Origin of the sequence: Maricaulis maris MCS10 (genome assembly GCF_000014745.1) — a bacterium.
Lineage (GTDB): Bacteria > Pseudomonadota > Alphaproteobacteria > Caulobacterales > Maricaulaceae > Maricaulis > Maricaulis maris_A.
This window is the reverse complement of sequence record NC_008347.1, coordinates 2,786,280-2,842,505: the sequence shown is the minus strand read 5'-3', so window position 1 is coordinate 2,842,505 and position 56,226 is coordinate 2,786,280. Positions and strand designations below refer to the sequence as shown.

The 56,226-nt window shown below is 63.6% G+C and carries 52 protein-coding genes (2 of these 52 running past the window's edge); 28 read left to right on the top strand and 24 right to left on the bottom strand.

Annotated features, from left to right (window positions below; translation table 11 throughout):
- Positions 1-145, bottom strand: partial view of an alpha/beta fold hydrolase gene (locus MMAR10_RS13535; RefSeq protein WP_011644552.1) — the 5' portion only. It extends 794 nt beyond the left edge of the window; the window shows 145 of its 939 coding nt (coding positions 1-145); its start codon is at positions 143-145; its stop codon lies beyond the left edge, outside the window.
- Between the two features lie 105 nt (positions 146-250).
- Between MMAR10_RS13535 and glpK the strand changes: the two genes are divergently transcribed.
- Positions 251-1,747, top strand: a complete 1,497-nt coding sequence (gene glpK, locus MMAR10_RS13530; RefSeq protein ID WP_190273930.1) for a glycerol kinase GlpK — start codon at positions 251-253, stop codon at positions 1,745-1,747.
- Positions 1,748-1,751: 4 nt separating this feature from the next.
- On the opposite strand, the gene MMAR10_RS13525 is transcribed toward glpK, so the two are convergent.
- Genes MMAR10_RS13525 through MMAR10_RS13515 form a run of 3 tightly spaced genes read right to left on the bottom strand, consistent with a single transcriptional unit; the run spans position 1,752 to position 4,832 of the window.
- Complete coding sequence (locus tag MMAR10_RS13525; RefSeq protein WP_011644550.1) at positions 1,752-2,900, bottom strand: trans-sulfuration enzyme family protein; 1,149 nt, start codon at positions 2,898-2,900, stop codon at positions 1,752-1,754.
- Between the two features lies 1 nt (position 2,901).
- Positions 2,902-3,840 carry a homoserine O-succinyltransferase MetX gene (gene metX / locus MMAR10_RS13520; RefSeq protein WP_011644549.1) on the bottom strand — a complete coding sequence of 313 codons (939 nt, stop codon included), beginning with the start codon at positions 3,838-3,840 and terminating at the stop codon, positions 2,902-2,904.
- Complete coding sequence (locus MMAR10_RS13515) at positions 3,837-4,832, bottom strand: homoserine dehydrogenase (RefSeq protein ID WP_011644548.1); 996 nt, start codon at positions 4,830-4,832, stop codon at positions 3,837-3,839. Before MMAR10_RS13515 ends, metX begins: the two co-directional genes overlap by 4 nt.
- A 420-nt stretch (positions 4,833-5,252) precedes the next feature.
- Between MMAR10_RS13515 and MMAR10_RS13510 the strand changes: the two genes are divergently transcribed.
- Complete coding sequence (locus tag MMAR10_RS13510) at positions 5,253-6,968, top strand: ATP-binding protein (protein WP_049755754.1); 1,716 nt, start codon at positions 5,253-5,255, stop codon at positions 6,966-6,968.
- A gap of 104 nt (positions 6,969-7,072) precedes the next feature.
- Complete coding sequence (locus MMAR10_RS13505) at positions 7,073-7,852, top strand: SDR family oxidoreductase (protein ID WP_011644546.1); 780 nt, start codon at positions 7,073-7,075, stop codon at positions 7,850-7,852.
- 183 nt (positions 7,853-8,035) lie between these two features.
- Here the strand turns inward: MMAR10_RS13505 and MMAR10_RS13500 are convergent, their stop codons facing one another.
- The 5 genes from MMAR10_RS13500 to MMAR10_RS13480 form a co-directional block, all read right to left on the bottom strand.
- The gene (locus tag MMAR10_RS13500) at positions 8,036-10,768 is read right to left on the bottom strand and encodes a M16 family metallopeptidase (protein ID WP_011644545.1); all 2,733 of its coding nucleotides are present in this window, start codon (positions 10,766-10,768) and stop codon (positions 8,036-8,038) included.
- Positions 10,769-10,879: 111 nt separating this feature from the next.
- Positions 10,880-11,242 (bottom strand): zinc ribbon domain-containing protein YjdM, encoded by a 363-nt coding sequence (locus MMAR10_RS13495; RefSeq protein WP_041637827.1) that lies wholly within the window; start codon positions 11,240-11,242, stop codon positions 10,880-10,882.
- Between the two features lie 84 nt (positions 11,243-11,326).
- Positions 11,327-11,866, bottom strand: a complete 540-nt coding sequence (locus tag MMAR10_RS16475; protein ID WP_011644543.1) for a hypothetical protein — start codon at positions 11,864-11,866, stop codon at positions 11,327-11,329.
- A 107-nt stretch (positions 11,867-11,973) separates the two neighbouring features.
- On the bottom strand, positions 11,974-13,023 hold the full coding sequence (locus tag MMAR10_RS13485) for a helix-turn-helix transcriptional regulator (protein ID WP_011644542.1): 1,050 nt from the start codon (positions 13,021-13,023) through the stop codon (positions 11,974-11,976).
- A gap of 2 nt (positions 13,024-13,025) precedes the next feature.
- On the bottom strand, positions 13,026-13,343 hold the full coding sequence (locus MMAR10_RS13480) for a hypothetical protein (RefSeq protein ID WP_041637019.1): 318 nt from the start codon (positions 13,341-13,343) through the stop codon (positions 13,026-13,028).
- Positions 13,344-13,544: 201 nt separating this feature from the next.
- On the opposite strand from MMAR10_RS13480, the gene MMAR10_RS13475 reads away from it, so the two are divergent.
- From MMAR10_RS13475 to MMAR10_RS13465, 3 genes are read left to right on the top strand one after another with little or no spacing between them, the layout of a single operon-like run.
- Complete coding sequence (locus MMAR10_RS13475; RefSeq protein ID WP_011644540.1) at positions 13,545-15,026, top strand: efflux RND transporter periplasmic adaptor subunit; 1,482 nt, start codon at positions 13,545-13,547, stop codon at positions 15,024-15,026.
- On the top strand, positions 15,026-15,706 hold the full coding sequence (locus tag MMAR10_RS13470; RefSeq protein WP_011644539.1) for an ABC transporter ATP-binding protein: 681 nt from the start codon (positions 15,026-15,028) through the stop codon (positions 15,704-15,706). Before MMAR10_RS13475 ends, MMAR10_RS13470 begins: the two co-directional genes overlap by 1 nt.
- Positions 15,703-16,938 carry an ABC transporter permease gene (locus MMAR10_RS13465; RefSeq protein WP_011644538.1) on the top strand — a complete coding sequence of 412 codons (1,236 nt, stop codon included), beginning with the start codon at positions 15,703-15,705 and terminating at the stop codon, positions 16,936-16,938. The genes MMAR10_RS13470 and MMAR10_RS13465 overlap by 4 nt, the downstream gene beginning before the upstream one ends.
- 23 nt (positions 16,939-16,961) lie before the next feature.
- Here the strand turns inward: MMAR10_RS13465 and MMAR10_RS13460 are convergent, their stop codons facing one another.
- Positions 16,962-20,396 (bottom strand): PAS domain-containing protein, encoded by a 3,435-nt coding sequence (locus MMAR10_RS13460; RefSeq protein WP_011644537.1) that lies wholly within the window; start codon positions 20,394-20,396, stop codon positions 16,962-16,964.
- 240 nt (positions 20,397-20,636) lie between these two features.
- Between MMAR10_RS13460 and MMAR10_RS13455 the strand changes: the two genes are divergently transcribed.
- The 3 genes from MMAR10_RS13455 (at position 20,637) to MMAR10_RS17175 (ending at position 26,154) form a co-directional block, all read left to right on the top strand.
- Positions 20,637-22,496: a dipeptide ABC transporter ATP-binding protein gene (locus tag MMAR10_RS13455; protein WP_011644536.1), complete on the top strand. Its 1,860-nt coding sequence runs from the start codon at positions 20,637-20,639 to the stop codon at positions 22,494-22,496.
- 83 nt (positions 22,497-22,579) lie between these two features.
- A complete protein-coding gene (locus MMAR10_RS13450) occupies positions 22,580-25,426 on the top strand; it encodes a M16 family metallopeptidase (protein ID WP_011644535.1) in 2,847 nt (948 codons plus the stop codon).
- A gap of 23 nt (positions 25,427-25,449) precedes the next feature.
- Positions 25,450-26,154, top strand: a complete 705-nt coding sequence (locus tag MMAR10_RS17175) for an FKBP-type peptidyl-prolyl cis-trans isomerase (RefSeq protein WP_011644534.1) — start codon at positions 25,450-25,452, stop codon at positions 26,152-26,154.
- A gap of 42 nt (positions 26,155-26,196) precedes the next feature.
- Here MMAR10_RS17175 and MMAR10_RS13440 read toward each other — a convergent pair whose 3' ends face one another.
- Both MMAR10_RS13440 and MMAR10_RS13435 read right to left on the bottom strand, forming a co-directional pair.
- Complete coding sequence (locus MMAR10_RS13440; RefSeq protein WP_011644533.1) at positions 26,197-27,759, bottom strand: pilus assembly protein TadG-related protein; 1,563 nt, start codon at positions 27,757-27,759, stop codon at positions 26,197-26,199.
- 90 nt (positions 27,760-27,849) lie between these two features.
- Positions 27,850-29,352, bottom strand: coding sequence for a pilus assembly protein TadG-related protein (locus tag MMAR10_RS13435; protein ID WP_011644532.1), 1,503 nt, complete (start codon positions 29,350-29,352; stop codon positions 27,850-27,852).
- Between the two features lie 127 nt (positions 29,353-29,479).
- On the opposite strand from MMAR10_RS13435, the gene argE reads away from it, so the two are divergent.
- The 3 genes from argE to MMAR10_RS13420 all read left to right on the top strand — a co-directional run bounded on the left by argE (position 29,480) and on the right by MMAR10_RS13420 (position 32,468).
- Complete coding sequence (gene argE, locus MMAR10_RS13430; RefSeq protein WP_011644531.1) at positions 29,480-30,649, top strand: acetylornithine deacetylase; 1,170 nt, start codon at positions 29,480-29,482, stop codon at positions 30,647-30,649.
- 155 nt (positions 30,650-30,804) lie between these two features.
- Positions 30,805-31,137 carry a helix-turn-helix domain-containing protein gene (locus MMAR10_RS16465; protein ID WP_083759587.1) on the top strand — a complete coding sequence of 111 codons (333 nt, stop codon included), beginning with the start codon at positions 30,805-30,807 and terminating at the stop codon, positions 31,135-31,137.
- Positions 31,134-32,468, top strand: coding sequence for a type II toxin-antitoxin system HipA family toxin (locus MMAR10_RS13420; RefSeq protein WP_011644529.1), 1,335 nt, complete (start codon positions 31,134-31,136; stop codon positions 32,466-32,468). Before MMAR10_RS16465 ends, MMAR10_RS13420 begins: the two co-directional genes overlap by 4 nt.
- A gap of 114 nt (positions 32,469-32,582) precedes the next feature.
- Here the strand turns inward: MMAR10_RS13420 and MMAR10_RS13415 are convergent, their stop codons facing one another.
- The gene (locus tag MMAR10_RS13415; RefSeq protein WP_011644528.1) at positions 32,583-33,788 is read right to left on the bottom strand and encodes an NAD-dependent epimerase/dehydratase family protein; all 1,206 of its coding nucleotides are present in this window, start codon (positions 33,786-33,788) and stop codon (positions 32,583-32,585) included.
- Positions 33,789-34,173: 385 nt separating this feature from the next.
- On the opposite strand from MMAR10_RS13415, the gene gap reads away from it, so the two are divergent.
- From gap to MMAR10_RS13400, 3 genes are all read left to right on the top strand, one after another.
- Positions 34,174-35,184: a type I glyceraldehyde-3-phosphate dehydrogenase gene (gene gap / locus MMAR10_RS13410; RefSeq protein ID WP_011644527.1), complete on the top strand. Its 1,011-nt coding sequence runs from the start codon at positions 34,174-34,176 to the stop codon at positions 35,182-35,184.
- Positions 35,185-35,207: 23 nt separating this feature from the next.
- Positions 35,208-36,419: a phosphoglycerate kinase gene (locus MMAR10_RS13405; protein ID WP_011644526.1), complete on the top strand. Its 1,212-nt coding sequence runs from the start codon at positions 35,208-35,210 to the stop codon at positions 36,417-36,419.
- A gap of 177 nt (positions 36,420-36,596) precedes the next feature.
- The gene (locus tag MMAR10_RS13400; protein ID WP_011644525.1) at positions 36,597-37,634 is read left to right on the top strand and encodes a class I fructose-bisphosphate aldolase; all 1,038 of its coding nucleotides are present in this window, start codon (positions 36,597-36,599) and stop codon (positions 37,632-37,634) included.
- A gap of 116 nt (positions 37,635-37,750) precedes the next feature.
- Here MMAR10_RS13400 and MMAR10_RS16460 read toward each other — a convergent pair whose 3' ends face one another.
- From MMAR10_RS16460 to MMAR10_RS13385, 3 genes are all read right to left on the bottom strand, one after another.
- Positions 37,751-38,635, bottom strand: a complete 885-nt coding sequence (locus MMAR10_RS16460; RefSeq protein ID WP_011644524.1) for a hypothetical protein — start codon at positions 38,633-38,635, stop codon at positions 37,751-37,753.
- 159 nt (positions 38,636-38,794) lie between these two features.
- Complete coding sequence (locus MMAR10_RS13390) at positions 38,795-39,229, bottom strand: hypothetical protein (protein WP_011644523.1); 435 nt, start codon at positions 39,227-39,229, stop codon at positions 38,795-38,797.
- A 156-nt stretch (positions 39,230-39,385) separates the two neighbouring features.
- A complete protein-coding gene (locus MMAR10_RS13385; RefSeq protein WP_011644522.1) occupies positions 39,386-39,850 on the bottom strand; it encodes a hypothetical protein in 465 nt (154 codons plus the stop codon).
- Between the two features lie 167 nt (positions 39,851-40,017).
- Between MMAR10_RS13385 and thiE the strand changes: the two genes are divergently transcribed.
- The 5 genes from thiE to mddA all read left to right on the top strand — a co-directional run bounded on the left by thiE (position 40,018) and on the right by mddA (position 44,406).
- Positions 40,018-40,635: a thiamine phosphate synthase gene (thiE, locus tag MMAR10_RS13380; protein ID WP_150099786.1), complete on the top strand. Its 618-nt coding sequence runs from the start codon at positions 40,018-40,020 to the stop codon at positions 40,633-40,635.
- A gap of 125 nt (positions 40,636-40,760) precedes the next feature.
- Entirely contained in the window at positions 40,761-41,966 is a 1,206-nt protein-coding gene (locus MMAR10_RS13375) for a tetratricopeptide repeat protein (RefSeq protein ID WP_011644520.1), read from the top strand.
- A 117-nt stretch (positions 41,967-42,083) separates the two neighbouring features.
- Positions 42,084-42,650 (top strand): elongation factor P, encoded by a 567-nt coding sequence (efp, locus tag MMAR10_RS13370; protein ID WP_011644519.1) that lies wholly within the window; start codon positions 42,084-42,086, stop codon positions 42,648-42,650.
- 4 nt (positions 42,651-42,654) lie between these two features.
- Positions 42,655-43,452, top strand: a complete 798-nt coding sequence (locus MMAR10_RS13365) for an inositol monophosphatase family protein (RefSeq protein WP_011644518.1) — start codon at positions 42,655-42,657, stop codon at positions 43,450-43,452.
- A gap of 195 nt (positions 43,453-43,647) precedes the next feature.
- Complete coding sequence (gene mddA, locus MMAR10_RS13360; protein ID WP_011644517.1) at positions 43,648-44,406, top strand: methanethiol S-methyltransferase; 759 nt, start codon at positions 43,648-43,650, stop codon at positions 44,404-44,406.
- A 14-nt stretch (positions 44,407-44,420) separates the two neighbouring features.
- Here the strand turns inward: mddA and MMAR10_RS13355 are convergent, their stop codons facing one another.
- The gene (locus MMAR10_RS13355; RefSeq protein ID WP_011644516.1) at positions 44,421-45,029 is read right to left on the bottom strand and encodes an FMN-dependent NADH-azoreductase; all 609 of its coding nucleotides are present in this window, start codon (positions 45,027-45,029) and stop codon (positions 44,421-44,423) included.
- 250 nt (positions 45,030-45,279) lie between these two features.
- On the opposite strand from MMAR10_RS13355, the gene MMAR10_RS13350 reads away from it, so the two are divergent.
- Both MMAR10_RS13350 and MMAR10_RS13345 read left to right on the top strand, forming a co-directional pair.
- Complete coding sequence (locus MMAR10_RS13350; protein WP_011644515.1) at positions 45,280-46,272, top strand: hypothetical protein; 993 nt, start codon at positions 45,280-45,282, stop codon at positions 46,270-46,272.
- Positions 46,273-46,275: 3 nt separating this feature from the next.
- The gene (locus tag MMAR10_RS13345; protein ID WP_011644514.1) at positions 46,276-47,265 is read left to right on the top strand and encodes a peptidoglycan -binding protein; all 990 of its coding nucleotides are present in this window, start codon (positions 46,276-46,278) and stop codon (positions 47,263-47,265) included.
- Between the two features lie 513 nt (positions 47,266-47,778).
- Here MMAR10_RS13345 and MMAR10_RS13340 read toward each other — a convergent pair.
- Positions 47,779-48,087 carry a CcdB family protein gene (locus MMAR10_RS13340; protein ID WP_011644513.1) on the bottom strand — a complete coding sequence of 103 codons (309 nt, stop codon included), beginning with the start codon at positions 48,085-48,087 and terminating at the stop codon, positions 47,779-47,781.
- On the bottom strand, positions 48,088-48,351 hold the full coding sequence (locus tag MMAR10_RS13335; protein WP_011644512.1) for a type II toxin-antitoxin system CcdA family antitoxin: 264 nt from the start codon (positions 48,349-48,351) through the stop codon (positions 48,088-48,090).
- 196 nt (positions 48,352-48,547) lie between these two features.
- Here MMAR10_RS13335 and rpmE point away from each other — a divergent pair, with 196 nt between their 5' ends.
- The 4 genes from rpmE to MMAR10_RS16455 all read left to right on the top strand — a co-directional run bounded on the left by rpmE (position 48,548) and on the right by MMAR10_RS16455 (position 51,487).
- Positions 48,548-48,766, top strand: coding sequence for a 50S ribosomal protein L31 (rpmE, locus tag MMAR10_RS13330; protein WP_011644511.1), 219 nt, complete (start codon positions 48,548-48,550; stop codon positions 48,764-48,766).
- Positions 48,767-48,993: 227 nt separating this feature from the next.
- Positions 48,994-50,352, top strand: a complete 1,359-nt coding sequence (locus tag MMAR10_RS13325) for a globin-coupled sensor protein (RefSeq protein WP_150099785.1) — start codon at positions 48,994-48,996, stop codon at positions 50,350-50,352.
- A complete protein-coding gene (locus MMAR10_RS13320) occupies positions 50,352-50,777 on the top strand; it encodes a BLUF domain-containing protein (protein WP_011644509.1) in 426 nt (141 codons plus the stop codon). The genes MMAR10_RS13325 and MMAR10_RS13320 overlap by 1 nt, the downstream gene beginning before the upstream one ends.
- A gap of 89 nt (positions 50,778-50,866) precedes the next feature.
- Positions 50,867-51,487 (top strand): helix-turn-helix domain-containing protein, encoded by a 621-nt coding sequence (locus MMAR10_RS16455; protein WP_011644508.1) that lies wholly within the window; start codon positions 50,867-50,869, stop codon positions 51,485-51,487.
- Here MMAR10_RS16455 and MMAR10_RS13310 read toward each other — a convergent pair.
- Together MMAR10_RS13310 and MMAR10_RS16960 are read right to left on the bottom strand one after the other, a co-directional pair.
- Positions 51,484-52,011 (bottom strand): DUF1465 family protein, encoded by a 528-nt coding sequence (locus MMAR10_RS13310; protein ID WP_011644507.1) that lies wholly within the window; start codon positions 52,009-52,011, stop codon positions 51,484-51,486. The two genes, MMAR10_RS16455 and MMAR10_RS13310, sit on opposite strands and share 4 nt — an antisense overlap.
- Positions 52,012-52,092: 81 nt before the next feature.
- A complete protein-coding gene (locus MMAR10_RS16960) occupies positions 52,093-52,290 on the bottom strand; it encodes a DUF1192 domain-containing protein (protein ID WP_011644506.1) in 198 nt (65 codons plus the stop codon).
- Positions 52,291-52,351: 61 nt separating this feature from the next.
- On the opposite strand from MMAR10_RS16960, the gene MMAR10_RS13300 reads away from it, so the two are divergent.
- Both MMAR10_RS13300 and MMAR10_RS13295 read left to right on the top strand, forming a co-directional pair.
- Positions 52,352-53,350, top strand: coding sequence for an NAD(P)H-quinone oxidoreductase (locus tag MMAR10_RS13300; protein WP_011644505.1), 999 nt, complete (start codon positions 52,352-52,354; stop codon positions 53,348-53,350).
- Between the two features lie 167 nt (positions 53,351-53,517).
- Positions 53,518-54,186 (top strand): DUF1013 domain-containing protein, encoded by a 669-nt coding sequence (locus MMAR10_RS13295; RefSeq protein WP_011644504.1) that lies wholly within the window; start codon positions 53,518-53,520, stop codon positions 54,184-54,186.
- 87 nt (positions 54,187-54,273) lie between these two features.
- Here MMAR10_RS13295 and MMAR10_RS13290 read toward each other — a convergent pair whose 3' ends face one another.
- The 3 genes from MMAR10_RS13290 to MMAR10_RS13280 all read right to left on the bottom strand — a co-directional run.
- The gene (locus MMAR10_RS13290; protein ID WP_011644503.1) at positions 54,274-55,077 is read right to left on the bottom strand and encodes an SDR family NAD(P)-dependent oxidoreductase; all 804 of its coding nucleotides are present in this window, start codon (positions 55,075-55,077) and stop codon (positions 54,274-54,276) included.
- 108 nt (positions 55,078-55,185) lie between these two features.
- Complete coding sequence (locus tag MMAR10_RS13285) at positions 55,186-56,052, bottom strand: tetratricopeptide repeat protein (RefSeq protein ID WP_011644502.1); 867 nt, start codon at positions 56,050-56,052, stop codon at positions 55,186-55,188.
- Between the two features lie 118 nt (positions 56,053-56,170).
- On the bottom strand, positions 56,171-56,226 hold the 3' portion of the coding sequence (locus MMAR10_RS13280; protein ID WP_011644501.1) for a YdcH family protein. It continues 133 nt past the right edge of the window; only the last 56 of its 189 coding nucleotides appear in the window; its start codon lies beyond the right edge, outside the window; it ends in the stop codon at positions 56,171-56,173.

The window sequence follows — 56,226 nt, the reverse complement described above, 5'->3', positions numbered from 1 at the left end:
GGGCATAGCGTCCGGCACGTTCGGCCAGGCCATGATTGATGTGGACGATGCCGCGCGGCGTGCCTTCGGCCTCATGCGTATGGATTGCGAGATCGGCGCCGCTGGGGCTGGCCAGCCGTTCGAGCCTGAAGTCTGAATCGCTCATGCGTCCTCCCGTTTGCCGGTGAGCCTAACGTGTTTTCTCCGGCGCCGTCAGGGCTATAGTCACACGCTCGCTCCGGCAGAGGGCGAGATGTGGGGAGGGATGGTGATGTTTTCCAAACGCAAGGCGCTGTTGGCGATCGACCAGGGCACGACAAGTTCGCGCGCTGTTGTCTTCACACCGGACTACAAGGTCGTGGCCACCGCGCAGCGCGAATTCCAGCAAATCTATCCCAGGCCGGGTTGGGTCGAGCATGACCCGGACGTCATCTGGGCGACCGTCCGCGCCACCGCCCGTGAAGCGCTCGCCGCTGCGGAGAAGGCCGGGTATCGGGCCGAGGCAATCGGCATCACCAATCAGCGCGAGACGACGCTGGTCTGGGATCGCGCGACGGGTGATGCGATCCACAACGCCATCGTCTGGCAGGACCGGCGCACGGCGGACATCTGTGCCGGATTGCGCGATGCCGGACATGCCGGGCTTGTGTCCGACCGCACCGGACTTGTGCTGGACCCCTATTTCTCGGCCACCAAGATCGCCTGGGTCCTCGACCATGTGGACGGCGCGAGAGCCCGGGCCGAGGCCGGGGAGCTGGCCTTCGGCACTGTCGACAGCTGGTTGATCTGGAAGCTGACCGGCGGGGCGCTGCATGTCACCGATGCGACCAATGCCAGCCGGACCGCGCTCTATGACATTGCCGCCAACCGCTGGGATGACGAGCTGCTCGGCCTGTTTGGCGTGCCGGCAGCCGTTCTGCCCGACGTGCGGGACAGTGCCGGGGACTTCGGTCGGGCGGACGCGGCGATACTGGGCCGCGAACTGCCGATCACCGGGGTCGCTGGCGACCAGCAATCGGCTGCCATTGGCCAGGTCTGTTTCAATCCGGGCGAGATGAAGTCGACCTATGGCACCGGCGCCTTTTTGCTGATCAATACCGGCGATACTCCCGTGCGGTCGAAGAACAAGCTCCTGGCCACGATTGCCTATCGTATCGATGGCGAAACGACCTATGCGCTGGAGGGCTCGGTGCTGTCAGCCGGTGCGACCGTGCAATGGCTGCGTGACGGGTTGGGCCTGATCGCCAAGGCGTCCGAGATCGAGGCCCTGGCCCAGAGCGCCGACCCCGACAGCGGCGTCTATCTGGTCCCGGCCTTCACCGGTCTTGGCGCACCCTATTGGGACGCCGAGGCACGGGGCGCATTGACCGGCCTCACCCGCGGTTCCGGTCGCGCCGAGATTGCCCGGGCAGCGCTGGACAGTTCGGTGCACCAGACCTGCGACCTGCTCGAAGCCATGGCCGCCGACGGCGTCGAGGCGCGCAGTCTTCGGGTGGATGGCGGCATGGCCCGCAATGACACCTTCCTGCAACGCCTGGCCGACCTGACCGGGATCGAGACCGTCCGACCGGCCAGCGTCGAGGCGACGGCCTGGGGCGCGGCCTTTCTGGCCGGTCTGGGTTGCGGCCTGTTTGCCTCGCTGGAGGATGGCCGCAAGCTGTGGGCGGCGGACCAGAGCTTCACACCGGCCGGCGATCCGGAGCGGCGCGCGGCTGACCGCAAGGGCTGGCACGACGCCGTGGCGCGGGTGCGGTCAGACGCCGTGTAACAGGTCAGGCTACTGACAGCGCCCGGTCGAGATCGGCGATCTGGTCGGCGGCGCTTTCCAGACCGATTGACAGGCGGATCAGGCTGTCGGCGACACCGGCTTCTGCGCGGGCTTCGGGGGACATGGAGGCATGGGTCATCAGCGCCGGGATGCAGCACAGGCTTTCGACCCCGCCCAGAGATTGCGCCAGGGTGAAGATTTCCAGCGCCGACACGACGGCGCGCGGGTCGGGGGCGTCCTTGGCGAGTTCCAGGCTGATCAGCTGGCCGAACCCGTCCTGCTGACGTGCCGCCAGGGCATGGCCGGGATGGCTTGTCAGACCGGGATAGTCAACGCGGGCGACCCGCGGATCGGCGTCCAGCCATCGGGCCACTTCCTGCGCGCTTTCGCATTGCGCCCTGGCCCGCAAGGGCAGGGTGCGCAGGCCGCGCAAGGCGAGATAGCTGTCGAAGGCGGCGGCGCCGACACCGACGCAATTGGCCCACCAGCCCAGCTCTGCCACCCGTTCGGGATCGGCGCAGCAGACCACGCCGCCGACCATGTCGGAATGCCCGTTGAGCAGCTTGGTGACGGACTGCACCGAATAGTCAGCCCCCCAATCCAGTGGCCGCTGCAGGACCGGTGACATCACCGTATTGTCGACAGCCAGCTCTGTCCCGGCATTCCGGGCCAGACGGGCCAGCCCCTTGATATCGGAGATGCGCAGGCGCGGATTGGAGGGCGTCTCTGCGATGATCAGGGCGGCGTCTTCATTGAGCGCGTCGGCGACCTTCTCGAGGTCAGTGGTGTCGACATAGACCGGGATCAGCCGGCCGCCACGACCGCGGGCGTCGAGGAGGCGCCGGGTGCCGCCATAGGCATCGTGGGAACAGATCACCCGGGCGCCGTGCGGTATGTCGTGCAGCAAGAGATCGATCGCCGACATGCCGGATCCGGTGACGATGGCCCCGGCGGCGTTTTCCAGCTCGGCGATGGCATCGGCCAGCAGGGAGCGGCCCGGATTGCCAGTGCGGGCATAGTCGAAGGCCGGCTGGATGGCCGGGTCCTCGCGCCGGTAGGCGGTCGACAGCGACAGGGGCGGAATGACCGCATTCCAGCTGCGGTCCGTGTTCAGCCCCGCCCGGATGGCCTTGGTACGTTGATCGCTCGACATGTCAGCTCCCGAAAATCTCGTCCAGAGTGGCGGCGATAAGGGTGTCTTCCTTGAGGAAGGCATCGTGACCGTAAAGCGAACTGATTTTGATCAGGCGCCCGTTCAGGGTTCGATCGGCTGCAGCGGCAATCTGGTCGGCGGGGACAAGGCGATCCTCGATCACGGCGACCCAGGCGACCGGGCAGGTGATGGTTTCGACATCCACGCGGTGTTCATCCATCGACCGGGACAGCGCCAGAAAGCGGTTCGGATCAGTCCGTTCGGCATAGCGCTGGCCGTTCTTTGCCAGATAGCCGGTGACGCCATTGGCATCGCGGCTGTCCGGCTCCGGGTCGGCAAAGCGTGCCTCGAACTCGTCCGGAGTGCGATAGGTGGTCAGGGCCAGGCGGCGGGCGAGGTCCAGTCCGGCCTTGCCGTCGCCAAGGCGCAATGCCAGCTCGACCGTGTCCCTCTGGATGGAGCGCCAGGCGCGGGCCATTTCACTGGCCCGGTCGGCGGCGGAAATGACCACGAGTTCGCGCACGCGTTCCGGTGCCAGCGACGCCAGGGCCAGTCCGATCATGCCGCCATAGGAGGAGCCGACAATGGCGAAGTCACGGATGTCGGCGGCGTCGGCCAGAGCCAGAATGGCGCGAGCCTGGTCCTGGGTGGAGGGGAAGGGGTGGATGTCTGCGCCGATGAAGTCGAAGGACAGGATGCGGTGGCGATTTGTGTCCAGCGCCTTGCCCGGCCCGGCCTGCTGCCGCCACCAGCCATCGCCATTGGCTGTGTCGGTGACGTGGCGGCCGAAGGAGATGCCGCCAAGTACCAGAATGACCGGCGCGCCCTCCGGCCCGGCGATGCGACCGGTTACTGAGACCGGTGAGCCGGTCGCGGTCAGGGCGATGGTGGAAATGTCCCGACATCGAAGGGCGGGTGGATGCTCCAGGGTTACGCTCATCCGGCACCGCCATTGGCGAGCAGGGCCCGGACGTCGGAGAGGACAGACCCGGCGGTCGGTGTCTGGCCGGCACCCTTGCCGTTGAGCACGATGCGGGTGCCGCTGGCGCAGTCGATCTCGACCGCATTCTCCTCGTTCTCGACCCGGGCAAGGGCGTGATCTTCCGGGAGGGCCTGCAGCCGGACCGTCGCGACGACGCCCTCCGCCTGCACCGACAATTCGGCGAGCTGGCGGTAGCGCAGGCCGTTTTCGCGGGCGCCGAGGATCTGGCCGACCGACAGGTCGAACAGGCTGTCGGCGGGAATCGCGTAGGGGTCGGGGGCAATGTCAAAAGCGGCGCGGGCGATCAGCGCCAGCTTGGCCGCAGCATCGAGACCGTCGAGATCAGCGCTGGGGTCTTCTTCGGCAAATCCGGCGGCTTGGGCGGCGGCGATGGCGTCGTCGAACCCAATTCCTTTTTCCAGCAGGCCGAGGACGAAGTTGGAGGTGCCGTTGAGCACGCCGCGTACCCGGGTGATCGTCTCGCCGGAGGCTTTGAGACGTGCCACCGTTTCCAGCACCGGAACGCCGCCCCCCACGGCTGCCGAATAGGCGAAACCGAGGCCGGCCCGGCGGGCCTTTGCTTCCAGGTCCGGGCGACGGGCGATGACCGCCTTGTTGGCCGAGATCACATGCACGCCGCGTTCAACTGCCAGGGCGAGGGCCTTTTCGGCTGCCGCGCAGTCGGGCAGGGCGTCGATGACCAGGTCCGGTCCGGTGTCGAAAGCGGCGGTGAGATCGGTCAGCCAAGCGTAGGCCCCCTCGCTTTCATTGCGGGGCCGGCGCGTGACGATGGCGGCGATCTCGACCTGGCCCGGCATGTCTTCCAGGCCGGCGAGGACGCCGGAATTGACCGTTCCACAGCCCAGAAGGACCACGCGAAGGCGCGGCTTCAGGGCTGTCGTCGGGGCCAGGTCGAGAGGGTAATCAAGCGCCGCAACCAGGGACATCATTCCACATTCCGTCTGGGCGGAAAGCGCGACACGCCGATTGCTGGATACTGCCGAGGCGAATGGGAAATGTGGCGATTGCCGCTGCCTCGTCCGATCCGCTTTAGCCGCACTTGTTCCGCGCCCGCAAGCTAGACATCAAATCGGCGCGACTTCACGTATAAAGATATGTTTATATGTGTCAAGCGATAGAGTCCGGCTTCGACAAACACTCCGCTCCCAAGTGACTGAGGTCGTGCCTACCGTCCCGAAAACCGAGGGAGGTCCCCCCGGGAAGAAGGAAGGGGTGCAGGGCGGGGCCAAGTTGGCTGAACTGACAGGATGAAACCCAAAAATCACCGTAAATGGCCGGTTAATCCTTCCCTAGGCTCTTCCGAATAGTGTGTGCGCCGTCCCTGGGGGGATGCGAGACGTGGGCAAGACGTGATCAACGACGAAACCATTCAGGCCGGTCGCAAGTCCAGGGTGTTGGCGATGACCAGCATCGCCTTCGGGACCGTGCTGCTGTGCTATCTGGCTGCGGTGTCGCTGGCGTTGCCCGGCTGGTCGCCGGCCAAGATTGCCGGGCTGGTCGCTGTATCGCTGTTTTATGGCTATGGCTTCATCGCCTGGCGCACCACGCAATACCGCTGGATTGCCCACGCGCTCATTCTGACCGCCCAGATCATGGCCTTTGCGGCGTCGCTGACCAATGGCGGACTGACCGGCTATGTCGCGCCAATGCAGATTATCGCGCCGCTGGCGGCCGGATTCTTCCTGACCTCGCGGTCCGCGATCATCTATGGCGCCGTGTCGGTCGGGTTTTTCGGGTTGCTGTTGGTGTTCGACATCAATGGATGGGTATCGCCGACGCCTTATTCGGCCGAGGCCGAGCGGGTTGCAGCGCTGTTCCTGCTATCGACGACCACTGTGTTGGGCCTGGTCTGTGTGATCGGGTTTGTCCGGGCACTGGAACGGATGCTGGTCGCGGCGCGGCAGGCCGACGCAGCCAAGTCTGCCTTTCTCGCCAATATGAGCCATGAGATCCGCACGCCGATGAATGGCGTTTTGGGCTTGCTGGACCTGGCCCGCAACGGACCCGATGGCCGCCTCGACGCCGAGGGCGTGGTCACGGCCCACGCCTCGGCCACGGCGCTGGTGACTGTGCTCAACGATATTCTTGACGTCTCCAAGCTCGACCAGGGCGCCATCGTCATCCGGGAGGAGCCATGCGATCTGCGGGGCCTGTGTGAAGAGGTGATCAGCTTGTTTGGCGTGCAGGTCAGCGGCCGCGATATCGCCCTGGTACTGGACTATGATGACAGTCTGCAAAATTGTTACGCGCTCGATGCCGTCCGCTTGCGCCAGGTGATGTGGAACCTCGTGGGCAATGCCGTCAAATTCACTGAGCGCGGGGAGGTCCGGCTGGCAGTCCGCCCGGAGCCGGGCGGCGGGGGCGGATTGCAGTTCGAGGTCAGCGATACCGGAATCGGTCTTTCGGCGGAGGCCCGGGAGCGGATATTTGACCGGTTTGCCCAAGCCGACGACACCACGACCCGCGATTTCGGCGGCACCGGGCTGGGTCTGACCATTTGCCGAGAGCTGACCCGGTTGATGGGTGGTGAGCTGGCAGTCGAGAGCGAAGCCGGCGCCGGTTCGCGCTTTCACTTCCGTCTGGAGGCCGTCCCGGCCGGGCCGGTCGGTCGGCTTGAGGGCCGGAATGCGGACGTGCCTGGCGCGGTTTCAGGCGTGGCTTCCAATGCTGGTCGCACCTTGCGGGTGCTGGTTGTCGACGATCAGGCGATCAACCGGACTGTGGCCACGGCCCTGCTCCAGCATCTCGGGCATGAATGTGTGCTGGCGGAGGGCGGCGAGGCGGCCCTGGCCTGCGCGGCCGAGCAACGCTTCGACGCTATTCTGATGGATATCCAGATGCCGGGAATGGACGGAATGGCTGTGACCCGCCGGATCCGCCATGACATTCCGCTCAACGCGGCCACGCCGATTTACGCGCTGACGGCCAGCGCGCTGGCCGAGGATCGGGCGCGATACCGGGCTGCCGGCATGGATGGCTGCCTCGGCAAACCGCTCCAAATCAACACCCTTGCCGCCCAACTCGCCGACCCCTGTCCGGACGCCGGAACCGTCGCGCAGGCCTGAGTCCGCATATCGTCAGGTATTTCCATACCCGACCCTCGACAGTCTTGCGCCAACCCGCTACGCATCCCGTAACAAAACGAAAACCCAAGCGGGAGGTCCGTACCATGTTTGACAATCTGTTTTCCCTCAAGGGCCGTGTGGCGCTCATCACCGGCGGGTCGCGCGGCATTGGCGAGATGATCGCCGAAGGCTATGTGCGGGCCGGGGCCAAGGTCTACATCACGGCCCGCAAGGCGCCGGAATGCCTGGCCACGGCCGAACGGCTGTCGGAATTCGGCACGTGTATCGCCCTGCCAGGTGATGCGTCCGGCGCCGACGGCGCGAAGGCGCTGGCCGCCAAATTCCTCGAGCATGAGAGCAAGCTCGACATCCTGGTCAACAATGCCGGTGCCGCCTGGGGCGCTCCGCTGGACGAGTTTCCCGAGAGCGGCTGGGACAAGGTCATGGACCTCAATGTCAAGACGCCCTTCTTCCTGATCCAGGCCCTGCACGGCGCCCTCAAGGCAGCGGCCTCGCCGCAACAGCCGGCCAAGGTGATCAATATCGCCTCGATCGACGGCCTGTCGGTGAACATGATGGAGACCTATTCCTATGCCGCGTCCAAGTCCGGCATCATCCATCTGACCAAGCGCCTCGGCCTGGAAATGGCGAAGGAGAACATCAATGTCACCGCGATTGCGCCGGGGGCCTTCGCGTCCAGCATGAACAAGGTCGCCCGCGACCATGCCGACATGGTGTCGCAGGGCGTTCCGTCGGGCCGGGTCGGTGAGCCGTCCGACATGGCCGGGGCCGCAATCTTCCTCGCCTCGCGGGCAGGCGATTATGTCGTCGGCTCGACCGTGGTGGTCGATGGCGGTGTGGCCCAGGCGCGCGGGGCGTTCTAGGCGCGCGGCGCTGACCTAAAATTCAAGAGGGCGGGCTCGGTGACGGGGCCGCCCTTTTTTGTGGCTGATCGCGCCTTGGCACAGTCGCGCCAAGGCAGATGGATGCCAGGCAAAAAGAACGGGCGCCGGAGTTTCCTCCGGCGCCCGCCTTTGTTTCAGCGCTGTGTCGCTGCCTGTCGGAGCCTATTGCTCCAAGCGGCGCACTTCCACTTCACCCATGTCCAGTTCGCGGATACCGGCTTCGATCTCGGCGGCATCGCCGATGATCAACCAGACCAGCTGTTCGGGATGGACGACTTCCTGTGCCGCAGCGCGGACCGTCTCCAGGTCGAGCGCATGATAGCGCTCGGTGATCGTGGCCGGATAATTCCAGTCACGTCCCAGATTGGCGCTGTTTGCCAGCGAGTTGCGAACCGCAGCCGAGGTCTCGAACTGACCCGGCAGGGAGCGGGTCGAGTTGTTGACCGACCGCAGCAGCTCCTCGGCCGTGGCCGGGTTGGTCGAGGTGAACTCGTCAAACTCGCGCAGGAGTTCGGCGAGCGAGTCCGAGGTGCGGTCAGTCTGGACCGGTGCATAGACCAGCCAGGGCCGCTGACCACGGGCGCCCCAGAGCAGGGTCTGGGCACCGTAGGACCAACCCTTGTCCTCACGCAGGTTCATGTTGACCCGGGCGGTGAAGGAACCGCCGATGGCGTCATTCATGGCCGAGTAGACTTCCGGATTGTCGACCGAACCGGACGGGCCGATCAGGCCGGCCAGGATCAGCGATTGCGGCGAGTTCGGACGATCGATGATGATCACCCGGGCCCCGTCCGCATTGCTGGCCTCGGTCAGGTTCTTGGTCGGCAGCGGAGCGCTGGGTGCGCGCCAGCCACGGAAGGCCCGCTCGAGGATCGGCGTCACCTCGTCCAGTGTCGTATCGCCGACAATGAACAGGGTGGCGTTGTCCGGACGCAACCAGGCTTGCTGATGGGCCAGTAGGTCGGCACGCGTGAAGCCGGTGACCGCTTCCGGTGTGCCCGATCCGGTGAAAGGCACCGAATAGGCGTGGCCCTCGCCGAACATTTCCGGCGGCAGCATGCGCAGGGCAATGGCAATCGGATTGGCCATCTCCTGCTGGATGCCGTTCAGCGTCTGGGCGCGGACGCGGTCGATGTCCTCATCCCGGAAGCTGGGATCAGTGATGACCGTGGCCATCAACTCGACCGACGGACGCAGGTTCGCGGTCAGGGCCGACAGGGTCACCGAGGAGGTGTCCAGGCCAGCACCCGTATTGAGATTGGCACCCAGGCTTTCGGCCCGTGCGGCAATGTCGGTGGCATCCATCCGGCCGGCGCCTTCGTCCAGCAGGTTCATGGTGAAGCTGGCAAGACCGAGTTGGCCGCCTTCCACACTGTCGGCTGCATAGCCGGCATCAAAGACCATCTGCATCTCGACCACCGGGACAGCGTCGCGGCGCACGAAGACAATGTCGACACCGTTGGAAAGCTCGGCGGTTTCAACCGTCGGCCAGACCAGTTCCGGGGTCGAATCCACGACCGGCAGGGCCGAGCGGTCAGCATCGGTTTCAACGCTGGCATACTGGCCGAAGGGCAGCACGGTGATTTCGTGCGAACCGGTGGTCAGCCATTCATTGGCCGTTGCCGTGACCTGGTCAGCGTCGGCATTGTTGAGACGCTCCAGCTGGGTGCGCCAGAAGCCGGGATCACCGGCATAGAGCGCGCCCTCGGCGAGGGTGACGGCCTTGCCGCCAAAGCCGCCGATCTGTTCCAGACCGCGCACGACACCGGCATTGATGCGGGTGCGGGCGGCGGCCAGCTCGTCATCGGTCGGACCTTCGGCGAGCAGTTCGGCGACGATCTCGTCGATCCGGGCCGAGGCCGCTTCGACGTCCTCGCCCGGATTGAGCGTGACTTCGATATGGAACTGGCTGGCCAGCTGGTGAGCTTCGACATAGGCGAATGCGCTCGTGGCAACCTGACGCCCGAACACGAAGTCCTGGTACAGGCGCGATGTGCGACCGCCGCCAAGGACGGTGGCGAAGAGTTGCAGGTCATTGCGCTCGGCCGTGATCCGTCCCGGCACGACCCAGGTGCGGTAGATGCGCGATTGCGGCACGTCATCATAGAGCACTTCGGTAGTGTCGTAGCGGCGTTCCGGGATCCACTCATTGATGCGGTTCAGCGGCGGGCCGACCGGGGCGTCACCGAAATAGCGCTCGACCAGCGGACGGGCTTCTTCGGCATTGATGTCACCGGCCAGAACGAGGACGGCATTGGTGGCGCCGTAATATTCAAGGAACCACTCACGCACATCGTCCAGCGAGGCGGCGTCCAGATCGTCCATCGAACCGATGGTCGAGTGGGCGTAGGGATGGCCTTCCGGGAAGAGGGCACGCAGCTGCGAATACTCGACCATGCCGTAAGGCTGGTTGTCGCCCTGGCGTTTTTCGTTCTGGACGACGCCGCGTTGTTCATCGAGGCGGTCCTGGTCAATTGCGCCGAGCATGTGGGTCATCCGGTCGGATTCCATCCACAGGGCCATTTCCAGCGCCGGTGTCGGCACGGTCTGGAAGTAGTTGGTGCGGTCAAACCAGGTGGTGCCGTTCATGCCGGTCGCACCGACCTGCTCGAACGGACCGAAATACTCGTCATTATAGTTTTCCGACCCGTTGAACATCAGGTGTTCGAACAGGTGGGCAAAGCCGGTCCGGCCTTCCGGCTCGGCGCCGGATCCGACGCCATACCAGATCGAGACGGCCACGATTGGCGCCTTGCGGTCCTCGTGGACCACGACGGTCAGGCCGTTTTCGAGCTCGAATTGTTCAAACGGAATGTCGACATCCGGGACCTGGGCGCTGGTCAGACCTGTAAAGGACAGGGCTGCCGCGAAGGTCGCCGCGAGTAAGCGGTGCATGAGTCTCTCCCACCTCAGCGTTGATTGATGGAACAGACATAGTTCGTTGCTGACACAGGTGAACTAAATTTCCGGTAATCTTCGGTCTGTGACAGGCGGGTCGCGGCCGGATCAGGCCTTTTTCACGAACTCGGTTTTCAAACCCATTTGGCCGACACCCTCGATCCGGCAATCGATGTCGTGGTCGCCGACGACTAGGCGGATATTCTTGACCTTGGTCCCAACTTTCACGACCTGGCTGGTGCCCTTGATCTTGAGGTCCTTGATCACCGTTACCGTGTCGCCATCGGCCAGCTCGGCGCCATTGGCGTCGCGCCAGACCTTGCCGGTCTCGTTATTGCCGGTCTCGTTATCGTCGGCCGCAGCGACGGCCTCCGGCGACCATTCATGCGCGCATTCCGGACAGACCAGCAGGGCGCCGTCTTCATAGGTCCACTGGCAGTCGCATTGCGGACAGGCGGGCAACTCACTCATGGTCAGATCCTCTGCAGCGCCGGTCGGGGCGGACCCGCCCATAAACGCGTCCGCCCGGTTTTCGTCCAGCCGCCAGCTGCAGGTCTATTGCGCGAACTGCGACGCCATCTGATCGAACCAGCCTTCATACATCGGCGCGACATGGGCGCCGTAATAGAGGAGTTCGGGTGTGTCATGGCGCAGGGCGAGGCGGGCCTGGGTGAAGGCGGTGGCCGGAGGAAGGTCATGGCTGGGCGCGCCGTGGGCGGCCTCGAGCGATGCGCGCAGGACATCGGCTTCGCCGGCATCGGTCAGCACCCAGACAAAGGCGAGGGCATCGTCGGCAAACACGAATTCGGCGTCGCGCGGGGCACCGGCATGATCGAGGCCGGTGCAATCTGCCTGGACGTGACTGGTCTGCGCGATCGGCATCTCTTCAAGGGGAAGCTCGCGGATGGTGAGCGCGGAGCAGGCGGCGTCGAGCAGCGGGCGGATCACGTCCAGGCTGGACCCGAAGCGGGCCGCATCCGGCGCGCGCTCCGGTCCGGCGGGGGCTGGCGGCTGGGCGCTGGCGCAAGCGGTCAGGACGGTGGTCGCGACAGCCAGCACGGTCATCGCTGATCGGATCGGGGCGTTATTCTTCATGGGGGGAGGTCCTTCAACCATTTGATGATGGCCAAGGTCTGCCCGACGGGTCCGATCGGGTCGTCCCGGATCAGGATACGGGACGTGCCGGGTCGCGATGCAGGACGTCAGTCGCGGCTGAGGCGCGCCGATGCAGCCCGTGCAAAGGCCCGGCTCGGTGTCTCGCCACGAACTGTCCGGTACAGGCGGTTGAAGGCGGACTTGGAATTGAACCCGGCTTCGAAAGCAAGCGTGAGCAGGGTGGCATCGCTGCGCTCCGGGTCGGACATCAGGGCATCGACGGCGTCGATCCGCAGCCCGTTCACATAGGCGGAGAAACTGCGTCCGCTGCCGGCGTTGACCGCGCGCGAAACGTCGCGTGTGCTGCCACCCGCCTCGCGGGCGACATCGGCCAGCGACAGGCGCGGTTCGCGCCATAATTCCTGACGGCGCACAATCGCGTCGATACGGCTGAAGTCGGCCAGGGCGTCGGCGTCATCCGGTCCGGACGCGGCGCCGGCCCGCCCGGCTTCCAGTCCGCGCGGTGACAGCGCCCCGCGGTCGCGGACATGTTCACGGCTGCGCCAGGTCAGTGCGCTCAGCAGGGCCGTCACCGCAACCAGGACCAGGGCCAGGCCGGCATCGTCAAGGCCGGGCAGGCGGGCGGCGAAGGCGGAGCGGCCAATGTCGAAGGCGGCGATCGCCACAAAGGCAAAAAAGGCTTGCCGGACCCAGCGCAGGCTGACCCGGTCGTCATCGGCGCGGACCTGCCCGGCCAAACGCCCGTGCTCCCGCAACGCCAGGAAGGTGGCGACCAGATAGCCGATCAGCAGGGGCAGGCCGGCCAGTTGGGGCCAGGGGTCGGCGGGTCGGATCAGGATCACCAGAAGCGCTGGTACCAGGTGAATGAGGTCCCGCCAGCCCGGCCGGGCCTCGCGATAGCACAGCCCCCGTACGAACAGCCAGAACGCCGGGCCGTAAAGCAGTCCGAACGCACTGGTGATATTGGCCTGGGGCGGTAGCTGGGCAAGCGTGGTCACCAGGTTGGCCAGCATGTGGGTGGCAAAGACTAGGCACAGGATGGCGAGGCTCGGTGAGATGCGGCGGACCAGCAAATAGCCGGCCAGTCCACCGGCATGATAGGCCGTCAGCAATTGCACCGCATCAATCAGGGTCAAGCTCAGCCTCCGGTGCTGAAGGCCTGCACCACGCCGACGACAACCGCAGCATTGAAGGCGATTCCGAGCGTGGTGATGGTCGCGGCCAGAGCGGCGACCAGTGCCAGCATGACCGCACGGACGGGCAGCATCATCACCGCGCGCACCCGTTCCGGCCCGGCCCAGCGCGGCCGGGTGAGTTTCTCGACCAGGTCGACAAAGCCGCCGCGCCACAGCGATACCGTGATGAATATCCAGATCACCGCCCAGACCAGCGGGGCGAATTTCAGGGCCAGGTCCATGCCAGGCAGGTCGAGCAGGGTTTGCAGTTCATCAAACATCACTACGGCTCAAACCTCACTACAACGCCGACAGGCACAATCCTCATTAGCCTTTCCGCCCGCTGCGCGCTACATGCGCAAGTGGAAGGTGTCGCCATTGGCGTCCTGCAATTGGTGGTGAGGCTGGCGACGGATCGGCGGGGGCCGAGCCGTTTCAGTGGCGGAACAAGGCTCGGTGACAGGTTTACAGGAATGATGTCGATGAAACGGATCTGGATCGGTGTGGTCGGTCTTTTGGTGCTGGCTGCGGCTGGTTGGTGGTGGATGTCGCGCGGGGCCGACGGTGCCGGCGAGATCGTTATCGAGACCCATGAGGTCGCCGAGGGCGAAGTGCGCCGTATCGTCTCATCCTCGGGTGCGGTGCGTGCACTGGTGACCGTTGAGGTCGGCTCGCAGCTGTCCGGCCAGATCGAAAGCCTCTATGCCGATTTCAACGACTCGGTGGAAGCGGGCCAGGTCATCGCCCAGCTCAATCCTGAGACCTATGAAACCCGTATCCGCGAAGCCGAGGCCAATCGCGCGACTGCCGCGGCGACGCTCGCCCTGCAACGCGCCAATCGCCTGACAGCGGTGGCCAATGCCCGCTCCGCGCAACAGGAATATGACCGTGTTCGGGCCCTGTTCGACCGGGGTATCTCGGCTCAGGCGGCGCTCGACAATGCGCTGACGGCGCAGGAAGCGGCGCAGGCCAATCTGGCCGTCTCCGACGCCCAGATCCGCAACGCACAGGCTGTCCTCGCCCAGCGTGACGCGACTCTGGAGGGCGTGCAGATCGACCTCGAGCGGACCACGATCCGCGCGCCGATCAATGGCATTGTCGTCGACCGGGCGGTCGATGAGGGCCAGACGGTGGCCGCCAGCCTGTCAGCACCGACCCTGTTCACCATCGCCCAGGATCTCGGCCAGGTGCAGATCGACGCCCAGGTCGACGAGGCCGATATCGGCCAGATTGCCGAGGGCCAGCCGGTTTCTTTCACGGTTGATGCCTATCAGGGCCTCGAACTGACCGGCGTGGTCGAGCAGATCCGCCTGGCACCGCAGACGCTCAGCAATGTGGTCACCTATACGGTGGTGGTCTCGGCAGCCAATCCCGGTCAGCGCCTGCTGCCTGGGATGACGGCCAATATGGACATCATAACCGGCGAGCGGACCGGCGTGCTGACGGTTCCCAATTCGGCCCTGCGCTTTCGCCCCTCACCGGCACTGGAAAGCCGCGCGCAGCCGGTCGAGGCGGGCGGGCAACGCGGTGGCGGCCCCGGTGGCCGTCCCGGTGGGCGTGGCGGTCCTGGCGGCGGGCGCAATCCCATGGCGCAAATGGCCGAGCAGCTGGATCTAACGGCTGACCAGCAGGAACGCGCCGGTGCGATCTTCCGCCAGGTTTTCGGTCGGATGGCCGCCGCCGCCCAATCCGGCGAGACACCGGACCGCGCTGCGGCCCAGGCCGAGATCAATCGCGAGCTGCAGGGTGTGCTCACGCCGGAACAGATGACCCGCTACCGCGAAATCCAACGCGAGATGCGCGAGACCCGCAATGTCACCCTCTGGGTGCTGGAGGCCGACGGTACCCTGGCCGAGCGCCGCGTCCGCGTGGGCATCAATGATACCCAGCAGACCGAGGTGGTCGGTGGTCAGCTCCAGGCCGGCGATGCGGTCATCACGCGAGCCCGCGAGGTACGCGAATAATGCCGGCGCTGATCGAGTGTCGCGATCTGGTCAAGACCTACACGATGGGCGACCAGACGGTGCATGCCCTCAATGGCGTTTCGCTCGATATCGAGGCCGGTGAGTATGTCGCCATCATGGGGACATCGGGCTCGGGCAAGTCGACCCTGATGAACCTGCTCGGCGCCCTCGACCAGCCGACCTCGGGCGAGTTGCGGATTGCCGGCGAGAATGTGCGGGCGCTGGGGCCGGATGCCGTGTCGCGCTTTCGCAACCGGACCATCGGTTTCGTCTTCCAGCAGTTCAATCTCCTGCCACGCACGAGCGCGGTCGAGAATGCGGCCCTGCCGCTGGTCTATTCCGGCCTGCCGCATCGCGAACGGGTCGAACGCGCCATGAAGCGCCTGAACCAGGTCGGGCTTGGCGATCGGACCGATCACCATCCGGCGCAATTGTCCGGCGGCCAGCAACAGCGTGTCGCTATTGCCCGCTCGCTGGTCAACGATCCCAAAATCCTGCTCGCCGACGAACCGACCGGGGCGCTGGACACCAAGACGTCCAATGACATCATGGCCATCTTCGACCAGCTCAATCGCGAAGGCATCACCGTCATCCTCGTGACGCACGAGCAGGAAGTCGCCGATCATGCCCGCCGCCAGATCGTATTCAGGGACGGCGTCGTTGTGGAGGACCGCTCATGAACGCCCTTGCCTCGCTCCGGGTTGCGCTGACCGCCCTGCGCATCAATGCGCTGCGCAGTGCGCTCGCCATGCTCGGTGTCATCATCGGCGTCGCCTCTGTCATCGTGCTGGTTTCGATCAGCGAGGGCACGAAACAGGCGGTCGAGGCGCAGATCGCCAGTTTTGGTGCCAATCTCCTCATCATCCGTCCGGGCTCGTCCATGTTCGGCGGGCGGCGCGGCGGTGCCGGTTCGGCTGACCCGTTGACCGATGGCGATGTCGTCGCCATCCGCGAACAGGTCGCCGGTCTGGCCGGTGTGTCGGGTGAGGTCTCGTCGGGTACGACCATGGTCTTTGGCGGCATCAACTGGACCTCCCGAATTCAGGGCGTGAACCCTGACTATTTTTCCGCCCGTGGCTGGGTGATTGATGAGGGCCGGGCCTTTTCCGGTGCCGAGGACACAGGCGGGCGACGCTATGCCGTGGTCGGTCAGACGATTATTCGCGAACTGTTCGACGGCGCCAGCCCGCTGGGCCAGTCAATCCGAATAGGTGCCCAACCCTTTGAAGTGATCGGCACGCTCGAACCGAAAGGAGAGAGCTCGTGGGGGCAGGACCAGGACGATGTTGTCTTCGCTCCGCTCTCCACCGTGCGTCAGCGCTTCGGCGCGGGCATGAGCGCGACAGTGCGCGACGCCGTGTCGACCATCTATGCCGATATAGCGCCGGGCGAATCGACTTCGCGCGTGATTGCCGACATTGAGGATCTCTTGCGCATCCGCCGCGATATCCAGCCGGGCGCCGAGGATGATTTCGCGGTCGGTTCGCTGGCCGAGTTCATCCGTGCCCGCAACGAGACTGAAAGCCAGCTTGGCTTGTTGCTCGCTGTCGGTGCCGGCATCGTGCTGCTGGTCGGCGGTATCGGGATCATGAACATCATGCTGGTCTCGGTGACCGAGCGGACTCGCGAGATCGGCCTGCGACTGGCGGTCGGTGCGCGCCGCGCCGATGTCCGCAACCAGTTCCTGATCGAGAGTATTGTGTTGTGCGTGATCGGCGGTCTGGTCGGACTGGTGGTCGGTGTCAGTGGCACGTTGATCTATGCCGAGGTCGGCCAGCTGGAAATCTTGATCGACCCCGTCATCGTGGCCATCGCCATTGGTGCCTCGGCCTTTGTCGGTGTGTTTTTCGGCCTCTACCCGGCGCACCGGGCCTCGCGGCTCAACCCGATCGACGCGCTGCGCTTCGAGTAGGCAGCATCCGGGAGGCCGGACTGTCAGTCAGCCTCTCCGCGCGGTTTGGGCGGTGTGCGCGGCAGGTCGAAGATGAATGTCGAACCCTTGCCCGGTTCGGAGTCGACCCGGATTGTGCCGCCGAGCCGTTCGACGGCCTGTCTCACGACCGCCAGACCGATCCCGGTGCCTTCATATTGGTCGCGGGTATGAAGGCGCTGGAACGGCGCGAAAATCTTTTCGGCGAAGCGCATCTCGAGGCCGATTCCGTTGTCGGCGACAATGAAGGTCCGTCCACTTTCGTCCTCCGAAGCCTTGATCGTGATGACGGGGTCGGCCTTGCCACGGTATTTCACTGCGTTTGAAATCAGGTTTTGCAGGATCTGTGTCAGCAGGACGCGGTCGGACTGGATCACCGGGAGTTCGGTCGCTGTTATCTGCGCATTGTTCTCGCTGATCGGTGTTTCCAGCTGGTCAATGATGTCCCTGACCAACGCCGACATGTCGATGTCGGTCAGGTTGAGGGGCTGGCTGGCGAGTTTGGAATAGGACAGGAGCTCGTTGATCAGGCGCTGCATTCGCTCGGCCGCATCGGCCAGGTAATCCAGACTGCGAGCCCCATCCTCATCCAGCTTGTCGGAATAACGCCGCCGGACAAGCGAGGAGAAGGCCGCAACCTTGCGTAACGGTTCCTGCAGGTCATGAGAGGCAACCGTGGCGAAGCGATCGAGTTCCCGGTTGGTGCGTTCCAGTTGGGCATTGGTCGCCTTGAGCTCGGTGATGTCGGTGAGCGTGGCATAGGAACGGACCGGATTGCCTTCCTTGTCGCGCTCGAGGAATGAGGACAGCAATACGTCGACCGGCTCACCCGATTTGCGCAGGAAGCGGTAGGCCGTATGCGTGTTCTTGCCCATCTGGAACAGCTTGGGCAATTCGACATTGATGGCGCGCTCGCGCGATTCCGGGTCAAGAAAATCGGTTGATCGACGCCCGATCACCTCGGACCGCTTGTAGCCCAGATGAGACAGCCAGAAGTCGCTGACTTCGACGATGAAGCCTTCATTGTCGATGGTGTGCATCATCGCCGGTGTGGCCCGGTAGATGCGCTCGAACCGGGCCCGCTCCTCCGCCATCAGGGATTCCAGCCGCCGTGTGGCATCGATATTCCACAGCACGCCGGAAGCGGCCGTCGCCCGGCCGTTTTCGTCGCGCTCGACAATGCGACCGGTCGAGCGGTGCCAGACGAAATCACCGGCCCAGTCTCGCAGCCGATACTGGTCGTCGGCCTGGACGTCATCGACGGTGAGTATGTGGGCCACCGAGGCGTCGACCGCGACCAGGTCGTCCGGATGGATGTGTTCTCGCCATTCCGAGATGGGGAGGGTTCGCGTTTCGTCGTCGCCAAACAGCTGGGCCACGATCGTGCCGCGCAAATTGATGGTCTGGTCAACCAGGTCGATCCGCCAGGTGCCAAGCGCGGCGGCAGTCACGGCCTGGAAGAGTTGTTGCTCACGATCCGCGAGCGCCTCCTGCGTGGCCAGCCGTTCGGTGATGTCGGCGATGAAGCCGGTGGCCACGGTGGGATTGCCATGGGTATCGCGATCCGAAATGCGGCCTCGATTGTGGATGCGGATCCAGCCGCCGACCTCGGATTGGTAGCGCACAACGATATCAATCGAGTCGCGTTCGCCAGCCCGGAGCGCCATAAACGCTTCGCGCGCGGTATCGAGATCGTCCGGGTGGATGCGGGTTTCCCAGTCATCATAGGTGACGCGGGCGTCCCGGGGTGGCAGCCCCAGCATCTCCGCGATAATGGCGCTGACCTCGCCAATGCGGGTTCTCAAATTGATCCGCCAGGCGCCTTCGCCCGCTGCCAGCAGCGCTTCGCGCAGCCGCCTGTCGCTTTCCGCGAGGGCCCGTTCGAGGCGCCGTTCCTCGGTAATATTGCTGACGATGCCGGCGGCGCGACGCGCCTGCCCGTCTGGCGTCCATTCGACCACGCGTCCGCGCGAACGTAACCAGACTTCCGAGCTGTCCGGCCCGATCACCCGGAAGCGGCCCAGGTCCTGACTGGTTCCGGCGCCCGTCTGGTCGCGAGTCTGGTCGGTGAAGTCGCGAAACCGGCTTCGGGCAACCGGTTCGCCATCCGCCGGCAGCAGGGAAAACCAGTCGTCCAGGGTGATCGTCGCACCGTCCTCGACTGTCAGAAGGCGCGAAATCAGGCCGGAAACAGTCAATTGGTTGGACTGAACGTCCATGCTCCAGGCGCCATCATTGGCGCCCTCAAGGCCTTCGCGCATCAACCGTTCGGTTTCGGCGAGTTTGAGCTCGAGCTGTTTGAGTTCGGTGATATCGAACAACATGCCGACCGCGGTGGGGGGCTCGGTGTCCGGTTTCAGAGCGCCGCGGGAGCGCAGCCAGATCCAGTTTCCCGAACGGGCGTCCCGCAGGCGGTATTCCACGTCAAGGACATTGGAAGTGCCTTCTGCCATGGCCCGTAATTGCCGGGCGACTTCGCCGCGCTCGGCCTCATGGGTGGATTCCAGCCAGAGCGCCCCGTCTATTTCGACCTCCTCGTCCGTCAGGCCCAGCATCGCCCGGATCGGCCCGATGGGTGCGACTTTCAGTGTGGCCGGGTTGACCTCCCAGACACCGCTCGATCCGAATTCGATCGCTTCGGCGAGTTGTCGTTCGCGTGCGGCAAGCTTGGTTTCGAGGGCATGGCGTTCTGTGGTGTCCGCGATGACGCCGGAAACCCGCAATGGTGACCCGTCGCGGTTGAATTCGGTGACTTTCCCCCGCATGTGCAGCCAGCGCATGACCTCATCCGCGCGGGTTGCCTGGAACACGATGTCGAGCGGATGTGTGGGGTGGGTGCGCAGGGTTTCGAAAGCCTCGGCCAGCCGGGCACGGTCGTCCTCGGCGGTTATTTCCAGCCAGCGTTCCAGCGAAATGGTGGCGTCGGCACTGGCAATGCCGAGGAACTCGTTGATAAAGCCGCGCGTCGATCCCAGCCGGGTGACAAGATTGAGCGAGAAGGCGCCTTCATTGGCCGAAGCCAGCGCCGCGCGCAGCTGGATGTCGCTTGCCTCGAGTTTGGCCTTCAGAGCGAGTTCGGCGGTGACATCGCGTATGAACAACAGGGTGCCCGTTCCGTAGGCCCCTTCACTGGCGACCCGGGCGGCAACGGTTTCACCATCAAAGATGCGACTGTTACGGGTGCGGTAGCGGGCTGTGAAACGCCCTTCGGGCATGCCGCTGGGTATGTTGAACCGGGTCGCTTCAAGCTGGTCGTAGGCCCGCGGGTCGGCGAACACGATCTGCGCCCGTTTGCCGATCAGGTCGGCCTGGTCATGGCCCAGAAGCTCGATCGCGGCCGCGTTCACCGCGTTGATGGTGCCGGCAGCGTCCAGCGTCACGATGGCCAAGGGGGAGCAGGCGAACAAGGCGCGCTGTATGTCGGCGGACCGTGAGGTCATCGCGTCAGTGCTCCCGCAGCCAGTCTCATCCACCACCTTTTGGCCGATCCTCGGCCTGCAGTGTGACTGAGTCCCGCCCGGAATGAAAAGGTTTGATGCGTCGGAAGCTTAGCACCAGTGTATTGCACTGGTCACGCAAAGACATTCCACGCCGCGGGCAGTTGGGGATGAGAACGAGGCTGGTCATCAGCCATTGTGTCGATATGCTCCCCGGTTACCGAGTATTTGGGGAGTATTATTGTGCCCAAGGCCACAGCCGATTTGTCCACGACAGCGCCGATTTTGCAGGTCTCCGATCTGAACGTGAACTTCCAGACCCCCGACGGTGAAGTCGAGGCGGTCAAGGGCGTGTCCCTGGAAATCAATGCCGGGGAATGCCTGGCGATCGTCGGTGAGTCGGGATCAGGAAAGAGCCAGACCTTCCTGGCGGCGATGGGCCTGCTGGCGTCCAACGGCAAGGCGACGGGCTCGATCAAATACCGCGACAAGGAAATACTTGGTCTGCCTGCGAGCAAGCTGAACCGGGTGCGTGGCCGGTCGATGACCATGATCTTCCAGGATCCGCTGACCTCATTGACGCCGCACATGACGGTCGGCGACCAGATGCAGGAAGTTCTTGGCATCCATATGAAGATGCGCGGCAAGGCGGCCGAGGCTCGGGCGCTGGACTGGCTCAACCGGGTCCGCATTCCCGAGGCCAAGCGCCGACTGGCGCAATACCCGCATGAACTGTCCGGCGGCATGCGCCAGCGTGTCATGATCGCCATGTCGATGCTGTGCGAGCCCGATCTCCTGATCTGCGACGAGCCGACCACTGCGCTCGATGTGACGGTGCAGGCCGAAGTGCTCGACATCATGGACGAGTTGAAGCGTGACACCGGTGCGGCTCTGGCCCTGATCACCCACGACATGGGCGTTGTCGCCCGCATGGCCGACCGGGCCCAGGTGATGAAGCACGGTGTCTATGTCGAAGGCGGCACGATCGAGGACATTTTCGCCAATCCCCAACATGATTATACGCGCATGCTTCTGGAAGCCATGCCGCGCCTTGATCGCCCCGATCGTCCGGGACACACAACGCTGAAACCGGTTGCCGCGGCGGCCGATGCCGAGCCGCTTCTGGCGGTCGACAACGTCAAGGTCCAGTTCCCGATCCAGGTCTCCGGCGGCCTGCGCCCGACCTACAAGACACTGCGCGCCGTCGACGGCATCAGTTTCGACCTGCGGCCGGGTGAAACCCTGGGCGTGGTCGGCGAGTCCGGCTGTGGCAAGTCGACCCTGGCCCGCGCCGTGCTGCGACTGGTCCCGGCCCAGGAGGGCGCCGTGTCCTGGATTGGTCGCGACCTGTTGAGCCTCAAGCGCAATGAATTGCGCAAGACCCGCGAGGAATTCCAGATCGTCTTCCAGGATCCGCTCGCCTCGCTTGACCCGCGCATGACCATTGGCGCCTCGATCGAGGAACCGCTCCTGACTTTCCGCAAATCCATGAAGCGCGCGGAACGTGAAGGGGTGGTCAAGGAGATGATGGCAAAGGTCGGCCTCGACCCGAACATGATCAACCGCTACCCGCACGAGCTGTCCGGCGGCCAGAACCAGCGCGTCGGCATTGCCCGCGCCATGATCCTGCGACCCAAGCTGGTGATCTGCGACGAAGCCGTCTCGGCACTCGACGTGTCGATCCAGGCCCAGATCATCGAGCTCCTGATCAAGCTGCAGCAGGAAATGGACCTGTCGATGATCTTCATCTCTCACGACCTCTCGGTCGTGCGCGAGATTTCGCATCGGGTCATGGTCCTCTATCTCGGCCGGATCGTGGAACTGGCAGACCGTACCAATATCTATGAAGACGCACGTCACCCTTACACCCAGGCCCTGATCTCCGCCGTCCCGGTGCCGGACCCGGTGGTCGAGAAAGCCCGGGTCCGCGTCAAGCTGGACGGCGAGCTTCCTTCGCCGATGGACAGCCGCGCCCAGCTGCGCTTCATGAAGTCCAAGCTGGTCGATGATCCGGATGCTGACCAGTACCGGCCGCAATTGATGGAAGTGGCCGAGGGGCACTGGGTCGCCGAGCACGACCCGTTCGAACGGCCCGCCGGCTGACACGGAATTTGCGGCTATTTCACTCGACTTTGAACCGGACACCTCTAGGTTCCGGACCTGTAACCATGACCGGGAGTGTCCAGATGGCGTTGAAAATCGGAACCGGAACAGGCCTGTCAGTCATACTGGCGCTGGCGCTCGCCGCGTGTCAGCCGGCACCGGAGGCGGTGGTGCCGACCGATTATGCCTTCGTCCACGAGGTCACAGATCTCCCGGCCGATCCCGACATCATCTACGGTCAGCTCGAAAACGGTTTGCGCTATGCGGTGCGGACCAATGAAACGCCGCCCAATGTCGCTTCGGTGCGCATGGTCTTCAATATGGGCTCGCTCGGCGAAGCCGACGACCAGCGCGGCCTGGCCCATTTCATCGAACACATGGCCTTCAACGGCACCACCGACGTTCCCGAGGGCGAGATGGTGCCCCTGCTGGAGCGCTTCGGTTTGCAATTCGGACCCGATACCAATGCCTTCACCGGCTATGAGACGGTCGGCTACCAGCTTGATCTGCCCGATGCCGGAGACGAGGCTGTAGAGACCGCGCTCTTCCTGATGCGGCAGACCGCCAGCGAAATCCTGTTCGATCCCGAGGCGATCGACCGCGAGCGTGGCGTGGTGCTGTCAGAGGAACGCGTCCGCAACACGCCGATCCGTCGCTGGAACAATGCGCTTTGGCGCTTCCGGCTGCCGGACACCCTGATCCCGGATCGTGACGCCATCGGCACAACGGATGTCCTGGAAAACGCCCAGCGTGAGCGTTTCGTCGACTATTACGAGAACTTCTACACGCCCGAGCGCGGCATGGTGGTTGTGGTCGGTGATGTCGACCCGCAGGCGGTGATTGCCCGGATCGAAGCCAGTTTCGCCGATTGGGAAGGTCTTGAGGCCCCCCGCGAGGACCCGGATCTGGGCACCGTGTCGGCAGACCGGCCAATCTCGGCCGGCTATTTCCATGACCCGGAAATCTACACCATTTTCACCGTCGACGCTGTGCGACCCTTCACCCCGGTCCTCGACAGTGCGGCCGCCCGCTTTGACAATAATCTCGCCAATATCGGCGATGCCATTCTCAGCCGTCGCTTCGCCACCCTGACCAGTTCGGGCACCTCGCCGCTGATCCAGGCGGCCGCCAATCACGGCTCGGACTTCGGCATTGCCGACCGGGCCTCGGTGCTGGCGATTGCCCGCCCGGATCGCTGGGAAGAGGGTGTGGCTGCAGTCGAGCAGGAATTGCGCCGGGCGCTGGAGCATGGCTTCACCCGGGCCGAACTCGACGAACAGATCGCCAATCTCCACACCGCCCTGCGCGACGGGGCCGAGCAGGCGGGCACGCGCCCGACTTCCGGCCTGGCCGACCAGATCTGGTCGAACTGGCGCTCGGACCAGGTGCTCACGACACCGCAATCCATGCTGGAACGCTTTGAAGCGACCCTGGCGGATGTCACGCCCGAAGCGGTTTCGGCGGCCTTCCAAGCCCGCTGGGACGGGGTCGAGCCCTTGCTCTTCCTGGCCACATCGGTCGAGCTGGAAGACCCGCAGACCGGGCTGATCGAAGCCTGGCAGGCCAGCGCGCTAGAGCCGGTCGAAGCGCCGGAAGATCATGGCGATCTGAGTTTTGCCTACACTGATTTCGGTCCTGCCGGCGCCATCGCCTCGCGCGAAACGATCGACGATCTGGGTGTGGTGCGCCTGCGCTTTGAAAATGGCGTCGCGGTGACCTTCAAACAGACCGACTTTGAAGACGGAACGGTGCGTGTCCGCCTCGATTTCGGTCGCGGTGAGCTGGAGCCGCGGGCGGTGCCGGCGGTTGATATCATTGCCGGTTCGGTGTTCACGGCGTCCGGTCTGGGCGAGCATTCCGCCGATGAGCTGGGCCGGGTCCTCGCCGGTCGCAATATCGGCTACAGCTTCAGTGTCGGTGATGACAGCTTCACCTTCAACACCGGGACAACGCCGGGCGATCTGCGTATCCAGATGGATCTTCTGACCGCCTTCCTGACCGATCCGGGCTGGCGCCAGGAGGGGATGGACCAGTTTCGCGCCGTGATCCCGGAGATCCGCCGCAATTCCTACTCAACGCCGGGCGGTGTGATGTCGGCTGAAGTCGCGCGCCTGATCCGCTCCGGCGATGAGCGCTATGGCCTGCCCGATCCGGAACAGGTGGCCGGTGTCGACATGGCCGCGATCCGCGACTTCCTGACCCCGGCGCTGGAAAGCGCGCCGATCGAGGTGACGATTGTTGGCGATGTCAGCGAGGAAGCCCTGATCGAAGCCCTGGCACCGACGCTGGGAGCCCTGCCGGACCGGGCCGACACCTGGCCCGATTATGCCGAGGCCCGCACTGTGGTCTTCCCGGAACCGGTCGCTGAACCGGTCGTGCTGTTGCACAACGGACCGGCGAACCAGGCCCGTGCCAATGTCTATTGGCCGACCTTTGACGACAGTGATCCGGCCCGTACGCGCGCGATGGCGCTGCTGAATGCGGTGTTCGATCTCAAGCTGACCGAGCGCCTTCGCGAACGGGAAGGGTTGACCTATTCCGCTTCCAATGCGGTCAGCGAGTCCGACGTCTATCCTGACTATGGCTATCTCTATGTCGGCGCCGATGTCCGCCTGGAAACGGTTGACCAGACCTATGCCGCGATCAATGAGCTGGCCGCCGACCTGGCCGCCGGGTCGATCAGCGATGACGAATTCCTGCGGGCCCGTACCCCGCTGCTCGAGCGGATCGAGAATGCGCAGGAAAACAATGGTGCCTGGATGGCCTGGCTGTCGCAGTCCTGGGCCCATCCCGACCGGCTGGACCGGATCCGGTCCCTGCGCTCAGACTATGAGAGTGTCACCCGCGACGACCTTGTTGCCCTAGCGGCAAGTTATGTCGCTCCCGATCGCAGCTGGCGTGTCACCATCGTGCCGCGCGACACCGAATAATTCCCAGCAAACAGGATAATTCCATGACCCGTTTTGCCCTCGCCGCGACCTGCTGCGCCCTGGCGCTGTCGGCTTGTTCGCAACCCGCCGACACGGCCACAACCGAAACTGAAACCGAGACCATGACCTCCAATACCTCCCTGACCGACGCCATCGCTGCCGGCGATGCCGACGCCCTGCGCGCCCGCCTGGAACTGGCGCATCGCGTCGTGCCCAATCTCGATCTACTGATCGCCCGCCAGCTGGTTGTCGATGAGGCCCGCGCCTGTTCCGTCGATGACAGCGTGACCATCCCGCTGGTCGACCTTCCCGAAGATGCAACCGATCCGGCCGCCAATGGCGCCCAGGCCGATACCTATCTGACCGCCATGCTCGATGAGCCGTGCGTGTTCGCCCTGCCGTCCGGCCTGCTATTCCGCATCCGTACGGCGGTGGAAGAGGGTGCCAGCCCGATGCGCGGTGACGTGGTGACGGTGAATTATCGCGGCCAGCTGCTCAATGGCGAGGAATTCGACAGTTCCTGGACGCGCGGCGAGCCGGCGACCTTCCCGTCCGATCGCCTGATCGCCGGCTGGGTCGAGGCCCTGCCGCTGATGCAGGTCGGCGAGCGCTGGGAGCTCTTCATCCATCCCGATCTGGCCTACGGCATGCGCGGCACGCCGGGCGGCCCGATCGGCCCCAATATGGCGCTGGTGTTCGAGCTGGAATTGCTCGACCTGCCGGGCTGACCCCGCTCCGGAATTCGAATGAGACGGCCTGTCGCCTGTCGTTTAACGCGACAGGCGCAGGTTTGTCAGGTCACCGGCGATCATCTCGAAGGCGTCTTCCAGCGCTTCCGATGAGGGCGAGTCGAAATACAGGCTCGGATTGCTGGCGCAGTTCTGCATCAGGCTTCGGGTGGAGCTGGAATTGACCTGGAAGGTAATGGTGTAGACGCGAATGCCCAGTGACCTGGCATAGGCGCAGGCTGCTTCGGTGCGGTCGTCGAGTTCGTTGGACAGGACATTGCTACTCGAAGACCGACGTCCAAGGCGCCCGTCGGCAACAAATCCATAGGCTTCATAGTCCGACATTTGGTCCGTATTGCGCCCTCTCATGACATTGTCGCCATCGGTCAGGATCACCATCGCCTTGATGTATTCATCATCGTCCCAGGCGGAGCCTTCGGTGAAGGGCGCGCCGGGCGAGATGAGCCGGATACCCCAGCCGACACCATTGGGGATATTGGTCGTGCCGCTGGCGCCCATGTCGCCGATTGCGTTGAGCACCGTGCGCTCGGTCGAAGTCAGGGGGGTGACCGGTGTCGTGGTGCAGGACCGGTTCGGCCCTTCGCGGTTCGGTCGGCCATTATCGTATTTGTCGAGCGCCTGCAGTCGCTCGCTGACACCGCCACTGACACCGTCACTGAGATAGCTGTTGGAATAGCTGCCGTTATCCGGCTCGTCCGGCGCGAAATACGGCACAAAGAGCGTGCTCGGATTGCCGATGCTGGGTGGTGTATCGTCGATATCCATCGGGATCGGCCGAGCTTCAACACAGCCCTCCCACCCGGTATTGCGAAGCTGGTCGAACAGGTCCCAGTGATTGACCCAGATCTCTTCGGTTTGGCAACGTCGGCGCCGGCCCCGGCCCCGGCCGGAGCAGGTCTCGATCTCGACCGGATTGCCGCCTGCCCATTCGGCATGGACCGGGGACAAGGCATCCGGGTCCATCCACCAGGCGCGCGCATGATTGGTTCCGACATTCACCGTGGCAGCGAAGGGGACGAGGCCGATCTTCACATCGCTCGGGTCGTCAGCCGCATCAAAAAGGATGCCGGTCAGCAACTCGGCGCTTTCACGCAGATTGCGGATCTTCGAGCCACCCATCGAGCCGGTATTGTCGAGTACCATGACCAGCTCCAGCCGCTGGCGGGCGCGCTGGACCTCGCTCTCCCAGTGAACCGTGATGTAGTCGAGACCGATCATGCCCAGCATGGTGGTGCGCACACGGGCCTCGCCCGAAACGGTCACCGTGTCGGTTTCGTCATCGATATAGACATTGACGTTCTGGACGACGCCGAGCTCGCGGCCGGGATAGTTGGCGGCGATGAAATCATTGGCGATACCGGTCGCTTCCGAGCTCGACAGGTTGGTATTGACGCCGACTGCGAGGGCGGCTGCGTCGAGGGCCTGGGCCAGGCGCGAGCGGGCATTCATCGACTGGCTTAGATCGACCGCGCCACCTGACAACAGGGCGACCGGGACCAGGGTGAGGGCAAAAATCGTCGCGACATTGCCGCGGGTTTCGCGACAAAGGCGGGCGCCAAGATTGAACAGGCCTTGGAACGGCATGGCAGTGATCCAATACAGAATTGATAAAATTCTATCGGAACGGGATTAAGGGGGCGTTATAAGTCGTGGTTATCCGGGCGTTAATCGAGTCTATCTCGACAGGCGCAGATTGGTCAGATCGCCGGCGATCATCTCGAAGGCTGATCGCAGGGCGTCGTCGGACGGGCTGTCGAAATAGAGCGTCGGATGGGTGGCGCAGTCGCGCATCATGTCCCGGGTCGAGCTGGAATTGACCTGGAAGGTGATGGTGTAGACTCGGATGCCCAGCGATTTGGCGTACTCGCAGGCCGCCTCGGTGCGGTCATTCAGGGCATTGCGGATGGTGCTGTCCGACGAAGTCTGGATGCCCAACCTCCCGTCGCGCATGTAGCCATAACCGGAATAGTGCGAGTAGTTGGGATTGTTGCGGCCGTCCAGATAGTTCTCGCCATCGGTCAGAACGACCATCGCCTTGATGGTGCCTTCCTCATCATAGGAGACGCCTTCGGTGAACGGCATGCCGGGCGACAGGACGCGGACGCCCCAGCTGATCCCGATCGGGATATTGGTGGTGCCACTGGCAATCATGTCCTCAATCGCGTCGTCGATGACGTTGCGCTGATTGGTTAGCGGGGTGATCGGTCTGGCGGTGCAGCCCCATTCCGGACCGCGACTGCTCGAATTGATCCATGCATTGGTGTATTTCGGCGTATTGCGCATCCGGGCCCGCTCATTGGACCCGCCCATGCCGTCATTGAGATAGGAATTGGCGTAGCCGGCATTGTTCGCATAGTTGGATTCGTCCGGCGCGAAATAGGGCAGGAAGAGTGTCTCCGGATATCCGGTGTCGGGCGCTGTATCCTCGATATCATGCGGAATGGCGCGCGCTTCCACACAGCCTTCCCAGGCGCGGTTCTGCAGGCTGTCATAGAGATCCCAGCGATTGGCGGCGGGATCGAAATTCTCGGCGTGGAGCGGTGACTGGGCGTTGGCGTCAAGCCACCAGGCCCGTTCGTGCCAGGTGCCGACATTGACCGTCGCCGAAAAAGGTACCAATCCGATTTTCAACCGGTTCGGATCGGCGCCGTCAAACAGGATGTCGGTGAGCAGGAGGCCGGCCGAGCGCAGGCTGGATATTTTCGAGCCTCCCATCGAGCCGGTATTGTCGAGCACCATGACCAGTTCCAGCGAGGAGCGGGCGCGTTGGACCTCGCTTTCCCAATGAACGGTGATGTATTCGATCCCGATCAGCCCGAGCACGATGGTTTCCACCCGGGATTCGGCGCCCACTGTCACGCGATCCTGATCGGGGTCGAGCTGGACCACAATATTGCCGACCAGGCCAAGTTCGCGATCCGGATAGTTGGCGGCGATGAATTCCGAAGCAATGCCGGCCGCTTCCGTTTCACTGACCGAGGTGTGCACGCCGACGGCGAGGGCTGCCGCGTCCAGCGCGGCTGATAACCGGGCCCGGGCGTTCAAGGCCTGGTTGATATCGACAGCGCCGCCCGACAACACCGTGATCGGGATCAACATCAACGAAAACAGCATGGCGACATTGCCGCGGCGATTGCGCGGAAAAGCGGCTAGACGGTCGAGCAGTTGGCGCCACATGAGCGGTTGGATCCTGTCCTGAGCAACCGACAGGATGCCCGCAGCGGGCCGACAAGCGCAGCGCTGTTTGATATCGCCGTGAAAAACTCCATAACAGCCACAGTCAAATACGGATCAGATTGTCGCCATGCCCGCCTCAACCCATCTCGATACCGCCATCACAGAACTGCGCGAGCTGGTCGCCTTTGACACCACGTCGCGCAACTCAAACCTGCCGCTTATCGACCATGTCGAGGCCAAACTCCTCGCGCTCGGCGCGGTGTGTGAGCGCATCCCCAGTGAGGATGGCAGCAAGGCCAATCTGCATGCCCGCTTCGGGCCGGTGGTTGATGGTGGCGTTGTGCTGTCCGGTCATACTGATGTCGTCCCGGTTGATGGCCAGCCCTGGACTTCTGACCCCTGGGTGCTGACCGACAAGGGCGATGGCCTGCTTTATGGCCGGGGCACGTGTGACATGAAGGGGTTCTCGGCCTGTATTCTGGCGCTGGCGCCGACGATTGCCGCGGCGAACCTCAAAAAGCCGGTCCATATCGCCCTGTCCTTTGACGAGGAAGTCGGTTGTCTCGGGGCTCCGGCTCTGATCGACCGCATCATGGCAGGGCCGGTGAAGCCGGCCATGGTTGTGGTTGGTGAGCCAACCGACATGAAGGTCGTTACCGCGCACAAGGGCCTCTTTTCGGTCGTGGTGAAAGTGCGGGGCCGCGAGGCGCATTCATCCCTCGTTCGGGATGGTGCCTGTGCCGTCACCCATGCCGTCCCGCTGATGCAATACCTGGTCGACCAGGCGCAGGCGATGCAGGCGGCGGCGCCAGCCGACAGCCCCTTCAATCCGCCGCATGGCACGCTGACCATCGGTGAGATCAAGGGCGGGACCGCGCTCAACATCCTGGCGCTGGACTGTGAGTTCGGCACGCTGATGCGGCCCTGCCCGTGGGACGACCCGCATGCCATGGCGGACGGCCTGCGCAATCGTGCGGCCATCATCGAGGCGGAGATGAAGAAGAGCGCACCGGAAGCCTCGATCGAGATCAAGGTTCGCTCGGACGTGCCCGCCTTCGCGCCGGAAATCGACGGCGCCGCGGAGCGCCTCGCCCGCCAGCTAACTGGCGACAACTCGACCCGTGTCGTGTCCTACGGTACCGAGGCCGGCCAGTTCCAGGCTGCCGGGTTGAGCGTTGTGGTCTGCGGTCCCGGCTCGATCAGCCAGGCCCATCAGCCGGACGAGTTCGTCGCCATCGACCAGCTCGACCAGTGCTGTGTGTTTCTGGAAAAGATGGTGCGGGTGCTGGAGGGGTAGGGGCTTGAATCCTCGTCACCCTGACGCGGGTCAGGGCCTGGCCGGGTCGTCTGGTTTCGCGCGCCGGCCCAGCAGAGGCGGCGCTGCCGAGATATTCATTCCCAGATAAAGCGCATCATGGTATCAATTGAATCTGTTTTTTGGATTTAATTGACATGGTTATATCAATTAAAAAATTGTCTCCGACGGACTTGGCCCGTGAAATGGGTGCGGCGTTGATGGCGCTGCGACTTCAAAGAAACCTGACCCGTGAGCAGTTGGGGCATCAGGCAGGTGTTCCTGTCTCGACCCTGCGGCGCTTTGAAACAACCGGTCTGGCCCCGGTCCTCACCGTCGCAAGATTGGCCGTGGCGCTGGGGTGCGAGGATGGATTGCGCGGTCTGTTTCGGGGCGAGGACGGCCTGCCGGAGACGCTCGATGACTTGCTGGATGCGGAGGCGAAACCCGTCCGGCAGCGCGCTTCGGGTCGCCGCAGGGCGAGCTCATGACCGCGCCGCTTGCGCGCTGGAGGCTGGGCGAGCCGCTTGCCGTCACTCTGGAAGGACTGGCGCGCGGGACTGTCGATGTGATTGATCTGCCCGTCGGGCGACTGGCCTGGTCTGCCGAGCGGCGCGTGGCTGTGTTCGAGCCGGCACCGGACGCCATCGCGACGCGATTGCCGCTATCGCCGCACAGCCTGCCGTTCGACAGTCCGCGATTGCGGGCCGGCACGCGGGACGAGTTTGGCGGCTTGCAGGGCGTGTTCGCTGACAGTCTGCCGGATGGCTGGGGCAATCTGCTGATTGACCGTGAGGCCGAGGCGCGCGGCCTGCGCCGTGCTGAGCTGACGCCGATTCATCGACTGGCGATTGTCGGTGCGTCGGGCATGGGCGCGCTGGTCTATCGTCCGGAAGCGGGCGCGGCTGGTGATCCGGTAGAGATCGACTTGTCGGCCATGGCGGGCGCGGCAGACCGGATTCTGCGCGACGCGGGTGAGCCAACGCTGGCGGACGCCGTCGAACTGCGACAGGCATTGGGTGGATCGGGCGGGGCCCGGCCAAAAATTGTCTGCCAGATCGAGGAGGCGGGCGGCGATGCGGCGCGGCTGCGTCCGGCCTCGGCGCATCCGGATCCTGCCTTCGGCCACTGGCTCGTCAAGTTCAATGCACGCGAAGATGATCGGCATGCGGCGACCATCGAATATGCCTATGCGCAAATGGCCGGGGCCGCCGGAATCGACATGCCGCAGACCCGACTGGTGACGGGCAGGGATGACCGCCTCTTCTTTGCCATTCGCCGTTTTGATCGCGAGGTGGTCAGCCAGGCTGACGGCGCGGTGCGATTGCGGCGGCGGCACATGCTGAGTGCCTCCGGAGCGCTCGAAAGCGATCATCGCAAATACGCGTTCGACTACGCCCAATTGCTGGGCTGGGTGCATGCTCTGACCCGCGACATGCCAACGCTCGAGGAGGCGTTCCGCCGGGCGGCCTTCAACGCGATGGCCCACAATCGCGATGATCATGGGCGTCAGCACACCGTGCTGCTCGACCAGGGCGATAACGGAGCTTGGCGCTGGCGCCTGTCACCCGCCTATGACCTGACCCCTTCGAACGGTCCGGGTGGCGAGCACAGCCTGTCCTTTGGCGGGGTCGGTCGGGATATCTCACTGCCGGACCTGTTGCGTCTGGCGCGGGACACCGGCATTGCGGAATCGCGCGCCCGGATCATTGTCGGCGAGGTCGCGGCCGCCGTGTCCGACTGGCCCCGCTTCGCCGCCGTCGCGAACATGCCGGCGACTGTTACGAGGCGGATCGCCTTGCTGCATTCCCCGGTCGACTGAGCCTGCGCCTGCGTGGAGCCCGGTCCTGACTTGCCTCAGGATGACGTTTGGAGGGGGCGGCCAGAAAAAAGGGCGCCGCAGCGGGCGCCCTTCTTGTCCGGATGCAGGCCCGCGCTACTCCGCAGCCGTTTCCGTCGGGTTGGCCGCCGCGTCTTCGCGACCCTTGCCCCAGTAGGAAATACACGGGATTTTCGAGTGGTCGCAGCGGTCCGCATATTTGCGGGCGATGTCGGTGACTTCTTCCATCAGACCATCGGCGAGCGTGGTCGGGTTGAGGCCCAGCTGGAGGAAGGTATTGTTCTCGACATGCAGGTCGTTCTCGTCCGCTTCATTGCGCGGATTGGGGACGAGCTGCATCTCGGCGCCAGCCAGGTCGCAGATCATCTTGGCCAGATCGCGGACCCGGTGGGTCTCGGTCATCTGGTTGAGAATGTGGACCTTGTCGCCGGCCTTGGGCGGATTCTCGACCGCCAGCTGGATGCAGCGCACCGTGTCCTGGATGTGGATGAAGGCGCGCGTCTGGCCGCCCGTGCCGTGCACGGTCATCGGATAGTTCACGGCGGCCTGCATCAGGAAGCGGTTCAGCACGGTGCCGTAATCGCCGTCATAGTCGAAACGGTTGATCAGGCGTTCATCGCGCTTTGTGTCTTCCGTCTGCGTACCCCAGACAATGCCCTGGTGGAGATCGGTGATCTTCACTTGGTCATTCTTGTTGTAGAAATGGAAGAAGAGCTGATCCTGGGTCTTGGTCATGTGGTAGATCGAGCCCGGATTGGCCGGGTAGAGGATTTCCTGATCCTTCAGGCCCTCATCCGTTTCAACCTTCACCTTGAGATAGCCCTCGGGGATTTTCATCCCGGCCGTGCCATAGCCATAAACGCCCATCGTGCCGAGATGGACGAGGTGGATGTCGCGGCCGCTCTCGACGATGGCGGCGAGCACGTCATTGGTGGCGTTGAGATTATTGTCGACCGTATAGCGCTTGTGGCGGGCCGATTTCATCGAATAGGGCGCGGCGCGCTGCTCGGCGAAATGGACGATCGTGTCGGGCTGTTCGGCCTCGATCAGGTCGACCAGCTCCTGATAGTCCTTGCCGACATCCATCGACACAAAGTCGATATCGCGACCGGACACCTCTTTCCAGGCGGCCAGGCGTTCCGACATCGGCCGGATCGGGGTCAGGCTCTCGACCTCGAGCTCGATATCGATCTTGCGGCGCGACAGATTGTCGACGATGACAACCTCGTGGCCGAGATTGGAGAGGTGTAGTGCGGTCGGCCATCCACAGAAGCCGTCTCCGCCCAGAACGATTACTTTCATGCGACGTCTGCCCTTGACGTTAAATCCCTAGACATTTCGTTCTCGCAGTGGCGCGCGGGCATGGCAAGAGGTGGCCTGCTATGGGGACTGCTGCCTCCAAATGCAGCGATGGCCTGGAATGCGGTCGGAGTCGACGCAGCGGCATGGTGCAGCCGGTAACGTTATCATTGAGGATCAATGCGCATTTTGCCCGAAACTGGCACTAAAAATGCACCATACTCCCCGGTTTGGAGTGATGTTACTGCGGCGCCCTGAAATGGGAAAATTTCCGTCTCCGGCCGATTCCCGCACAGCATTGGTGGACTAGCACCTCAAAGGTCGTTAAATCCGCGCCAACTTCCTCCGGACGTTCCCCGGTCCGGTGTTCTGACATGGAGAGATGAGTATGGCCCTTCGGGTTGCGATTACCGGTTTTGGTCGTATCGGCCGTCTGGCGTTGCGCGCGGTTCTTGAAAGCAAGCGCTGGGACGAAGTCGAGATCGTCGCGATCAATGACAGCTCGACCCCCGAAACCAATGCCCACCTCCTGACCTATGACAGTGTCCATGGTCGCTATCCGGGCGAGATCAAGGTCGGTGATGACTGGATCGATGCCGGTTTCGGCAAGATCCAGAAAGTCTCCAATCGCAATCCGGCGCAATTGCCCTGGGGTGATATGGGCGTCGACATTGTCATGGAGTGTACCGGTGCCTTCAACTCGAAAGAGGCCTCGATGGCCCATATCGAGGCGGGCGCCAAACGGGTGCTTTGCTCGGCTCCGGCCAAGAATGCCGACAAGACCATCGTCTATGGCGTCAATCACGACCAGCTGACGGCGGATGACATCATCGTCTCCAACGCCTCGTGCACGACCAATGGCCTGGCCCCGGTCGCCAAGGTGCTCAATGACGCCGTCGGCATCGAACGCGGTCACATGACCACGATCCACGCCTATACCGGCGACCAGCCGACGCTGGACCGCAATCACAAGGATCTGCACCGCGCCCGCGCCGCCGCCATGTCGATGGTCCCGACCTCGACCGGTGCCGCCAAGGCTGTCGGCCTGGTCCTGCCGGAACTGGTCGGCAAGCTCGACGGTGCCGCCGTGCGCGTGCCGACCCCGAACGTCTCGTTGATCGACCTCGTCTTCACGCCGGGCCGTGCCACCACGGCGGAAGAGCTCGCTGAAGCGGTCAAGGCCGCCGCCGACGGTCCGATGAAGGGCGTTCTGGGTTATGACAGCCTGCCGCTGGTCTCGATCGATTACAATCATGACAGCCGCTCCTCCATCGTCGCCCTCGACAAGATCAAGGTCATCGATGAGCGCCTGGCCCGGGTCATGACCTGGTATGACAATGAGTGGGGCTTTGCCTGCCGCATGGTCGACACGACCGTGGCCATGGGCAAATTCCTTTAGTTTCAGCATTGAAAGGCTTCGCCATGACCGAAATCCGCCGCATTCAGGATGCCGACGTCGCTGGCAAGCGCGTGCTTGTCCGCGTTGATTTCAACGTGCCGATGAAGGACGGGCAGGTCACCGACGCGACGCGTCTGGAAGCCGCCCTGCCGACGATCGAATACCTCACCGAGGCGGGCGCGAAAGTGGTCTTGCTGGCCCATTTCGGCCGACCCAAGGGCGCCGTCGTACCGGAGATGTCGCTGGAAGCGGTCTGTCAGCCGCTGGCCGATCTGCTCGGCGACGCGGTCTATTTTTCGACTGTCACGTCAGGCGAAGATGCCGTGGCCGCCACGATGGACCTGGAAGCCGGCGAAGTCTTGCTGATCGAGAACACCCGCTTTGCAGCTGGTGAAGAGACCAATGATCCCGGCTTTGCCGCAGCACTGGCCGAGCTGGGCGACCTCTACGTCAATGACGCTTTCTCGGCGGCCCATCGTGCCCATGCCTCGACCGAGGGTATTACTCATCACCTGCCCTCCTATGCCGGTCTGGCCCTGCAGCGGGAAATCGATCATCTGGTCGCGGCGCTGGAAAGCCCCAAGCGACCGGTCATCGCCCTGGTGGGCGGGGCCAAGGTCTCGACCAAGATCGATCTGCTGCAGAACCTGGTGAAGAAGGTCGACACGCTCTTCGTCGGTGGCGGCATGGCCAACACCCTGCTGCACGCGCAAGGAATCAAGGTCGGGTCCAGCTTGTGCGAGACCGATCTTGTCGATACCGCTCGCGCCATCTTCGCGGCGGCGGAAGAGAGCGGCTGCAAGCTGATGCTGCCGACCGATGTGGTGCTGGCCAAGGAGTTCAAGCCGAACCCGGAGACCCGTCTCGCTGCGGTCACCGACGTTGAGGACAATGAAATGATCCTCGATTGCGGTCCGGCGACGGTGGTTGCGCTCGGTCAGGCGATCGACAGGTCGGCGACCCTGATCTGGAATGGTCCGCTGGGTGCGTTCGAGACGCCACCGTTTGATGCCGCCACCGTCGAGGCGGCGAAATACGCAGCCCGCGCGGCGGTTGAAGGCGAGCTGATCGCCGTGGCCGGCGGTGGCGACACGGTCTCGGCGCTTAACCAGGCCGGCGTGTCCGGTGATTTCACCTTCATTTCAACCGCCGGCGGTGCTTTTCTGGAATGGATGGAAGGCAAGACGCTGCCCGGCATTGCCGCCGTCATGGGGACGCCCGAACTGGTCGCTTGACGCCTCGGGCTGACTTGCCGCATATCGGATGGTATCGGTAACATGAAAAGTCGGGCAAGGCGCGAAAATCCGCGCCTGACCGGTGGGAATTTCGGTCGCCTCGCGCTAAAAGGGCGACAATCGGAACGGGCAGGCGGGTGCCTGTCGCAACATGCTTGAACAGCTGGGGGTATCCTGATGGATCTCGATCAACTCAACGAAATCGCCTGTGCCATGGTGGCCCCGGGCAAGGGTCTTCTGGCGGCTGACGAGTCGACCGGCACGATCGGCAAGCGCTTTGCCTCGATCGGCCTCGACAACACGCCGGACAATCGCCGCGACTGGCGTGACATGCTCTTCCGCACCGAACCGGCCATGAGCAAGCACATCTCCGGCGTCATCCTCTATGACGAAACCATCCGCCAGAGCGCCAAGGACGGCACGGCGCTGACCAAGCTGATCACCGATGCCGGCTCGATCCCGGGCATCAAGGTCGATATGGGCGCCAAGCCGCTCGCCGGTGCCGAGGGCGAGACCATCACCGAAGGGCTCGACGGCCTGCGCGATCGCCTCGCCGACTATTACGAGCTCGGTGCCCGCTTCGCCAAATGGCGCGCCGTGGTCAATATCGGCGGCAATGGCGATGACAGCGTGCCGAGCCAGTATTGCATCAATACCAATATGCACGCCCTGGCCCGCTATGCCGCCCTGTGCCAGGAAGCCAATATTGTCCCGATCGTCGAGCCGGAAGTCATCATGGATGGCGATCACTCGATCGAGCGCTGCTATGAAGTCACCGAGTTCACGCTGAAGACCCTCTATCGCGAACTGTTCGATCAGGGCGTCGTCCTGGAAGGCACGATCCTGAAGCCGAACATGATCATCTCCGGCACCACCAATGACGATCGCGCCTCGGCCGAGGAAGTCGCCGACATGACGGTCCAGTGTCTGGCCAATTGCGTTCCGGCTGCTGTGCCCGGCATTGCATTCCTGTCAGGTGGCCAGTCCGACGAGGAAGCCACCGAGCATCTCTCGATCATGAACGAGGCCTATGACCTGCCCTGGCCGATGACCTTCTCCTATGGTCGCGCCTTGCAGGCCGCCCCGCTGAAAGTCTGGGCCGGCAAGTCATCGAACTACGACGCCGCCCAAGCCGCCTTCAACCACCGTGCCCGCATGAATGGCCTGGCCTCGCTGGGTGAGTACAAGCCGGCGATGGAAAAAGAGACGGCCTAGGCGGTTTTCGCCGTTTTGGATGAAAGCCCCGGATCGCCTCGCGCGATCCGGGGCTTTTTCTTGGCGGCATCGAGCATCGAGCCGTTTGCCCAAACCGGAACAGCGGGCGTCGACGGCTAGAATTCTGACAGGATCAGGCGGGTGGGGACCAGTGACCGGCGAGCCTCATCGGTCTGGGGGCCTACCCAGATGGTATACTGGCCGGTCTCAGCGGATGGGATGCTGACAAAGTCGACCGATTCCAGCTCGTCATTGCACTCGAAACTGCCATCCGGCGCCCGAACGAGGAGCGTGACATCGGCCTGCGCCTCTGCCCGGATCGTCAGGCCGGCACCATTTCCGTCATAGGTCAGGTTCAGCGCGGACGTTTCACTTGCGGCTGCACCGCAGCGATAGTCCCAGGCCCGTGGGCGAACGGCACCATTGGCAGTGACGTGGACCCCGATTTCTGAGGGCAGGAAGCCCGCCGAGAGTTCGAGCGTGGCAGGCGTTGGCAGATATCTGCGAGTGGCCGCGTCGCCGTCGATGTCCAGAAGGGTCAATTCAACCGGCTCCGCGTCGCCGCTCCCCCAGAAGGACGACACGCGTCCCACCCAGATGGCGTAGTCGCCCGCTGCCGGTGAGCTCAGGCTGATGATCGGGTCCAGCCCGCCCATGGCGTCGTCATTGCACAGCCAATCGCCTGCTGGCGTCTGGATGACGAGTGATGTGTCGGTATTGGAAGTAGCGATGATCCGCAGCGTATCGCCGCCCGATCCGTAGCGTAGTCGCAAGCTGGGAGCGTCGGAGATATCCCCGGCACAGTCCCGCCCCAGATCATCGGCATCAATGTCCCCGCCGGCCGTGATCGACATGTCGAAACGTTGTGGTCCCTGAGCCGGATCCAGGCTGAGTATTCCCGAGGTCGGATCGTCATTGGCCGTTTGAGCACTTGCGTGTCCGGCGAGCGCAACCAGCGCCATCACGCTTAGTGAGGCTGCCATGATTGTCTGTCTGTGCATGTGTATCCCCCTGGCTGGCCGCTGCTCGCACAATCAGGATTGATCGGTGCGAACGCAGGCCGTTCCCCGGGCAGGCTAGCATTGTCATCCGCCGGGGTCCTGAACAAAAAACCCCCGGCCGCAAAGCCGGGGGTTCGTCGTTCGGCGGCTCAGGCCGGCTCAGAATTCGGTGAAGTAGAGCGTCGCATTGGCGGTTCCGCCGCCAAAGACGCCGACCCAGATGTCGTACTGGCCGGAGCCGGACAGGGCGATCGCCGGGTCGAAACCATTCACATCGTCAGCGCAATACCAGGAACCGTCCGGTGCATTCACGACCAGTGTCGTGTCGGAACCGGATTCGGCGCCGATCGTGATCCGGCCGCCGCTCCATTGCAGGCGCACGTCGGGGGCGTTGGAAATCATGCCGGCGCAACCGACATTGCTGGCATTGACGCTGCCGCCGGCGACGATGCTGACGCCATAGGGATCAGGCGCAAAGCCGGCGCTCAGCGACGTCGTTCCGAAATTCGGGCTCAGGCTGTAATCCTGGGCCGCGGCGAGGCCGGCGAAGGCGGCTGCTGCGATGATTGCGGTGGCGGCGGTTTTGATGAACATGCGGTGCTCCTTGTCCGGGTCACGCCAGTTGTGCGCGCATCCAGCATGGCGCACGACGGGACCGGTAAAACAAATGATGGGATTGGAAACTAAGTCGCCAACCGGGGGAGCGTGACGCTGGCGAGCGCCGCTCCCCCGATCGGGTTCGCAGAGTTTTTAATCGTGCAGCTCGGAGATGTGCAGGGTCGAGGATGCCAGGTCGCTATTGGTGCCGTAGGTGCCGATCCAGATGTCGTACTGGCCGGACTCCGGGCTTCCCCAGGCCAGGGCCGGGTCGAGACCATTGGTGTCGTCATTGCAATACCAGGAGCCGTCCGGGCCGTTGACCACGAGCGTGGTGTCGGCGCTGGAGTAGGCGCTGATATAGAGCGGCAGCGAACCGGCCGAGAAGTTCAGGCGGAAGTCCGGCGCGTTGGCGATCATGCCGCGGCAGGAGGAGGACAGGTTGGACGCTTCGATCGTGCCGCCAGCGGTGATCGCGACGGTGTACGGATCCGGCGTGAAGCCCGAGTTCAGGTTCACGGTGCCGAAGGTCGGCTGGAGCGACCAGTCCTGGGCGGCAGCAAGACCGGCGAAGGAAGCGGCGGCGATGCCGGCGGCAAGAATGGTTTTAAAAGACATGTGAAATTCCCCTTTTTAAGACGCGAAGGCAGCACGCCTACCCGTATTGCGCGACACCCTTGTATAATCTGGATGAAAGGAAGATGAATGACCCGAATGGGTGATGTTCATCTTCGGGCCACCCCGCGCCATTGTGTGAAATGGCCAGTCCTGCCAAAAGACGGCGCATGAGCCAGCTTTACCTGATCACCCCGCCCCGCATCACTGCCGATTTCGTCACCACGCTGGAGAGCGCCCTGGAGGCCGGTCCGGTCTCGGCCCTGCAGATCCGCCTCAAGGATCATTCAGAGACCGAGCTGCTCGAACTGGCGCCCTCGCTGATCAAGGTGGCCCAGTCGCGCGGTGTGGCGGCCATCCTCAATGACAGTCCGGAACTGGCCGACCGGCTGGGCTGCGACGGTGTCCATATCGGTCAGTCCGATGGCCGGGTGAAGGATGCCCGCGCCATCATGGGCAAGGACCGCACCATTGGCGTTACCTGTCATGCCAGCCGTCACCTGGCCATGGTGGCCGGCGAAGCGGGCGCCGACTATGTTGCCTTCGGGGCGTTCTATCCGACACAGACCAAGCCCACCGACCATGTCGCAACGACCGATCTCCTGACCTGGTGGGTGGAACTGTTCGAACTGCCATGCGTCGCCATCGGCGGCATCACGCCTGACAATGGGGCACCGCTGGTCGAAGCGGGTGCCGACTTTCTCGCCGTGTGCGGCGGTGTCTGGCTGCATGCCGATGGACCGGCCGCCGCCGTGCAGGCCTTTGCGGCGCTGACCGGCGACGCCTGAGCTGGTCGTGCTGCGACTTGCCGCGCGCGCCGTGGGTCGATGCCGGGGGGCGAGTGGATTACAATTCACCCAGCTTGCGCAGCCCGGCCTTGACGGTGCCGCATTCGTCGCGCTCTAGGATAGGCATGATCAAGCGCCTGTATGCCCCCCTCATCGCCGCCCTGTCCGGTTTCTGGATTTTCCTTGCCGCAACTGTTCCTGCTGGTGCGCAGACTGTCTCCGAGCTGGAAGACGCGCCGCAGCCGGATGTGACCAGTGCGACGCTGGTCCCGATTTTCCCGCAGGATCTCATTCTGCTTCCCGAAGACGTGCAGAGCGCCGCCATCGAGGGACTGGCGGCCGATGCCGCCGAAATACCGGCCGGGGTCAGCGGCGCCGATGAAGCCTGGTATCGTGCCCAGGTCGCCTATGTTGGTGAGGATTGGGCTTCGGCCCGCAACTATGCCGAAACGGCCGCCGTGGGCGGGATCGTCGATGCTGCGTTGTTGTCGGGCATCATGGCCCGCAATGGTGCCGGTGGACCGGTCGATTTGTCGGCCGCCGCGCGCTGGTTCAATCGGGCGGCAGATCGTGACGATCCGGTCGCCCTTTACAATCTGGGTCAGCTGGCCCGCCTCGGCGACCCCTCGCTGGGGCTCGGACAGGCCGAGCCCTGGTTCGAGCGGTCGGCCCGGGCCGGTCATATCCCGGCCATGGTCGAGCATGCGATCAATCTGCGTGCTTCTCCCGTGCCACAGGATGCGATTACGGCGCGGGAGTGGGCCGGACGGGCGGCGCAGCAAGGCTCGGCCGAGGGCATGTATCAGCTCGCCCAATTGCTCGATGCCGGACAGGGCGGTCCCCGCGACGCGGCCGGGGCAAGGGTCTGGTATGAACGAGCCGCCAATGACCGCTTGGCCGAGGCCGCCTTTCAGGCCGGCATGATGTGGGCCGATGGGGAGGGCGGCGAGCAGGACGACGAAACCGCGCGCGAATGGCTGCGGATCGCCGCCGAAAGTGGCTATGCGCCGGCCCAGGGTCAGTACGGTCTGATGATGTATCAGGGCCGCGGCGGCGCCACCGACATTGAGATGGCGGCACACTGGTTCTCCCGTGGGGCCCGTGGCGGTGATGCCGAGAGCCAGTTTCTCTACGCCTTCACGCTGGCGCGCGGCGAAGGCGTCCCGCAGGATCTCGAAATGGCCTATCGCTGGACCCTTCTGGCCTCGATCGACCACCTGGGCGCGCCGGTCCATGACCGCGACCGGGAGCGTCTGGAGGCGGGGCTGGAAGGTGCCCTGTCGCCGGATGTGCGGCAGCGGATCCGGGCCGAGTTCGAGGCGCTGCGCTGAGCCGGAAAGGCCGCGCCGCTTGCCGTTCGCCATGCCCGCTGATAGGAGAGCGCCACTTTGCCGCGCGCGCGCGGCGGCGCGACAGGTCATCCGCTTGAGTGCGGCAACAGGTGAAGCATGAAAATCAACGGTAACGAAATCCGCCCCGGCAATGTGCTGATGCACCAGGACACGCTGTGGGTCGCGGTCAAGACGGACCACGTCAAGCCGGGCAAGGGCGGCGCCTTCGCCCAGGTCGAGCTGAAAAACCTGCTGGACGGTCGCAAGCTGAACGAGCGTTTCCGCGCTGCTGACAAGGTCGAAAAGGTCCGTCTCGAGCAGAAGGACTATACTTTCCTGTTCGCCAGCGATGACATGCTGACATTCATGGATGCCGAAACCTATGAGCAGATCGAGCTGCAGACCGATTTCGTCGGTGAGGAGCGCGCCTCCTATCTGACCGACGGCATGACGGTGGTGGTCGAGTCGCATGAAGAGCGTCCGATCGGCATCTCCCTGCCGCAGCACGTGACCCTTGAAGTGGCCGATACCGAGCCGGTGGTGAAGGGGCAGACCGCTGCCAATTCCTACAAGCCGGCCATCCTGTCCAATGGCGTGCGTTCCTCGGTGCCGCCCTTTGTCGGCGTCGGCGAAAAGATTATCGTCGCGACTGAAGATGGTTCCTACGTGAAGCGGGCGGACTGACACCATGGGTACGCTCTCTCCGCTCCTCACTGTCATGACCGATGTCGCTTCGCGCGCCGGCCGCTCGCTCAACCGCGATTTTCGCGACATCGAGCACCTGCAGGTTTCGCGCAAGGGACCGGCCGATTTCGTGTCGGTGGCTGACCACAAGGCCGAGGACATCATCTATGACCGTCTGAGCCAGGCCCGTCCGGGCTATGGCTTCCTGATGGAGGAGCGCGGCATTGTCGAGGGTAGCGACCGTTCGCACCGCTGGATCGTCGACCCGCTCGACGGCACGCTGAACTTCCTGCATGGCATGCCGCATTTTGCCGTCTCGATCGCGCTCGAGCGTGAGGGCGAGCTGGTTGCCGGCGTGGTCTATAATCCCGCCACCGACGAGATGTTCCACGCCGAGAAGGGCCGTGGTGCCTGGCTGGCCGACCGCCGCCTCCGCGTCGCCGAACGCAAGCATTTCGACGAGGCTGTGATTGCCACCGGCACGCCCTATATCGGCAAGCCCGGCCAGGCTCGCTTCCTCAAGGAACTGCACCAGATCATGCCGCATTGCGCCGGCATCCGCCGCATGGGCTCTGCCGCGCTCGACCTCGCCTGGGTCGCGGCCGGTCGCTATGACGGGTTCTGGGAACGCAATCTGAAATCCTGGGATATCGCCGCCGGCATCATGATCGTCCGCGAAGCCGGCGGTTTCGTCGCCGAGGCTGACGGTGCCGAGAACATGCTGGAAACCGGCAATATCGTCGCCGGCAACGAGCCGATGCTGGCCGAGGTGGTCGAGCGGTTGAAGAAGGCTGCGGCTTAGCAAATTCGGGGACAGGCAGGCTTTACGCGTGGCGTTGTCGCTAGAGGCAGCTCTCGCCCTGACGCATTAATTCTACCTGGCCCTATCTCCAGTCATAATATCGCGCGCGTTTCGGGGCATCTTTCCTGAGAGATATAGCCTAGCCTGCAATCAAGACGTGCCGTTTCGGGCGTCAACAAGGCAGGGGGGCTCGCCATGGGCCGGGCTATCGGGTTTGTATTCGGCATTGCCGTCTACGCGTTTTTCTTCGTTGTATTCCTCTATTCGATCGGGTTTGTCGGCAATCTTCTCGTGCCGAAAACCATTGATTCCGGCGCGGCCGGGCCGCTCGCGATGGCCATCATTGTCAATTTGGCACTGTTGAGCCTGTTCGCGGTCCAGCACAGCGTGATGGCGCGCCCGGCCTTCAAGCGGGCCTGGACCCGTCTCATTCCGGCCTATCTCGAGCGCACGATCTACGTCTTGCTGTCGTCCGTCGTGCTGGCCGTGATCTATGCCTTCTGGCAGCCCATGCCGACGGTTATCTGGTCGGTTCCGGACGGGCTGGCGACCTATAGCCTCCTGGCGCTGTTCTGGGCCGGCTGGCTGATCGTGCTGGTCTCGACTTTCCTGATCAGCCATTTCGATCTGTTCGGCCTGAGCCAGATCTTCGCCAATCTGCGCCAACGGCCCTTCAAGGGCGCGCCGTTCCGCAAGCATCTCTTCTATCGCCTGGTCCGCCATCCGATGATGACCGGCTTCATGATCGCCTTCTGGGCGGCTCCGGTGATGACGGTGGGGCATTTATTGTTCGCTGTCGTAACGACCGCCTACATGGTCATTGCGGTTTATCGCTTCGAGGAGAAGGACCTGATCGCCGAAATCGGCGATGAGTATCTGGAATACCGCAAGGAGGCGGGCGCCTTCCTCCCCAAGCTGCGTCGGCGGGAACCCGCCAGCCAGCCCGGGGAGTAGGCTTTCCGGAGGGGTCACGCCGCCAGACGTTCGATCGCCTCGCTTGCGGCGGCCAGTTTTTCATCTGCACCGGCACCGAGCTGGTCGGCGGCGATGATGTCCACGTCGTGGATGCCGATAAACCCGAGCACATGCTTGAGATAGGGCGTCGCGAAGTCGATCTCGCTGCCGGACTGGGTACCGCCCGAGGCGAGCACGATAATGGCGCGCTTGCCTGTCAGCAGGCCGACCGGACCGTTTTCGGTGTATTTGAAGGTCACGCCGGCGCGGGCGATCAGATCGATCCAGGCTTTCAGCGCCGCCGGAACCGCGAAATTATAGATCGGTGTTGCAATCACCAGCGTATCGGCGGCCTGCAGTTCGGCGACCAGGGCGTCCGAGCGGGCCAGGGTGGCACGCTGGTCGTCATTGCGGGCGTCGGCCGGGGTGAAATTGGCGCCGATCCAGCTCTCGTCGATGAAGGCGGGCGCATTGTCGGCGAGGTCGCGACGGGTGAGCGTCGCATTCGGCTGGCTGGCGGTCAGGCGCCCGGTCAGGGCGTCGGCCAGTTGGCGGGTCACCGAGCCTTCGCGGCGCATGCTGGCATCGACACGCAGGATGTGGCGGGGGGCGGGTTGGGTCATGACGATCTCCATCATCGGGCTATGGGGCGCTGTGGCCCTGCAACTGTTGGGGAGAATGTGGCTATGGCGGTGCGCGGGAATAACCAGCAAATTGGCGACTTATTGTTTCCGTATTGGAGATAAACCGCGGCCCACCCCGTCAGGTTTTTGGCGTGCAGACGCGATTAGTTCGCGCGCCCCCTTTGACCTCGCCTCCAAATTGTCCCAATCGGAAGGGTAGGAAAGACGGTGGCTTTAACGAGGGGTCCGTATGCCCGTTCTCAACTCCGATCGTGACGTGTCCGAGGCTCCGAGTGTGAGTTTCACCGGTCCGTGGCGCTACATCATCTGGATGGCGCTGTTCACGGCCGTGGTGGCGGCGCTGGGCATCTTCCTGATCGAACCGCTGGAAACAGCCTTCCGGGCCAATCCGGCGATCAATGGGCTCATCCTCACAGTCCTGGTGATCGGTGTGCTCTACACTTACGCCCAGGCGCTGGGGATCGGCCCGGCCGCCCGCTGGCTGGTCCGCTTCCGTTCGGCGGAAGATCGCGCCTCCCTGCCCAGGCCGCCCGCCCTGATCGCGCCAATGGCCTCGATGATCTCGTCCGCCGATGGCCGCGTCTCGCTGTCGGCCGGCTCGGTCCGCACCGTGCTCGACTCGGTTGGCGCGCGGATGTCCGAGGCGGGCGCCTTCACGCGTTACTTTGGCCGCCTGCTGATCTTCCTCGGCCTGCTCGGCACCTTTTGGGGTCTGCTCGATGTCGTGGGTGCTGTCGGCTCCGCTGTCAGTGCCGTCACCGAAAGCTCGACCGGCGGTGAAGCCGATGTGATGCGGTTGATGTCGGCCATTGAAGAGCCGATCCAGGGTATGGGCACTGCCTTTGCCTCCTCGCTCTTCGGACTGGCCGGGTCACTCGTGATCGGCTTTCTCGACCTGCAGGCCAGCCGGGCGCAGAACCGTTTCTACAACGAGATCGAGGAATGGCTGTCCTCGATCTCGCGCCTTGCCGCAGCCGGTCCCACGACTGGCGATGATGGCGAGGTTTCGACCGCCTATGTCGGTGCCCTGCTGCAGCAGACCGCCGAGACGCTGGATCGGCTCTCGCACACGCTGGAACGCAATTCGCGGCAGATGGACACTACGCTGCAGCGCTTCGCCGAGGACAGCCGGGCGACCCAGGAAGAAGCCATGCGCGCCCTGCGCGACGATATCCGGGTGCTGATCCGGGCCCTGCAATCGCGGGAGCGGGGAGGGGAATAGGCCATGGCCTCGCCGCGTTTCGCGCGTTTCCAGGAAGCCGATAATGGCGATCACTGGCCGGGCTTTGTCGATGCCCTGGCCACGCTGCTGCTGGTCATCGTCTTCCTGCTGTCGATCTTCGTCGCCGGGCAGTTCGCCCTGTCGCGCGCGCTCACCGGACGTGACGAGCAACTCGCCGCGCTCAATGCCCAGCTGGCCCAGCTGGCCGATGAGCTCGCCCTGACCCAGGCGGAAAATACCGAGCTCGAACTGCGCGTCTCCGGTCTCGAGACCGAGCGCGACGCCCTGTCCGATGCACTGGCCATGGCCGGCACGCAGACTGCCGCCCTGCAGGCCGAGCTCGATGTTGAGCGTGAACTTTCCGAGGAGAGCCAGCGCGCCCTGATGATGCTCAACCTGCAGATCCAGGCCCTGCGTGACCAGATCGCGACCCTCAATGCCGCCCTGGACGCTGCCGAGCTGCGCGCCCAGGAAGCCGAGGCCCAGGTCATCAATCTCGGCGAACGCCTCAATGCGGCCCTCGCCGAGCGCGCCGCCGAGCTGGCCGTCTACCGCTCCGACTTCTTTGGCCGCCTGCGCGCCATCCTCGGAAACCGCACCGGTGTACGCATTGTCGGCGATCGTTTCGTGTTCGAAACGGATGTCCTCTTTCCGTCCGGATCGGCTGCCCTGTCAAACGAGGGCCGCGAAAGCCTGCGGCCGATCGCCGATGCGATCATCCAGCTGACCGACGAAATCCCCTCCGACCTGGAATGGGTGATCCGTATTGATGGCCACACCGACCCGGTCCCGATCCGCACCACCTACCCCTCCAACTGGCACCTCTCCGCCGCCCGCGCCATCTCGGTGGTCAACTGGATGGAAGATCTCGGTGTCCCCTCCAACCGCCTGGTAGCGGCCGGTTTCGGCGAACACTATCCGATGGTTGAGGGACGCAGCGCGGAGGCAAATGCGCGGAACAGGCGGATCGAATTGAAGCTGACTGCGAGGTAGATCCAGGTTTAGGTCCTTCCCCTTGATGGGAAGGTGGGCCGACGCGAAGCGGCGGGCCGGAAGGGGTGAGACGCGCAGCGTTCCGTCACCGACCACCCGTCACCCACTCCGTCTTGCCGCCAAGGCGGCAATCCACCTCGCCCATCAAGGGCGAGGGCCTGAGGCAGCCTGCATCGTGACCTGTAAGGTGGATCCATTCGCGCAACGCGTGGAGTGATCCATAATTCTTTTGTCAGCCAGCGGGCCGTATCCGGATCTTCAGGTCAAGGGCGGCGCAGCCGCCGCTTCGCGGGTTTCCCCTTGAGCTGAAGATCCGGATACGGCGAACTCCCGGCAAGTGATTTATGGCGGGGTGTGCGCCCGGGCGCACTCTTTGACGGGAGGGCGCTCTTCCCTTTTCCCTTCCCCATTTCATGGGGAAGGGGGCCGATGCGCAGCGTCGGGTCGATGGGGCCGAGCGTCGTGAGGGGCGCCGTTCGCTGCCTTAGGCGTTATTGCTTTGTCCCGCCGCACTCAATAGCCCTGAAACAGGAAGTCGAGTGCGCTAACAATGTCGTCGCGATGGCGGGCTTCCACGTTTGCGACGGGTGCTTGGAGGGCTCTGGCGGACATCACGCCCAGGGCGGCGGTTGCCAGGACATGCCGTTGTCCGTCAACGGTGATGATTGGTTCAAGCCGCGCCAGTATCGGACGCTCGAGGCGAGTGACCATGATCAAAGGAACAACGATCCGGCTTGGCAGGTCGTTGAGCATGTCTGCCTGGACATCGACAACCAGTGAGACGCTGTCGCCCGTGACCGGGTGGACATCGAAGCGGGCCACTCAATCGTCCGCCGGTTGCGCCCACCAGGGTGGCGGTAGCAGCGGCCCTTCGCGTTCATAGTGCTCGTTGTAGGCCTTGATCCCCTCGCGATTCTCTTCCAGCCAGCGGCGGCCCTTTTCCTCGCGGATGGCGGCCTCGATGCCGGCTTCGGCGGCACGGGAAGTGTTGAGGCCGAGCGCCTTGGCCTCGGCCATGACATCCTCGCGGACGGTGAGGTTGGTGCGCTTGCGGCGCTCGGCTGATGGGTATTTGCGGTCGGTCATGTCGGCGCTCCGATGTATGTATAAACATACACACCCAGGTATCATCCCCAAGTCACGAATTGTGAGTCGGGCGCGTGACTCCAGAGCCCGCTTGCCTTGGCGGTGATCATCGGGTACTAGCCCCGCTCCTGAGTTTATAAGCTGCGTGCGGGGCAACGTAATCCCGTGGCGCGGCGGACAAGAGAGAGCCGGACCGATGAAAAAGGACCTTCATCCCGATTATCACGTCATCAATGTCGTGATGACCAACGGGACCACCTTCCAGACCAAATCCACCTGGGGCAAGGAAGGCGATACGATCAATCTCGACATCGATCCGACGTCGCACCCGGCCTGGACCGGCGGCAACCAGCACCTGCTGGACCGTGGCGGCCGCGTTTCGCGTTTCAAGGACAAGTTCAAGGGCTTCGCGTAAGCCTGACAATGACGGGCTCTTCGGAGCTAAACAAACAGAGAGCGCGGTACCTTCGGGTGCCGCGCTTTTTTGTGCCTGCAGGCCCGGCCGTCAAATAGATAATCTGTAGGAAATCTTACTACTATAATATTATAAGCCTCTGTTTTCACCCAAGTTTTTAGAGATTTTCAGATATCGTTAACTAACGCGGCACAATCTCTTTCCAAATTCACTTAAGGGGATAGGCGTTGGCTAGCAAAGCAATGGACGGTCGCCTGCAAGAATTTGGCGTTGGTGAGGTCACGCGCGAGAGCTTGCGCTCCATGCAGGCCGAGTTGCCTCCGGTTCTCGAAGAGGCGCTGGAAGTATTCTACAACACCCTGTCCCGGGCTCCGGAAGTGGATGTGTTGTTTCGCAATGATGACCACCGCGCGCATGCGAAGCGACACCAGATCAAGCACTGGCAGCGCATCCTGTCGGGCGAATATGACACCGCATACTTCGATAATGTGCGGCGCATTGGCGAGGTCCATTTCGAGATTGGTCTGGAGCCTCGCTATTATGTGGCCGGCTATGCCGGTATCGCCTCCTCCCTGGTGCGAGGCGTGATCCAGTCCGGCCAACGGAACCGGGTATCACGAACCAAGCAGTTTGAGGCCACGGCAGCCAAGGTCGATGCGCTCATTAGAGCGGTCTTCCTGGACATGGAGCTTGCCCTGTCGACCTATCTGGAAGCGGGCGATATCCGGGCCAGCAAGGCGAGGCAAGAAATCGCTGACGGGCTGGAAGCGAGTGTTGCCGAAATTCTCGAGAATCTTGAAGGGACATCGGACCGACTTGACGTCGTCTCTGGCAACGTAGCTGAATCGGTCGATCACACACTGGAAGATGCGACACTGACAGCAAGGGAGGCCGATTCGGCCTTGAAGAATGTGCAGACGGTCGTGGCTGCGGCCGAGCAGATGCGCGGCGCGGTCGATGAGATATCGGGCCAAGTGAATCAGACAAGCCTGCGGGCCCGCTCGGCTGTTGACCAGGTCGGTGTGGCCAGCGCCGACATGGAGAACCTTTCCGAGGCTGCCCGGGAAATCGGAACAATTGTGGGGCTGATCCAGGAGATCGCGGAGCAGACGAATCTCCTCGCGCTCAATGCAACTATTGAAGCCGCTCGCGCGGGTGAGGCCGGTGCCGGGTTCGCGGTCGTGGCCGGCGAGGTGAAATCCCTCGCGCACCAGACTGCAAAGGCTACCGAACGTATAAGCCAGCAGATCAGCGCGGTTCAGGACGGCGCCCGGACGGCGGGTGATGCCATTTCGGGCATGCGGGATACCATAAGAGCGGTTGACGAAGCGTCAGTCAGCATCAATGCGACGATCGAGGAACAATCAAGCGCAATCCGTGAGATCGTCCGCAGCGCCAATGAGGCGACCAAGGGCAATAGTGCCGGGGTAGATGCTACCGCCCGCCTTGAAATCAGCGTGCGCCAGTGCTCGGAAGTCTCATCGGACGTCACTTCCGAGGCCAGTGCCGTCCGGCGCGACGTGACGCGCTTGCGAGAACAGGTCGATGGCTTTCTGGCTGCGACCCGGTCGGGCGCAGCTGACTGATGCTGTTATCCCGTTTGACTTTCTTCAGTCGCCGGGCCTGGAAGGTCGGGGCGGATCCGGCAGCCAGGAGAGTGCTGGAGGATATTCTCGCGGCTGGCCGGCGCAATAATCCGGCGCGCGGCATCACAGGCGTTCTGGTCGTCGACGATGACATGTTCATTCAGGTACTCGAGGGCCCTCGAGCGCGGATTACCGAGACCTTTTTGCGCATTGCCAGTGATCCACGTCACTGTGATCTGGTGCTGGCTGGGATGGCTGAGATCGATGAGCGGCGGTTCGATACCTGGCAGGTTTATGTCCGCCGACTGCCGGGAGATATCCGCTGGCAGCCCTGGTTTCGATCACCGGAAGTTGTCACCAGTGCGGGCTTTCTGGAACAAATATGCAGCGCGATGCGATCCGGCGATGTATTGCAGCCCGTATGAGGGAAATATAGTAAAATAACGCTGGAGTTCGTGGTATCCGACGGGCAGAAAGTATCGCAGAGGCCATAATTTAAGTAAGAATATTATTGATGAGTTGGGTCAACAAAATCAAGGAACTGCGGCACTTCGAAGATATCAAGCAGGATGCCCTGGCCCTGCAGCTCGGCGTTAGCCAAGCCAGTGTCAGTCAGTGGGAGCGCGGCGTTTCTGAGCCGCCACCGAACATACAGTCAAAGCTCCTCAAGAGGCTCGCGAAGACGCCGGCCGCACGTTTTATCGAGGCATTGCGGGTGAGTGTACGCACCAGTCCGAATGTCGCCGGGCTGCTTGTCGATCGCGACGAAGGTGTGGTGTTTGATCTGATCAGCGACAGTGCAGCAGAGCTGACCGAATTCCTGGGCCATGACGATGTCGGTAAACCTATCCATGGCCTGTTCGGCCCCGACGTGGATGCTCAGCTCGGCCGTCTGGTTGAAGCGGGACTGTTCGAGGGGCGCGTTGAATCCGCCTCGGGCGTCACGCTGCTTCACCGCCATGGGAAGATCAGACCGGTCGAGCTCAGCTTGACGAGTTTTCGGGTCCCGCACAGTGAAGTAATCGTGCGGTTGGAAGTCCGCATCCCGACCCCGACAGACCAGGATCCGTCTGAACACACTTCATCGCTGAAAATCGTTCGTGACAAGCTGTTCAGCCTGAAAGACCTAGGCTAGCGCTGGCCGAAGGCGCCGCGCAGCATGGCCATCTGGTCGGCGACCGGATTGGCTTCCGCTTCGATCACCCCGTCGACATAGAGATTGTCGTCAATGCGCTTGAGGCGGGCATAGAGCGAGCGCGACCGACGCACGAGGTCACCCAGCACGGCTGGCGGGGTTTCGCCGTCCGGCCACAGGTTTTCATCCGGACGGTCTGCGGTGAGCCGGTATTTCCCATCCGTTGCCGCCTCGGCAGACATCTCGCCTTCGGCGACGGCCCGCTGGGCCAGCAGCCAGGAGGCAGCCTGCATCAGGCGGGTAGTCAGCTTCATGCTCTCGGTCGCGTAGGACAGCGCCCCGGCGCGATCCAGAGACTTGGAATCATCGCGACCCGGCCCGTCCAGATAGCTGGCCGTCTCTTCCACCATGTCCATGCCTTCGCGAAACAGCTTCTGGAACATTTCCGAAGCGGCGAAGTCCTGGGCCCGGGCGGCTGGCGCGCCGCCGGCAGGGAAGAGGGTCGGTGTCTGACTATCGGTCATTGCGGGTCCATTTGTACGTCGGTCACGATTGATGGGCGAATCGTAGCAAGGCTTGGGCCACACAGTGCCCAAAGAGTTTGATCAAAACTTAAACACCGCGTCGGCCGCATTCAAACCGGCCTTCTTTTTGTCAGTGATCTCGTCGATCCGTGCGATTTCGGCCTCCAGCACGGTGCGCCGTTCGGCCAGATCGTCCAGCGACAGGGCGCTCAAATCCTCGCCGGGAATGATGCCTTGTTTGGCGCGCTGGCTTGCGATGCTTTCCTCGTCGTGAAACATGGTCTGGCCTCCACATGAGCTTTGTGCAGGCAGATAATAGCGCGATGGAGGCCAAAGTCCCATGACCGAGACTGAGATGAAGCCCGAACTGAACCGTATCGTGATCGCGCGCGAGCCCGGCGGGCCTGACGTGCTGGACGTTGTCGCCCGCCCCATACCGTCGCCCGCTGCCGGTGAAATCCTGATCCGAAACACGGCCTGCGGGGTCAACCGGCCCGACCAGATCGAACGCTTGGGCTTCTATCCTGCTCCGCCCGGTGCACCGGAGGGGCTGGGTCTGGAAGTTGCCGGCCATGTCGAGGCGCTGGGTGAGGGTGTGACCGGGTACAAGGCGGGTGATCCGGTCTGTGCCCTGGTCGCAGGCGGCGGCTATGCGGCGTACTCCTTGGCACCGGCCGGGTCGGTCCTGCCGGTACCCGAAGGTGTCCCGGTGGAAGATGCGGCCGGCCTGCCGGAAACGGTCTTCACGGTCTGGACCAATGTGTTCGAGATTGGCGCCTTGTCGCGAGACGAAACACTCCTGGTCCATGGCGGCACAAGCGGAATCGGCTCGACCGCGATCCAGCTGGCCAAGGCGGCGGGGGCGCGGGTGATCGCGACAGCCGGGACGCCGGAGAAGGTCGCGCAATGCCGTCAGCTTGGCGCCGATATCGCCATCAATTACCGCGACACCGATTTCGAGACCGTGGTGACAGAAGCGGGCGGGGCCGATGTCATTCTCGACATGGTTGGCGGCGGCTATGTCCAGAAGAACATCAATTGCGCCCGGGTCGGCGCGCGGATCGCCTCGATCGCCTTTCTGGCCGGCAGCCGGGTCGAGGTCGATCTGATGCGGGTCATGCTCAAGCGGATCACCCTGACCGGTTCGACCCTTAGGGCCCGTCCGGTCGAGGAAAAGGCGCGACTGGCCCAGGCCGTCCGCCAGACGGTGTGGCCCTGGATCGCCGACGGGAAGATGCGGCCGCTCATCGACAGCCGCTTTGACCTCGACGATGCACGCTCCGCACACGAACGGCTCGATTCCGGCGAGCATGCTGGAAAAATACTTCTGCTTTGCTGAATTGTGCAGGCGGCCCGGCTTTGCAGCGGCCCCGGTCTGCGTTATAAATGCATCAAATCGCTGGATGGTGCAGACCTGCCTCCAGCGTCGGAAGCCCAAGCCCGGCCGCCGCGTCGGGCTTTTCTTGTTTTTGTGCCCTTAAAATTTTTCCCTTGGGAGCTGAGATCATGACCGAGATCCTGATGCCGAAAGCGACGGCCGTCTGGCTCGTCGACAACACCTCGCTGACCTTCGACCAGATCGCCGATTTCTGCGGCCTGCATCCGCTCGAAGTGAAGGGCATTGCTGATGGCGACGTTGCCGTCGGTGTCCGCGGCGCCGACCCGATTTCCAACGGTCAGCTGACGCGTGAAGAGATCGAGAAAGCCGAGAACAGCGACAAATACCGGATGACGGTTGTGAAGCCGAAATATTCCGAGCTGCACCAGCCGGCCAAACGACGTGGCCCGCGCTACACGCCGCTGTCGCGTCGCCAGAACCGTCCGGACGCGATAGCATGGCTGGTCCGTAATCACCCGGAACTGGCCGATGCCCAGATCTCCAAGCTGATCGGCACGACCAAGACCACGATCCAGGCCGTGCGCGAGCGCAGCCACTGGAACTCCTCCAACATCAAGCCGACCGACCCGGTTTCATTGGGCCTGTGCACGCAGATCGATCTCGACGAGCAGGTCAAGAAGGCTTCGGCCCGTCGCCGCAAACTCGAGGAAGAAAATCCCGAGCTGCTGACTGACACGCTGAAAGCCCAGGAAGACCTGCACCAGTCGGAAGAAAAGCCGGCCGAGGAAGCGGAAATCGACCTGGAAACCTTGTTTGGGGGTCCCAAGGCCGAATAGGCCGGGCTATTCCCAATAGAGACAAAAGGCCTGGAACCGGCGGTTTCCAGGCCTTTTTTGTGTCCGGCCGGTCGGGCCCCGGGGCGTCTAGCCGCCTTTTGGCACCGTGTAGTTCATCGCCATGCGGCCCCCATCGGCATAGATGGTCGTGCCGGTGATGTAGCTGGCATCCCTTGACGCCAGGAAAGACGCCACCGAGGCCACCTCATCCGGGTCACCGATCCGCTGCAGCGGCGTGCGCGACATGATCTTGTCCATCGCTTCGGGATTGTCGTTTACCGCCTTGAGCACATCGGTATTGATGCTGCCCGGACCGATGGCGTTGACCCGAATGCCGTATTTGGCCAGCGACAGGGCCATCGACTTGGTCATCTGGTTCATCGCACCCTTGGTGGCGCAATAGGCGAGCTGGTCGGGGATCGCCATGACGCCATTGACCGAGGACATGTTGATGATGGCGTAGCGACGGCGCACATCTTCAGCCCGCTCGCCGTCTTCCTCGATCTGGTCGACCATCTGCCGGGCGGCCTCGCGGGCGACCAGGAAGGCGCCGCGCAAATTGACGCCGATCACCTTGTCGAAATCCGATTCCGACAGGGTCAGTATGTCACCGCCGGCAACAATGCCGGCATTGTTGACCAGCACATCCAGGCGTTCGAAGGTCGAGCGGGTTTCGGACAGGAGATTGTTGACCGCAAGGCGGTCAGCGACATTGCACGACACAAACAGGGCCTTGCCCTTGTCGCCCCCAAGCTCCTCGGCCAGCGCCTGGCCGGCCGAAACGTCCACATCCGCGATCACGACATGGCAGCCATCTTCGGACAGGCGACGGGCACAGGCCTTGCCGATGCCATTGGCACCACCGGTGATGATTGCGACACGGTCACCCATATTCAGTCCTCACAGCCAACGCCAATGGCGTTTTCCAAGTTCGCTGACCTTGCACAGGCAGAGCGCGCTGGCAATCCATCGCCACCTCCCCGACACGGGGCTGCCGGATCAGGGATTGTGGGTTCGCTCGTAATCTTCGGTGATTTCCGGGTCTTCCGGGGACAGGCGCCAGGCACGTCGATACAGGGAGCGGGCCTCATCGGCCCGGCCCACAGCTTCCAGCGCGGTGGCATGCGAATGGACAATCGCGCCGATGTCCGGCTCGGCGGCTACGGCCATCTCGCACAGGGGCAGGGCGGTTTCGGCGCGTCCGTCCTGGATCAGTGTCCAGCACAACATGTTCAGGGCCGAACCGTCCTCCGGAGCCAGTTCGACAGCGCGGCGGGCGTCCTCGACGGCAGCACCGGTCATGCCGACATCCAGCAGGGCGCCGGCGCGATTGATCCAGGCGCCGATCCAGTCCGGCTCAAGGCGGACCACTGTATCAAAGGCAACCACGGCATCGGCTTCGTGGCCCAGGGCCTGATAGACAACGCCGAGATTGATATGGGTCAGCGTGTCGTCGGGAGCGGCGGCGGCGGCCTGGAGCAGATCCTCGAGCGCGCCATCCAGCTGCCCCAGCTCGGATCGGGCGATACCGCGATTGCGGTACAGGGAGGGTTCAACGACACGGCCGCCATTGGTTTCAACGATGGCGAAGGCGAAATTATAGGCCTCGAGTGCGGCCTGGAAGTCCTGTTCAGACAGCTGTGCCGCTCCCATGGCCGCGTAGATGCCGATCTCGGCATTCATGTCGAGCTCGGCCCGGTCGAGACAGGTGCGGAAGAAATCAATCGCCTCTGCGGTATTGCCAAGGTCAAGTGCAGCCCGTCCGGCGGCGCATTCAGATGGCTCGCTGTTGGACGGAGCCTGGCCGAAAGCCGGTGCGGCTGGCAGAAGCAGAAGACTGGCGGCAAGCAAGGCAGATAAACGCATCGGGAACTCCAGAAGGTCTCGTCTTCAATATGGGGCCTATTGAACGCAGGGCCTAGTGTAGCGCGCAAAAAGGGCGGCCCGAAAGCCGCCCTGATGATGATTGCGATGATGTAACCAGCTAACCCGTGAGTGTGACGTGCGCCGATAGTCGCAGATCCTCTATCTGTTCCTTGA

Excerpts from the sequence above, each read along its gene's own strand:
- MMAR10_RS13435 (WP_011644532.1), bottom strand. The coding sequence starts at position 29,352 with ATGTGGCGCCAACTGCTCGACCGTCTAGCCGCTTTTCCGCGCAATCGC.
- MMAR10_RS13300 (WP_011644505.1), top strand. The coding sequence starts at position 52,352 with ATGACCGAGACTGAGATGAAGCCCGAACTGAACCGTATCGTGATCGCG.
- MMAR10_RS16960 (WP_011644506.1), bottom strand. The coding sequence starts at position 52,290 with ATGTTTCACGACGAGGAAAGCATCGCAAGCCAGCGCGCCAAACAAGGC.
- MMAR10_RS13365 (WP_011644518.1), top strand. The coding sequence starts at position 42,655 with ATGGGTACGCTCTCTCCGCTCCTCACTGTCATGACCGATGTCGCTTCG.
- rpmE (WP_011644511.1), top strand. The coding sequence starts at position 48,548 with ATGAAAAAGGACCTTCATCCCGATTATCACGTCATCAATGTCGTGATG.
- MMAR10_RS13385 (WP_011644522.1), bottom strand. The coding sequence starts at position 39,850 with ATGTCTTTTAAAACCATTCTTGCCGCCGGCATCGCCGCCGCTTCCTTC.
- MMAR10_RS13345 (WP_011644514.1), top strand. The coding sequence starts at position 46,276 with ATGGCCTCGCCGCGTTTCGCGCGTTTCCAGGAAGCCGATAATGGCGAT.
- MMAR10_RS13295 (WP_011644504.1), top strand. The coding sequence starts at position 53,518 with ATGACCGAGATCCTGATGCCGAAAGCGACGGCCGTCTGGCTCGTCGAC.
- MMAR10_RS13480 (WP_041637019.1), bottom strand. The coding sequence starts at position 13,343 with ATGTTTGATGAACTGCAAACCCTGCTCGACCTGCCTGGCATGGACCTG.
- mddA (WP_011644517.1), top strand. The coding sequence starts at position 43,648 with ATGGGCCGGGCTATCGGGTTTGTATTCGGCATTGCCGTCTACGCGTTT.
- MMAR10_RS13290 (WP_011644503.1), bottom strand. The coding sequence starts at position 55,077 with ATGGGTGACCGTGTCGCAATCATCACCGGTGGTGCCAATGGCATCGGC.
- MMAR10_RS13285 (WP_011644502.1), bottom strand. The coding sequence starts at position 56,052 with ATGCGTTTATCTGCCTTGCTTGCCGCCAGTCTTCTGCTTCTGCCAGCC.
- argE (WP_011644531.1), top strand. The coding sequence starts at position 29,480 with ATGCCCGCCTCAACCCATCTCGATACCGCCATCACAGAACTGCGCGAG.
- MMAR10_RS13335 (WP_011644512.1), bottom strand. The coding sequence starts at position 48,351 with ATGACCGACCGCAAATACCCATCAGCCGAGCGCCGCAAGCGCACCAAC.
- MMAR10_RS13405 (WP_011644526.1), top strand. The coding sequence starts at position 35,208 with ATGACCGAAATCCGCCGCATTCAGGATGCCGACGTCGCTGGCAAGCGC.
- thiE (WP_150099786.1), top strand. The coding sequence starts at position 40,018 with ATGAGCCAGCTTTACCTGATCACCCCGCCCCGCATCACTGCCGATTTC.
- MMAR10_RS13420 (WP_011644529.1), top strand. The coding sequence starts at position 31,134 with ATGACCGCGCCGCTTGCGCGCTGGAGGCTGGGCGAGCCGCTTGCCGTC.
- MMAR10_RS16460 (WP_011644524.1), bottom strand. The coding sequence starts at position 38,635 with ATGCACAGACAGACAATCATGGCAGCCTCACTAAGCGTGATGGCGCTG.
- MMAR10_RS13495 (WP_041637827.1), bottom strand. The coding sequence starts at position 11,242 with ATGAGTGAGTTGCCCGCCTGTCCGCAATGCGACTGCCAGTGGACCTAT.
- MMAR10_RS13525 (WP_011644550.1), bottom strand. The coding sequence starts at position 2,900 with ATGTCGAGCGATCAACGTACCAAGGCCATCCGGGCGGGGCTGAACACG.
- MMAR10_RS13440 (WP_011644533.1), bottom strand. The coding sequence starts at position 27,759 with ATGCCGTTCCAAGGCCTGTTCAATCTTGGCGCCCGCCTTTGTCGCGAA.
- MMAR10_RS13475 (WP_011644540.1), top strand. The coding sequence starts at position 13,545 with ATGAAACGGATCTGGATCGGTGTGGTCGGTCTTTTGGTGCTGGCTGCG.
- MMAR10_RS13505 (WP_011644546.1), top strand. The coding sequence starts at position 7,073 with ATGTTTGACAATCTGTTTTCCCTCAAGGGCCGTGTGGCGCTCATCACC.
- MMAR10_RS16455 (WP_011644508.1), top strand. The coding sequence starts at position 50,867 with ATGAGTTGGGTCAACAAAATCAAGGAACTGCGGCACTTCGAAGATATC.
- MMAR10_RS13470 (WP_011644539.1), top strand. The coding sequence starts at position 15,026 with ATGCCGGCGCTGATCGAGTGTCGCGATCTGGTCAAGACCTACACGATG.
- MMAR10_RS17175 (WP_011644534.1), top strand. The coding sequence starts at position 25,450 with ATGACCCGTTTTGCCCTCGCCGCGACCTGCTGCGCCCTGGCGCTGTCG.
- MMAR10_RS16475 (WP_011644543.1), bottom strand. The coding sequence starts at position 11,866 with ATGAAGAATAACGCCCCGATCCGATCAGCGATGACCGTGCTGGCTGTC.
- glpK (WP_190273930.1), top strand. The coding sequence starts at position 251 with ATGTTTTCCAAACGCAAGGCGCTGTTGGCGATCGACCAGGGCACGACA.
- MMAR10_RS13460 (WP_011644537.1), bottom strand. The coding sequence starts at position 20,396 with ATGACCTCACGGTCCGCCGACATACAGCGCGCCTTGTTCGCCTGCTCC.
- MMAR10_RS13390 (WP_011644523.1), bottom strand. The coding sequence starts at position 39,229 with ATGTTCATCAAAACCGCCGCCACCGCAATCATCGCAGCAGCCGCCTTC.
- efp (WP_011644519.1), top strand. The coding sequence starts at position 42,084 with ATGAAAATCAACGGTAACGAAATCCGCCCCGGCAATGTGCTGATGCAC.
- MMAR10_RS13310 (WP_011644507.1), bottom strand. The coding sequence starts at position 52,011 with ATGACCGATAGTCAGACACCGACCCTCTTCCCTGCCGGCGGCGCGCCA.
- MMAR10_RS16465 (WP_083759587.1), top strand. The coding sequence starts at position 30,805 with ATGGTTATATCAATTAAAAAATTGTCTCCGACGGACTTGGCCCGTGAA.
- MMAR10_RS13400 (WP_011644525.1), top strand. The coding sequence starts at position 36,597 with ATGGATCTCGATCAACTCAACGAAATCGCCTGTGCCATGGTGGCCCCG.
- MMAR10_RS13500 (WP_011644545.1), bottom strand. The coding sequence starts at position 10,768 with ATGCACCGCTTACTCGCGGCGACCTTCGCGGCAGCCCTGTCCTTTACA.
- MMAR10_RS13515 (WP_011644548.1), bottom strand. The coding sequence starts at position 4,832 with ATGATGTCCCTGGTTGCGGCGCTTGATTACCCTCTCGACCTGGCCCCG.
- MMAR10_RS13415 (WP_011644528.1), bottom strand. The coding sequence starts at position 33,788 with ATGAAAGTAATCGTTCTGGGCGGAGACGGCTTCTGTGGATGGCCGACC.
- MMAR10_RS13320 (WP_011644509.1), top strand. The coding sequence starts at position 50,352 with ATGCTGTTATCCCGTTTGACTTTCTTCAGTCGCCGGGCCTGGAAGGTC.
- MMAR10_RS13350 (WP_011644515.1), top strand. The coding sequence starts at position 45,280 with ATGCCCGTTCTCAACTCCGATCGTGACGTGTCCGAGGCTCCGAGTGTG.
- gap (WP_011644527.1), top strand. The coding sequence starts at position 34,174 with ATGGCCCTTCGGGTTGCGATTACCGGTTTTGGTCGTATCGGCCGTCTG.
- MMAR10_RS13355 (WP_011644516.1), bottom strand. The coding sequence starts at position 45,029 with ATGACCCAACCCGCCCCCCGCCACATCCTGCGTGTCGATGCCAGCATG.
- MMAR10_RS13375 (WP_011644520.1), top strand. The coding sequence starts at position 40,761 with ATGATCAAGCGCCTGTATGCCCCCCTCATCGCCGCCCTGTCCGGTTTC.
- MMAR10_RS13465 (WP_011644538.1), top strand. The coding sequence starts at position 15,703 with ATGAACGCCCTTGCCTCGCTCCGGGTTGCGCTGACCGCCCTGCGCATC.
- MMAR10_RS13450 (WP_011644535.1), top strand. The coding sequence starts at position 22,580 with ATGGCGTTGAAAATCGGAACCGGAACAGGCCTGTCAGTCATACTGGCG.
- metX (WP_011644549.1), bottom strand. The coding sequence starts at position 3,840 with ATGAGCGTAACCCTGGAGCATCCACCCGCCCTTCGATGTCGGGACATT.